Below are 54,833 nucleotides of genomic sequence, written 5' to 3' on the forward strand. Positions count from 1 at the left end.
CGAGGCGATCGTCAAGGGCGAGAACATTCCGGAGCCGGGCATTCCGGAGTCGTTCAAGGTCTTGCTCAAGGAACTGCAGTCGCTGTGCTTGAACGTGGAGGTGCTGTCGTCCGACGGCGCCGCGATCGAGATGCGCGACGGCGACGACGAGGACTTGGAGCGCGCGGCGGCCAACCTCGGCATCAACCTGTCGAGGAACGAAGCGGCCACCGTCGACGATCTGGCGAACTAGGCGGCCGGCCGGATGCCGCCACGGCGGCATCCGGCCTCCCACCGTGGATTACCCCACTAGTGAACTTTTGCTCGAATTCGACCCGCACAGGGGAAAGGAAGTTACGTGCTAGACGTCAACTTCTTCGATGAACTCCGGATCGGCCTCGCCACCGCCGACGACATCCGTCAGTGGTCCTACGGCGAGGTGAAGAAGCCGGAGACCATCAACTACCGCACGCTCAAGCCGGAAAAGGACGGCCTGTTCTGCGAGAAGATCTTCGGTCCCACCCGGGACTGGGAGTGCTACTGCGGCAAGTACAAGCGCGTCCGCTTCAAGGGCATCATCTGTGAGCGCTGTGGCGTCGAGGTGACTCGCGCCAAGGTGCGCCGCGAGCGTATGGGCCACATCGAGCTGGCCGCTCCGGTCACCCACATCTGGTACTTCAAGGGCGTGCCCTCGCGCCTGGGCTACCTGCTCGACCTGGCGCCGAAGGATCTCGAGAAGATCATCTACTTCGCCGCCTACGTCATCGTGGCTGTCGACGAGGAGCTGCGGCACAACGAGCTGTCCACGCTCGAGGCCGAGATGGAGGTCGAGAAGAAGGCGGTCGCAGACCAGCGTGACGCCGACCTCGAGGCCCGTGCCCAGAAGCTCGAGGCCGACCTGGCCGAGCTGGAGGCCGAAGGCGCCAAGTCCGACGTCCGCCGCAAGGTCAAGGACGGCGGCGAGCGGGAGATGCGCCAGCTGCGCGACCGCGCCCAGCGTGAGCTGGACCGGCTCGAGGAGATCTGGAACACCTTCACCAAGCTGGCGCCCAAGCAGCTCATCGTCGACGAGGTGCTCTACCGCGAGCTGGTCGACCGCTACGGCGAGTACTTCACCGGCGCGATGGGCGCGGAGTCCATCCAGAAGCTGATGGAGAGCTTCGACATCGAGGCCGAGGCCGAGTCGCTGCGCGAGACCATCCGCACCGGCAAGGGCCAGAAGAAGCTGCGCGCGCTCAAGCGGCTCAAGGTCGTCGCGGCCTTCCAGTCCAACGGCAACTCGCCGATGGGCATGGTGCTCGACGCCGTTCCGGTGATCCCGCCGGAGCTGCGCCCGATGGTTCAGCTCGACGGTGGCCGCTTCGCCACCTCCGACCTGAACGACCTGTACCGTCGCGTGATCAACCGCAACAACCGCCTCAAGCGACTGATCGACCTCGGCGCGCCCGAGATCATCGTCAACAACGAGAAGCGGATGCTGCAGGAGTCCGTCGACGCCCTGTTCGACAACGGCCGCCGCGGCCGTCCGGTCACCGGACCGGGCAACCGTCCGCTCAAGTCGCTGTCGGACCTGCTCAAGGGCAAGCAGGGCCGCTTCCGGCAGAACCTGCTCGGTAAGCGCGTCGACTACTCGGGCCGTTCGGTCATCGTCGTCGGTCCGCAGCTGAAGCTGCACCAGTGCGGTCTGCCCAAGCTGATGGCGCTGGAGCTGTTCAAGCCGTTCGTGATGAAGCGCCTGGTCGACCTGAACCACGCGCAGAACATCAAGTCGGCCAAGCGGATGGTGGAGCGGCAGCGGCCGCAGGTGTGGGACGTCCTCGAAGAGGTCATCGCCGAACACCCCGTGCTGCTCAACCGCGCGCCCACCCTGCACCGCCTCGGTATCCAGGCCTTCGAGCCGCAGCTGGTGGAAGGCAAGGCCATCCAGCTGCACCCGCTGGTCTGTGAGGCGTTCAACGCCGACTTCGACGGTGACCAGATGGCCGTGCACCTGCCGCTGTCGGCGGAGGCGCAGGCCGAGGCGCGCATCCTGATGCTGTCGTCGAACAACATCCTGTCGCCCGCGTCGGGCCGGCCGCTGGCCATGCCGCGTCTGGACATGGTGACCGGCCTGTACTACCTGACCCGTCTGGAAGAGGGCGCGAAGGGCTCCTACCAACCGGCCACCAAGGACGGTCCGGAGCAGGGCGTGTACTCCTCGCCCGCCGAGGCGCAGATGGCGGTGGACCGCGGTGAGCTCACCGTGCGTTCGCTGATCAAGGTCCGGCTGACCGACCAGCGTCCGCCGAAGGACGTCGAAGCGCAGCTGTTCCCGGAGGGCTGGCGTCGCGGCGACGCGTGGACCACCGAGACCACGCTGGGCCGGGTGCTGTTCAACGAGTTGCTGCCCGCGGACTACGCGTTCATCAACGAGCAGATGCCGAAGAAGCGTCAGGCGACGATCATCAACGATCTCGCCGAGCGCTACCCGATGATCGTGGTCGCGCAGACCGTCGACAAGCTCAAGGACGCAGGCTTCTACTGGGCCACGCGTTCGGGCGTGACGGTCTCGATGTCCGACGTGCTCGTGCCGCCGGAGAAGGCCGAGATCATGGAGCGCTACGAGGCGCAGTCGGATCAGATCGAGAAGAAGTACCAGCGTGGTGCGCTCGATCACCAGGAGCGCAACAACGCCCTGGTCAAGATCTGGCAGGAGGCGACCGAGGAGGTCGGTAAGGCGCTGCGCGCGCACTACCCGGCCGACAACCCGATCATCACGATCGTCGACTCGGGCGCCACGGGTAACTTCACCCAGACCCGTACCCTCGCCGGTATGAAGGGCCTGGTGACGAACCCGAAGGGTGAGTTCATCCCGCGGCCGATCAAGTCCTCCTTCCGTGAGGGCCTGACGGTTCTGGAGTACTTCATCAACACCCACGGCGCTCGTAAGGGTCTGGCCGACACCGCGCTGCGCACCGCCGACTCGGGTTACCTGACCCGTCGTCTGGTGGACGTCTCGCAGGACGTCATCGTGCGCGAGCACGACTGTGGCACCGAGCGCGGCATCGTGGTGCCGATCGCGGAGAAGCAGCTCGACGGCTCGATCATCCGCGACGCGCACGTGGAGACCTCCACCTACGCGCGCACCCTCGCGGCCGACGCGCTCGACGCGCAGGGCAACGTCATCGTGGCGAAGGGCGCCGACCTCGGTGATCCGGCGCTGGAGGCGCTGCTGGAGGCCGGTATCACCGAGGTGAAGGTCCGCTCCGTGCTGACCTGCACCACCGGCACCGGCGTGTGCGCGACCTGCTACGGCCGCTCGATGGCGACCGGCAAGCTGGTCGACATCGGTGAGGCCGTCGGTATCGTCGCCGCGCAGTCCATCGGTGAGCCCGGTACCCAGTTGACCATGCGTACCTTCCACCAGGGTGGTGTCGCGGGTGACGACATCACCGGCGGTCTGCCCCGCGTGCAGGAGCTGTTCGAGGCGCGCGTGCCCAAGGGCAAGGCGCCCATCGCCGAGGTCTCCGGTCGCGTGCGGCTGGAGGACGACGATCGCTTCTACAAGATCACCATCATCCCGGATGACGGTGGCGAAGAGGTTGTCTACGACAAGCTCTCGAAGCGGCAGCGTCTGCGTGTGTTCAAGCACGACGACGGCACCGAGCGTCTGCTCTCGGACGGTGACCACGTCGAGGTCGGCCAGCAGTTGCTGGAAGGCGCGGCGGATCCGCACGAGGTGCTGCGCATCATGGGCCCCCGTCAGGTGCAGGTCCACCTGGTCCACGAGGTCCAGGAGGTCTACCGCTCGCAGGGTGTGTCGATCCACGACAAGCACATCGAGGTGATCGTGCGCCAGATGCTGCGTCGCGTGACCATCATCGACTCGGGTGCGACGGAGTTCCTGCCCGGCTCGCTCACCGAGCGTGCCGAGTTCGAGGCCGCCAACCGTCGCGTCGTCGCCGAGGGCAACGAGCCCGCGGCGGGTCGCCCGGTGCTGATGGGTATCACCAAGGCGTCGCTGGCCACCGATTCGTGGCTGTCGGCGGCGTCCTTCCAGGAGACCACCCGAGTCCTGACGGACGCGGCGATCAACTGCCGCTCCGACAAGCTCATCGGTCTCAAGGAGAACGTGATCATCGGTAAGCTGATCCCGGCCGGTACCGGTATCAACCGCTACCGCAACATCCAGGTGCAGCCGACCGAGGAAGCCCGTGCCGCCGCGTACGCGGTGCCGTCCTACGACGACACCTACTACAGCCCGGACAGCTTCGGTCAGACCACCGGCGCGGCTGTCCCGCTGGACGACTACGGCTTCAGCGACTACCGCTGATCCGGTCAGCCGTAAGACATTCGGCCCCCGCTCCTTTCTGGAGCGGGGGCCGTTTGTTATTCGTCAGCCGATGTCGGTGTCATGCGGGTAAAGATTGCGCTGTCTCGCCTGCGAACGGCAAGCCGGATTCCTCCGGCTTCCGGCGCATCCACCGAGCGCGCAGGGATGGTTGTAGTCCAGGCGATCCGCCGATCGGCCGAGCACGGGCGGGGGCACCGCGTGGCGAGTCAGGAGGCGGGGCGGAGTTGACCGGCCCAGGGGGTCAGCAGGGTGGTCGGGTAGATCGCATCCTGTCCTCGGAGATCGAAGGCTTGGTCGTGGCCGTAGTACCAGCCCACTGACTGGACGGCCTTGTCATCCTTCAGGAAGAGGTACAAGCCATTAGGTGGGCCGTCTCCGTCGCTGTTGTAGGGTCTGGGAAGACTTTTCCAGCAGTTGCCTGGGGTGTTCGCTCGCCTGTTGAGTTCTTCCGCCGTGATGTTCTGCGGCACGTCGACCATGCGGTCCCAGCCATCGCTCCAACCCGCGGTGCGCGCGATGTCGGCCAGGGTAACGGGTTCGGTACCCGTTGCCGCTTTCATCGCCTCCCGGGTGAACGCGCTGGTCGAACCGAGGTTGTCGACGTTCGTCGACATCGTATATACGTTGTGACAGTTCACTTTTGAATCGGGGCTGTTTCGCTCAGGGGGCAATCCGCAACCCGTGACGACCGATGTGGTCACCATCGCGATCAGAATCGGAATAGTGCTCCGGGCTTTGATCATCGGCTGTCACTTCTTTCCTGGTAGCGGGACTCCGACGCCGGGCGGGGGTCCGGTTTGGGCTTCGGCGACCGCATTGCTCCACGTTATTTGGGCCGGCCTCGTCGTACCGTCGGGGTTCTTGTTCTCGATGACGATCGCGTTGCCGTTGTCGATCTCGTTCCGGATCAGTTCCTTCAACTCGTCCGGCGACGCATCGGGATGGGCGAGCGCGACTTTGCGGCCGAGCTCGTTGTTGTACAGATCCATCGCCTCACGCTGTGGAGTGTTTCCCCCGCTCTTCTCGTGTGCCGTCGCGAACTCTTTCGTCCAGTCCTCGCCGTACTGCTGAGTCATCAACGCGTTCCAATACGCGTGTCGGAAGGCGTCACCTTTGCCGTCGTCAACCGAGGCCGGGAAGACTTCTTTCGCGGTATCCCTGGCGGTTTCCGTGAGCTGCGTATGTTCTATGACGTGCGCGGGGCCCATGGGACTGCTCAGGAGCAGCTTCTTCATCGCATCGATCTCTTCGGATGTCATGAGCGACGGATTGAAGTCGGGTTTGATCAGTCGAATTGCTTCCAGTTCTGTTCCGAGCGGCCACAGCTGGGGCTCCCCTTCCGACACATCCGTTTGATAGTCGGTGAGTATCTTCGCGAGCTTGGGATCGTTCGGCATCAGAGCGACGCCTTGCTTCACCGCGTCGGGCAGCTTCTCGACCAAGCGGACGAAGTTCTCGGCGCCCTCTTGATCGTCACGCTGGATATTTCGTAGCGCACCCTGTATGGCACTGCTCAGCAGAGTGATGGCCAACTCTTTCGCGGCAACGGCGGGACCACCGAAAGGGAAGTACTTCTCGGCTGTCTCCCAGTTGGAGTCGTGGGATAACACCTCGCCGTCTTCCTGCACGAACAGGTTCCAGCGGGAATCCTCGGCTTCCTTCTTCTTCTCTCGAATGGTTCTGATGTTGGCGTCGATGTCATCGCTCAGCGCGCTGATCATCTTGCTCATCTCTTCGAGTACATCTGCGGTGCTGATGCTTTCGTCGCGATCCGTGCGGCCGCGAACGCGTGCTGCGTCTCCGGCCTCGCTGTCGAAGTAGTCCTGGGAGCGGCCGATCTTGTTCTCCGCAGCGATGGCCTCCTGATCGACGCCCTGTGCCGCCGTGAGTACCTTCGTCGCGGTTTCCCTCGCATACTGGAGGTTCCAGGAGAGCACATCGGTGATCGTCAGCAGATCGACACTCATCGCCCGGCCCCGTTCAGATCTGCCGCGCGGTGTTGATCGACGTTCTCATAGGCGGCCGCCTGTCTATCGATTTCGTCGCAGCATTCGCGGAGCCGGCGTGCGTGGTAGTCGATTACCGTGTCCATCGCCTCCAAGACCTCTTCGATCTTGGTGGCGAAGTTGGAGTGAATCATCTGCGGCCGCACCTGTTTGCGGCTGTCCAGCGCGATCGGTGCCTTGCCCGCCAGTGCGTCCGCATTCGTCCGTACGTCCTTCGCCATCTCGCGCATCTTGGCAGGGTCGACGTCGAACATCAGCGCCACCGATCTCGGTCGTGCGGCTCTCGCCACTGATTGTTCTGATACGTGTCGTCGCGTCTGAGATGGGACGGCGTCCACTCCAGTGCAGGCCGACTCGCCGCGAAGTCGTCCCGCTTCGGCGAGTCGTCCGCAGGCGCTTCGAAGATTCGCCTCGCTTCCGCGTTGGCGTTGTCCAACGCTGTGCGATGACGATCGGTGATCAGTGCGGCCAGACGATCGGGGCCGTTCTCCATCGCGTAATCGGCGAGGTAGAGATCGGTGATGCGGCCGTTGACGTCGGTTTCGACGAAGACGCTGCCGTCCGCGGACCGGGCCGAGCCGCGCACTGCCGCGAGTTGCTCGTTGATCTGCTTGATTTCGAGCGCACGCGCGCTGACACCATCCATGGTTCGAGACTCCCCTCCTTGTGCAGCGAACACATTACCTAGCGATCAGCGGGTGGAGAGTCCGACTTCGTCGGCGACTGTATTCCAGTGGACAACTGACGCGGCACCGAGTAGAAAATTAGAACAGGTTGCAGTTTTCGGGTCCGGGAGGTGGCGGTGGACGGCGCGGCGGTGGGGGATCTGGTGGTGGCGGGCTTCCGGAAGCTGGGGTTCATCCAGTACGCGGGGGTCGAGTGGGAAGAGTTCGCGGCGGGGCGGAATGTGGTGTCGATGGTGCCGCGAGCGGAGCATCTGAACCACAACGGAGATCTGCATGCCGCGGTGTTGTTCGGGATGGCGGAGACCGCCGCCATGGGGGCTTCGGTGTCGGGGATCGTGGACCTGATGGGGGATACGTTCATCGTCGCCAAGGACGTGCGGATCGAGTACAAAGCCCGTGCGAAGGGGGATGCGGGACCGTTCCGCGCTACTTCCGCGTTCTCCGCGGAGACCCTCGCGAAGATGCGAGCGGACATCGAGGCCCAAGTGCCGCTGGAACTCGACGTGCCGGTAGACATCACCGACGACACCGGAAAGACCGTGGCCACAGCGTTATTCACCGCCGTGCTCCGTCCCCGCAGGGCCTGATCGCCTGGCGGGTACCTGCTCGCACTAGCGCAGCTCTAGCCTATGGCATTCGAATCGCACCGTTGCCGAGGCGCACCTGGTGTCGGGTCTTCGAACTCGGGACACAGCGAGGGGCCGGTCCGAATCGTCGGTGCGATCCGCCGGACCGGCCTCGGCTCCTCCGGAGCGCGGCTGGGGCATCCGCGCTCCGGCCGACCTCACCGCTCGCTGTCGAGCATCGCCATCTGCGCGGTGGCGTAGCGTTCGCCCGCGACCCGGTCGGCGGGGACCGCCGCCTCGATTGTGGACAGCTCCTCCTCGGTGAGCGAGATATCGAGAGCGTTCACGGCTTCCGCCCAGCGCCGGCGTCGGCGCGTGCCGATGACCGGCACGATGTCCGCTCCACGAGTCAGCACCCAGGCGATGGCCAGTTGCGCCACCGAGGCGTCCTTGCGCGCCGCGATCTCGTCCAGCGCGCGGACCAGTTCGAGATTCCGGTTCAGGTTCTCACCCTGGACGGACGCGGCCGAGAAGCTGGACCTGCTGCGGGTGATCGGCACCCAGCGGCTGGCGTCCGCCGACCAGCCCCACTAGGGGGCGGTCACGTATTCGAGCGCCGCGTCGACCGCGGGCTGCCCGCCGCCGACGACATATCCGGCCAGCGCGCCGATCGCGGCGCCCGCGACCGCGGCGGCGGGCACGGTGATGAAGTCCAACACGAACAGCCCGAGCGGGAATCCGACGACGAAACCGATGGCGGCGCCGATGCCCGCGCCCGCGAGGATGCTCGGCATGGCCTTCTCGGCCTCGGCGTAGAAGCGCTCCTGGGCGGCGACGTCGCGCACCGGTGTTTCGGCCATCGCGATCGGTGCGACGGTGAGCCGGCGGCCCGCGTCCTCGAGCACGGGGCGCAGGGCCACGCGGTGCTCGCCGATGCGCAGCGTCATCGGCAGCGCGGCCACCACCTCGCCGTCGCGGTCGGAGACCGTCACGATCCGGCCGTCGTGAACCGAGGCGAACGTGCCGTCCTGGATGGTCGCCACGGCTGCGCGCCGGTCCTCGGTGGCGGCGACCTCGTAGGCGATCTGATGGAACGATCCGTGCAGGTCGAGTGGCGCGTCGTCGGGCGCGGGCTGCGCGTGCGCGGCGCTCGTGGTGATCGCGGTGGCCGCCAGCGCGGCCATTGTCGTCGCGGTGAAGCGAGAGATCTTCATCGTGCTCTTTCCATGTGCCGCCCCCGTGTCCGGTTCGTCCGAAAAGATACCGCTCGGTGGACCCGATCAGAAGGGGTTGAGTCACAGAGTTTTTCGCGCTGCCCGGCCGGGTCGCCGATGACCGGGCATTCGAGGCGCCGTTTCCGGCTGTGCGGAAAAGCGCGCATTCCCTCTTGACGTCCGCGCCGGCAGGAGAAACACTGAACTAGATGGTTCAGTATGACTTTCTGGATGCCTCCTTCGGGGCGCTCGCGGATCCCACCCGGCGTGGGATCCTGGAACGCCTCGGCCGTGGGCCCGCGACCGTGAGCGAGTTGGCGGAGCGCTTCGAGATGACGCTCACCGGCGTCAAGAAGCACATCCACCTGCTGGAGGCCGCGGGCATGGTGGTCACGGAGAAACGCGGCCGGGTGCGGTACTGCCGCCTCGGTGAGAACGTCTTCGACCGCGAAGTGGCCTGGATGCAGGGCTACCGGCGGATGGTGGAAGCGCGACTGGACCGTCTCGGCGAATTCCTCGAGCGAACGGAGCAGGACCGATGAGCACAACCACGAACGACGCCGTCGTCACGACCGACACCGACCGCACGATCCACATCGAGCGGATCTTCGACGCCCCGCGTGAACGCGTGTGGGAGGCCTACAGCCGGATCGAACTGCTCTCCCAGTGGTGGGGGCGCGGCAACCGGCTGGACATCGAGCGCTGGGAGTTCCGTCCGGGCGGGCACTGGCGCTTCGTCGAGCACTCCGACGAGGGAACCGATGGCTTCGAGGGCCGTTTCCGCGAGGTCACCCCGCAGGAGCGCATCGTGTATTCCTTCGAATGGGACGGCATGCCCGCCCACGTGGCGATCGACAGCGTCAGCTTCCTCGATCTCGGCGACGGCCGCACCAAGGTGGTCACCGACAGTCAGTTCCACACGCCGCAGGAGCGCGACGGGATGCTGCAGTCCGGCATGGAGACCGGGCTCAACGAGAGCTACCGCGCGCTGGATGCCCTGCTCGCGCGCGGCCAGGCCTAAACGCGCTCGCTGCCTCGGTGAGCGGGCTGATCGCACCGTGCGCGATCAGCCCCGGGCCGGGCCGATCCGGCGCTTGCGAGGCTTCAGATGCAGTCCGGGCAGCGGCGGTGCGGGTATGCGCTGCCGCGGCGTATGCCCGGCGATGTCGGCGAATCGGGTGACGTCGTGATTCTCCCAATCGGCCCGGGCGCCGACGATGTCCTCGTGACTGCGGCCGACGAAGTTCCACCACATCACCAGCTCCTCGCCGAACGGCTCGCCGCCGATCAACGCGAAGTGGGCGCCACCGGCACTGCGCAGCCGGAGTTCGTCGCGCTCGGTGCCGAGATACAGCAGCGGCCCCGGCGAGAGTTCGGCGTCCGCGACCGTGACATCGCCCTCGATGGCCAGCACCGCGTGCTCGAAACGAGGGTGCAGCGGCAAAGTCACATCGGATCCCGGCTCGAGCCGCACGTCGGCGCCGACGATCGGTGTGTAGGCGATCGCGGGCGAGGTCGCCCCGGCCAGCGAGCCGATCAGCACGATCGCCCGGAGGCCGGGCGCCTCGACGACCGGCAGTTCCCGGTGCTGCTCGAAGTGCGGGGCGATGCCGGTGCGGTCACCCGGCAGGGCGATCCACAGCTGCAAACCGTGCCCGGCGTGCGCGCCGGGCACGGCGTATTCGGAATGGGCGATACCGCGCCCTGAGGTCATCAGGTTCAGCTGACCGGGTTCGATCTCCACGTCCGAGCCGACCGAGTCGCGATGCCGGATGCGTCCCTCGAACGGCCAGGTCACCGTTTGCAGGCCGATGTGCGGGTGCGGATCGATGTCCGGCGGCGCACCGGTGTTGGTGACCGTCGGTGAGCCGAAGCGGTCCAGGAAGCACCACGCGCCGACGGTCGGCAGGTCGCGCTGCGGTAGCACGCGTTCGACGAAGACGCCGCGCACGCCGCCGAGCGGCACCTCCCGGGCCGGATAACGCTCCGCGACCGGACCGGGCCCCGGCGCGGGTTCGCAGAGCGTCTCGGCCGGGCGTGGGTCCAGGTCGCTCACCGGGTGACGCCTTTGCCGATCACGTGCGCGTCGTACTGCGGGTGCTTGTCCAGGTACGCCTTGATGAACGGGCACAGCGGCCGGATCACGCGCTCGCGCTCGACGACGTCTTCGATGGCGTTCTTCGCCAGGACGGAGCCGAGCCCTTTGCCGGAGAACGCGCCGTCGATCTCGGTGTGCGTGAACACCGTCTCGTCGCCGCGTTCCTCGTAGTCGGCGAAGCCCGCCAGCTCTTCGCCGTGGAATACCTCGTAGCGGTGCCGTTCGTCGTTGCGGACGACCTTGGACTCCGAAGCCGATTCGCTCATGGTTCCCTTCTCCTTCCGTGCGCGTACCGGATGCCCGCTGAGAATCGAGACCCGGTTGAACGCGCCGATGGTGGTGGCCACCCAGATGACGACGGACAGCTGATCATCCGTCAGATACCGGCGGGCGGAAGCGTACGCACGCTCGATGACGTTCTCGTCCGGAAGCGTCGCCGTGACTTCCGCGATCGCGAGCACGGCCTGCTCGAACGGGGTGTACGTGCCCCCACGCCGCCAGCCGGGCAGCACCGCGATCTCCTGCTCGGTGGCCCCGGCGGCCAGCGCGGCCCGGTAGTGCACGTCGAGGCAATACGCGCAGCCGTTGAGCTGGGAGACGCGCAGATTGATCAGTTCGATGATCCGGCGGTCCAGCCCCACCGCCGCCCCGGCGGCCCTGACCTGGCTCGCGACGCTGTTGAGCGCGCGGAACGCGGCCGGCGTCTGCTTGTCGATCCAGACGCGATCGCGGGGCTCATCGGGCTTCATATTCGTGGGATGTTAGTCCTCGCCGGTGAACGGCGCCGACCGGGCCGGCGAAGAAGCGGACTTCGGTCCGGTGAGCGGTTCGTGCCGGATCACCCCCAGCGGCTCGTGTCGCCGCTCGCGGCCCGCGCTCCGGCGGCGGTCGGCGCACACCGTACCCGGCCGCCGCCGCACCCTCAGGTGATCTCGGCGAACCGCCGCAGTTGGAACGGTTCGACCAGGACGTCCTGCAACGCGGCGGCCAGAGCCTTCAGGTGCGGCGTCTGGAAGTGCGCCGCCAGGGCGTCCGCGTCGGTCCACTCCTCCAGCAGCACCATCCGGCTCGGGTCGGTGGGATGCAGGTAGAGCTCGTAACCGAGGCAGCCTTCCTCCGCCAGCGTCGGTTCGATCACCCCCTGCAGCAGATCCTTCAGTTCAGCTCCGCGACCGGGCTTGGCGGTGAAGCGGACGTTGAGCGTCAACGTCGACATGGGCGTCTCCTATCTCGAGTGCTATTCCCGGCCTGCCGAGGTGAACGACATGTCCGCGTACCGGTTCCCGGCCACGCGGCTCGCGATCGGCTCCAGCGTCGCCAGCTCGTCGGGGGTCAGCGCGATGGTCGCGGCCGCGACGTTCGCCGCGAGCCTGGTCCGGCTGCGGGTGCCGGGGATCGGGACCACCGCGAGATCGCGCACCTTCGCCTGCGCGTGCACCCACGCCAGCGCCACCTGCGCCAACGTGATGCCGCGGGCTTCGGCGATATCCCGCAGCGGGCCGAGCAGCTCGGCGTTGCGTGCCGCGTTCTCGCCGGAGAAGCGGGGCATGGAGGACCGGAAATCCCGCGCGTCGGTGGAACCGGTGAACGATCCGGTGAGCAAACCGCGACCCAGCGGTGAGTACGGCACGAACGCCACGCCCAGCTCCGCGGCCGCAGGCACCACCGTGCGCTCCACGTCCCGGGAGAACAGCGACCACTCCGACTGCACGGCGGCGATCGGATGCACGGCGTGCGCCGCACGCAGTTCGGCTCCGGTCACCTCGGACAGACCCAGGGCCCGTACCTTGCCCGCCCGCACCAATTCGGCCATCGCCCCGACGGTGTCCTCGATCGGCACGCCGGGATCCTTGCGATGCATGTAATACAGATCGATGGTGTCGATGCGGAGCCTGCGCAGGCTGGCCTCCACCGCGCCGCGGATGTAGGCGGGGGAGTTGTCGAAGCCCCGGTAGGACGGATCCTCGGGCTTGCGGACGATGCCGAACTTGGTGGCGAGCACCACCCGGTCGCGCTCGGCGTTCACGAAATCGCTCAGGAATTCCTCGTTGTGGCCGAAGCCGTACACATCGGCGGTATCGAACAGCGTGACACCCAGCTCCAGCGCGCGATCCAGGGTCGCTCGGGACTCGGTGAGATCGCTGGGCCCGTAGAACTCGCTCATGCCCATGCAACCCAGGCCCTGCGTCCCCACCGGGATGCCGCCGGGGCCCAGCGTAGTGGTGGGAAGCCTGTCGGCCGTCGTCATAGCGTGATCCCTTCGCTGTCGTGCGCGGTGACCGTGGCCTGCGGGACGTGCTCGAGTTTGCCCTCGTACAGGGTGATCTTGTAGTCCAGCACGGCCAGGGTCTGACGAAGTTCATCGATCTTGGCGAGCACTTCGGCGCGGGTGTCCCGGAACATCTCCAGCCGCTGCGGGAGCGTGACGTCTCCGGCCCGTACCAGCTCGGCGTAGCGCACCATGTCCGCCACCGACATGCCGGTCGTGCGCAGCCGCCCGATCAGCGCCAGCCACTCCAGATCCCGATCGCTGAACCGCCGCTTGCCGGTGTGGTCCCGGCCGATGTAGTCCATCAGCCCGATCCGCTCGTACCAGCGCAGCGTGTCCCGGCTCAGCCCCGAGCGCTCGGACACCTCGCCGATCGAATACCGCGGCTGCTCCCTGTCCTCGCTCACACTCGTGTGCGATGCCGTCTCGCTCACGACCGCACCTCGCCGTCGCTCGGCTCCGTCGTGCGCGACGACGCGCTGTGTTCTCGGTCCACTCGCCGACGCTCGCTCACTGCACTCGCCCTTCCCGTTGAACAACGACGACGCTAGTCACCTGGAGTGCACTCCAAGCAAGAGGTGTGTCGGTTTTCCAGCCCCGGCACCCCAGCGCTGCGCGGTCGGGGATTCGGGGCGGAGGGATCGTCCGTCAGCTGTCGTAGGTGGGCAGCTGCTGGACCGCCCATTTGTTGCCGTCCGGATCGGCGAAGAAGGTGAACAGGCCCCAGCCGAGGTCCTGGACCGGAGTGGCGTCCACACCGGCGGCGATCAGCTGCTGATAGGCGTCCTCGGCGCTGGAGACCACCATCTGCATGCCCTGCACGCTGCCGGGCGCTGCCTCGGTGATGCCCTCGCCGAGGCAGATGGAACAACCGGAGCCGGGTGGGGTCAGCTGCACGAAGCGCATGTTCTCATCGACCCTGTGGTCGTGATCGGCCTGGAAACCGATCTTGGTGTAGAAGTCCTTGGCGCGGTCGACATCGGTTACCGGGATGGCGACGAGCTCGATTTTCCAATCCATCCGCCGAGCATTCCACCCTGCGCCGACAAAGTCCCGGATTCCGGCCTACGCTGGGAACATGCCTGGAAAGGACATAGACCGGATCAGGGCTCGTTCAGCCTGGGCGACGGTCAAGGAAAGCCCCGTGATCGCCGCCGTCGCGATCGCGCCGTTCGCCGTCGCGCTCGGTGTGGTGTGGTGGTTGTTCGGTGGTCTGGCCGCGTTCGCGTTACTGCTCGTCCTCGGTGCGGTCGTCGTGGTCGGCGGCAAATTTCTGCGCTGACCGCGCGTTCCTCACCGCGTGGTCAGCGCGGAATGTGGAAATGCGCCAGTTCCCCGGTTCCCGGGTCGACATCCGTCCAAGGGCGGTCGAAGCGCAGCACGGCGAGCGCCGAGGTCGGGAACTTGCGGCTGAGTTCGACGGCGGGAGGCGCGTCGCGATTGCTCGCCAATTCCCAAGCCGTCCACGGCATGCCGGGAGCGTGCCCGATCACCAGCAGCGTCGCCACGTCGTCGTCGCCGAGCCGGACCAGCTCGATCAGAGTCTCCGGCGTGGCCTCGTAGATCCCGGCTTCGAAGACGACCGGCGCGGTGACACCCGTTGCGGCCAACGTCTGTCTGGTCCTGACGGCGGTGGAACAGCGCACGGCGTCGATCGGCGGCTGGGTCTCACGCAACCATCGACCCGCCAGCCCGGCTTCGCGCACGCCGCGCGGCGCGAGCGGTCGCTCTTGGTCGTCGACGCCCTCCGGATACGCCGATTTGCCGTGCCGCATGAGGATCAGAGTCCGCGCCATGGAGATACGGTAAGGCCTCCAGGCGAGAGGTCTCGACCACACTCGAGGCAAACTGAAAGCGGCATCACATCACGGGCGGCTGCGGGCGATCCTCGCGGTGGACGTGACGGACGCCGCTCATCTGTCCACCACAACCCCATGGGTGGCCACGGCCCACGTACTTCTTCGAGGATCAGCACAATATGGCCTACGTAATCACGCAGCGTTGTTGCAACGACGCCAGCTGCGTCTCCGAGTGCCCGGTCGACTGCATCCGTCCCACCCCGGACCAGCCGGAGTTCGCGACGACCGAGATGCTCTACATCGACCCCGACACCTGTATCGACTGCGGAGCCTGTGTCGACGCGTGCCCGGTGGAGGCCATCTTCTCCGAGGACGACCTGACCGCTTCGCTGGCGCGATTCCGCGACATCAATGCCGCCTACTTCCAACGGCATCCACTGGAATCGAACTTCGATCCGATCGTCACGCCCTCGCGTCCGCCGAAGGAGCTGGGCACCCTGCGCGTCGCGATCGTCGGCGCGGGGCCCGCGGCCTGCTACGCGGCCGACGAGCTGCTGCGCAGGGCCGACGTGGAGATCGAGATGTTCGACCGGCTGCCGACGCCGTGGGGCCTGGTCCGGGCGGGCGTGGCTCCCGACCACCCCGGCACCAAGACGGTCTCGAGCATGTTCGAGTCCGCCTTCCGCCGCGACACGCTGCAGTACTACCTCAACGTCGAAGTCGGCACGCACATCTCGCACGAGGAACTGCAGCGCCACCATCACGCCGTGATCTACGCGGTCGGCGCTTCGAGCGACCGCAGGATGGGCATCCCGGGGGAGGATCTGCCGGGCAGCCATTCCGCCACCGAGTTCGTCGCTTGGTACAACGGCCACCCCGACTTCGCCGACCGGACCTTCGATCTGTCCGGCGAACGGGCCGTGATCGTCGGCAACGGCAACGTCGCGCTGGACGTGGCGCGCGTGCTGACCGTCGACCCGGACGAACTCGCCAAGACCGACATCGCCGATCACGCGCTGGACGCACTGCGGCAGAGCAATATTCGCGAAGTCGTCGTGCTCGGCAGGCGCGGCCCGCTCCAGGCGGCCTACACCTCGCCGGAGTTCCTCGCGCTCGCGCATCTGAAGGGCATCGACGTCGTCGTGGACGAGGACGACCTGGCGCTGGACCATGCCAGCCAGGCGATCGTGGACGACCCGGAGATCGAGCCGTCGCTGGCGTTGAAGTACACCCTGGCCAAGGAGTACGCCGGCGGTCGCAGGGCGGAGGGGAACAAGCGGATCGTGTTCCGTTACCTGACCTCGCCCGTCGCGCTCACCGGCGCCGAGCGGGTCGAGTCGGTCGAGATCGCGCACAACGAACTGTTCGAGGAGGGCGGTCAGCTCGTCGCGCGCGCGACCGGACGCACCGAGAGCATCGACGCATCGCTGGTGCTGCGGTCCATCGGCTACCGCGGCGAGCGGGTCGGCGAGCTGCCGTTCGACGAGCGGCGCGGCGTCGTGCCGAACGAGCACGGCCGGGTCGTCGGCGACGACGGTATGCCGCTGACCGGCGTGTATGTCAGCGGGTGGATCAAGCGGGGGCCACGCGGGGTCATCGGTTCGAACCGGATCGACTCCGAGGAGACGGTGGAGTTGCTGCTCGCCGACTTCACCGCGGGCAAACTGGCGCCGCCGCAAGCCGACCGCGCCGCGTTGCGGGCGCTGCTGGCCGAACGTCAGGCCGATCTGGTGGACCGGGCGGGCTGGCGAGCGATCGACCAGGCGGAGAAGTCCGCGGGCAAGCCCGCAGGCCGCCCCCGGGTCAAGTTCACCACCCGCGAAGACCTGCTCAAAGCCGCGCGCGGCTGACGATCGGACGTCCGGTCGGATCGTCCGAGATCCGGCCGGGCCGCCGTCTGACGACGCCCACCAGTACGGCCTGAAGACTCGCCAGAGGCGGGCGAGCCTAGAAATTCGCAGTGGCGGGGGAGCCGGGCAGCGGCATGATGCGGACCACCGTCGTGGTGGTTCCGCCGACCACGAACCACAGCCGTAGCACCGGCTGCCCGGTCCGGTCACCGGGCTCGTACCGGCTGCGCACGCTCACGTGCTGGCGTGCCAGCACCGGCGCCACGTATTCGATCACCGCGCGGTGCGGGCCCGCGAGCAGCTTGGGATATTCGACGAGGAACTGTTCCACCGCCTGCCAGTAACAAGCGTTGTTGACGTGGTTGTACTGGTCGATATCGGTGGCGCGCACGGGGAACGGCAGGTCGGTGTCCGACTCCGGCGGCGTGGCGTCGGTCAGGTACGGCCGCCACCGCAGGCGGTGTTCGCTGGAAGTGCGCGCGAGATAGGCGAGGCCCTCGTCGCTGATTCGCGCGGGCATGCCGGTGGACTCGCTGATATTGATCCAGAAACCCTCGGTCTCGATCAGGCCGCCGTTTCCGCTGGTGATCCGGACGCGCATATTCGTCCACCGGGTCGACATCGCCGAGCACCAGCGCAGCAGCCGCACCTCGTCGGGCCACAGGATCGGCCGGATGACATCGATGACCGTCCGGCGGACGATCCAGTTCGGGTCGGTTCGGTGGAAGAAGGTCTTATGCAGGTTTTCCCAGGCGATATCTTGCAGGTAGCGGGCGACGGCATCGAACCGCAACCGGTCGTAGGGATCCACATCGCCAGCCCGGACGGGCCACGCCGAAGCAAAGCCCATGCCCTCCTGGGGAAGCGGGGCGAGTGGCTGATCGAGTGACACTTGTGCTCCTCGCGCTGCACGGTGTGCCGCGTTTCTTCATGCGGTGCTGTTGTGACGACTTTACGGGGCGTACGTCACACCCTCGCGTCGAGCCGTCCGTACCTCCTTAATAGTCCGCCCACCGGGGCATGGGCCAGCAACAATCGGGTCTTGCGTTCAGCATCCCGGGACGAGTCGGTCGGTCGGCGGGAGCGCCGGCTCGGCGGCCGCAGGTCATCGCGGTGAACGGCTCAGTACCCCTGGTATGCCCCGCCCGAGTTCACGGCGGCGACACCGGGCACGTTGCCCAGCGACCCGTAACGGTCGATCGAGTACCGCACTCCGGCGATGATGTTGTCGACCGGGTTCCAGATGTCGTCGTGTCCGGGCGCCTTGTAAGCGTTGAACGTGCTGTCGATGGTCTGCATCAGCCCCTTCGACGGATGTCCGGCCACCCAGTTGCTGTCCCAGCGGTTCTCCGCGTACGGATTGCCCGCGGATTCGTGCTGGATGATCAGCGCGATGGCACGCTCGTCGATGGTCGCTGGGTCGTATCCCATCGCGATGAGCTTCTGCTTCGCCTCGGCGATCCACCGCGCGACGTCACCGCTGGGCAGCGGACCGGTCGGCGCGGACGAACTCGGCCCACCTTGGTACGGCGTGCCCGACGATGTGCCGTACGACGACCCGGAGTCGTTGTGCCCGGACATCAGCCGGCTCGGCCGGTCCGACGAAGGGGCGGCGACCGGGGCGCCCGAGGTCGCGGCCGGTGCGGTGGCGGCGGGCGTCGTGGGGGCCGTGGGTACGTTCGCGCTTGGTTCGCCGAGCCCGGCGAACGCCGCCTCCAACTTCCCGGCCGCCCCCTCGACCTGGGTTCTGGCCTGGGCGGCCACGTCCTCGGCGGTCTTGAGAGCGTTGGTCAGCTCCCACGTGCGAGAGGCCGCTTGCAGCGCTTCCTGGAACACCAGCCCGTCGATGTCGGCCTTGTCCGCGTGCGCGCGGAGGTAGTCGATTCGCGTCTTGGCACCCACGGTGCCGTCGGGCGCGACATCGAAGGGCGGTGTCTGGTTCAGCGCGTCGTCCCGCAGGCTCAACACCTTGGCTTTGGCGTCGGCGAGGTTCTGCACCTGGGTGGTGAGCGCGGTCTTCAGTTCGAGCAAAGCTGCGCTCACGGCCGACGCGCGGGTCTTCTCGGTCTGCATCCTGGCGTTCGCGGCGTCGCCCGCTGTGCCGGACCACTTTTTCGCGTCGGCCAGGGCTTTGGTGTCATCCGCGCCCTTGCCGACCGCGGTGTCCAGCCCCTGCGAGATGCGTTCGGCCAGCCCGCCCGCCGCCGAAAGGCGCTCCGGCTGCCAGTTCTCGACATCGGGGATGGTGAGCGTCATGGCAGCTGGAGTCCGATGGTGCGAAGCTCGGCCGCGAAGTCGTCCTCCGCCAGCTCGTAATTGCCCGCCGCGTTGTGCAGGTTGTCCGCGATCGTGGTGAGCCGGGACCCGATCCGCTCCAGGCACCGGTGCACGGCGTCGTTCGCGCGCTGGGCCACCGGGCCGAAATCGGTGCCGGGCAGCGCCCCGACGACGGCGGCGAGGTCCTCCCCGGCGCCGAGGTCCGCGACCGACGTCGCCTCCGTGCGCAGCGTCTGCGCGAACGAGCGCAGCGCCGTGGGATCGACTTGCATCGTCGCAGCTTGCGGCTGGTTTTGCTCGACCATTAATCCCCCTTCCCTCCCGACCGCGAGGTCGCGGCCAGCATAGCAAAATCGGGTGTCGGGCCGGGCGTCCTCGGGCGGCGCCCGTTATGTTGTCGGTGTGGCGCCGGCGTGGATCGTGCCGGTGCGAGGACAGAGAGGTCAGCACATGCGCGCAGCCCAGGTCGACAAGCTGGAAGGACCGCAAGCGGTTCGGATCGTGGAGATTCCGGAGCCCGCGTCCTACCCGGGGGGCGTCGTGATCGACGTGCACGCGGCGGGCGTGGCCTTTCCGGACGTGCTCATGACGCGCGGCCTCTACCAGATGAAGCCGGAGTTGCCGTTCGTCGTCGGCGGCGAGGTCGCGGGCATCGTCCGGGAAGCTCCCGAGGGCGCGCACGTGCGCCCCGGTGACCGGGTCGTCGCGCTGACCATGCTCGGCAACGCCATGGCCGAGACGGCCGTCACGCCCGCGCAGATGGTCTTCCGGCTGCCCGACAACGTCTCCCTGGAGGCGGGCGCCGGCATCCTGTTCAACGACCTGACCGTGCACTTCTGCCTGCGCACGCGAGGCAGGCTGGCGGAGGGCGAGACGGTGCTGGTGCACGGCGCCGCGGGCGGCATCGGCACCTCGACGCTGCGGATGGCGGCCGCGCTCGGGGCGGGCCGGGTGGTCGCCGTGGTGAGCACCGAGGAGAAGGCCGAGGTCGCGCGCGCCAACGGCGCCACCGACGTGGTGCTCACCGACGGCTGGCTCGCGGCGGTGAAGGAACTGACCGGCGGTCGCGGCGTCGACATCGTGCTCGACCCGGTCGGCGGCGACCGTTTCACCGACAGCGTTCGTTCGCTCGCTTCGGCGGGCCGATTGCTTGTCGTCGGCTTCACCGCGGGGGAGATCCCCACCGTCAAGGTCAACCGGTTGCTGCTGAAGAACGTCGAGGTGACCGGCGCGGCCTGGGGCGAATGGGTGATGTCGCACCCGGGCTACCTGCAGGAGCAATGGGCCGAGGTGGAGCCGCTGCTGGCTTCCGGCAAGATCGCGCCGCCGGAGCCGGTGCTGTACCCGCTGGACAAGGCCGCCGATGCCGTCGCCTCGCTGGAGAACCGGACGGCCACCGGCAAGGTCGTGGTCACGCTGCGCTGAGACGTCTCGACAAGCCCGCGTCATGAAATTGTCCAATCGGGTCCTGAACCGGACCCTGCTGGCTCGCCAGCATCTGCTCGAGCGCTCACGGCTGAGTGTGCACGAGATGTGCGAGCACCTCGTCGGATTACAGGCGCAGGATTCGCCGCCGCCGTTCGTCGGATTGTGGAGCCGCGTCGCGGCCTTCGATCCGGCGACGGTGTCGGACGCGCTGGAGGATCGTTCCCTGGTCCGGATCACTCTGATGCGGGGGACCATCCATATGGTCACCCCGCCGGACGCGTTGCGGATCGCACCACACGTGCAGCCGGAACTGGAGAAAGCGCCCTTCCGCAAGGGCTTCAACTACGGCGCCATGGTCGGATTGGATCCGGATGAGGTGCGCAGCAACGGCGAGGCGGTGCTCGGCGACGAGCCGATGTCCGCCGCGGACCTGCGTGCCCGCGCCGCCGAGCTGTATCCCGACCGCGACCCCGGCGCGGTGTTGCAGACCTGGCTGTATCAACTGCCGGTGTTGCAGACGCCGCCGCGCGGGAAGTGGAAAGACAACAGCAGGCCGATCTGGTCGCGGGTCGAGCCCTGGCTCGGCGCACCCCTGGATCCCACCTATCCCTTGGCCGAGTTGCTCTTCCGCTATCTGCGTGCTTTCGGCCCGGCCAGCACGATGGACATGCAGACCTGGTCGAGGCTGCTCGGCATGAAGCGGGCGGTGGCGCAACTCGGGGATCGGGTGCGCACCTACACCGACGAGCGCGGCCGCACGCTCTACGACGTGGCCGACGCCGAATTGGCCGATCCGGACGCGCCCGCTCCGGTGCGGCTGCTCGGCTGGTACGACAACGCCCTGCTGTCGCACCAGGACCGAACGCGGATCGTGCCCGACGGCACGGCCCCTCCGCTGCGCTCCTTCGCCGCTCAGGTCTCCCCGGTGCTGATCGACGGGTTCCTCTCCGGTCTGTACAAGGTCTTCGTGACCGCCGAGTCCGCGCGGCTGCGCATCAGTCCGACCCGGACCTGGACGAACGCCGAGCGCGCCGAGGTGGAGGCGGAGGCGCACGCTCTGCTCGCCTTCCTGGAGGCGGGCAAGCAGGGGAGTGTCGAAATCCTCGACGTGCACGCCGACCTGCGCCCCTGAACTCCGCTACGGCTCGCGGGCCGCGCGGTATGCGGGGGCCTTGGTGGTTCCGGTGGGGCTCAGCGTGCGCAACAGGGGCAGCGCCCGGCGCGACACCACGGTGGACAGCACGATGACGCTGTGCGAGCGCACCACGGAGGAGGTCCGGTCGATGCTCAGCAGAACGGCCTGCAATCCGGCGTGCGAGTCCGCTCCGATCCGGCACAGCACGTCGCCGGAGCCGGTGGTGGCGTAAGCCTCCAGCACGCCGGGGATGGCGTCGAGTTCGGCCGCCACCGTGTCCAGCGCGCCCTGGGCGATCTCCAGCGTGACGAACGCCTGCACGTCGAACCCCGCCGCGGTGACATCGATCTGCGGGTCGTAGGAGGCGATCACGCCGGACTCCTCCATGCGCGAGATCCGGGATTGCACCGTTGCCCTGGCGACTTTGGTCCGCCTGGACAGTTCGAGAATGCCCGCTTTCTGGTACTCGTGCATCGCGGTGAGGATGGCGAGATCGAGTTCGTCGAGCTTCGCCGGTGTGCGCATCATGGCGGCCTCCGTTCGAGCGCCGGGGCGGGTCGCTGCCCGACCCATCGAAGCTATTCAAATTGTCCAGCATCACGTGCCGGTTGCTAGCCGAATTCGCCACACTGCCTATCGAGAATCGACGCTGTTGCCTACTCGGCTGACCCGGCGATTTCCTTGGAAGATGACCATCGAGCACCTGCCGAACGCCCGGCCCGCCGCCGTTCCCAGCGACGGCGAGTTACGCACGCTCGTGGGGTTGGTCGACCACGACGACAGCGGTGACCCGTTCCCGGTCATCGGGTGGGACGCCCTGGTCTGGGTGGTCGGCAATGCCACCCAGACCGCGCACTTCCTGGAATCCGCCTTCGGGATGCGGCTGGAGGCTTACTCCGGCCCGGAGACCGGCAATCGGGATCACAAGGCTTTCGTCCTGCGCAGCGGCGCGGCGCGCTTCGTGATCACCGGCGCGGTGGACCCGGACAGTCCACTCGTCGCCCACCACGATCGGCACGGCGACGGCGTGGTCGACATCGCGCTCGAAGTGCCCGACGTGGACCGCTGCGTGGCGTGGGCGCGCGCACACGGCGCCACCGTCCTGGTCGAGCCGCACGACGACACCGACGACTTCGGCACTGTCCGTTCGGCGGCGCTGGCCACCTATGGCGAGACCAGGCACACGTTGGTCGACCGTTCCGGCTACCGTGGGCCCTACCTGCCCGGCTATGTCGCCCGCCGCTCCAACTATCAGCGGCGCGACGGCGCGCCCAACCGCCTGTTCCAGGCGATCGACCACGTCGTGGGCAATGTGGAACTCGGGCGGATGGATGAGTGGGTCGAGTTCTACCGGCGGGTCATGGGTTTCACGAACATGGCCGAGTTCGTCGGCGACGACATCGCCACCGAGTACTCCGCGCTGATGAGCAAGGTCGTCGCCAATGGAAACCACCGGGTGAAGTTCCCGCTCAACGAGCCCGCCGCGGGCAAGAAACGCTCGCAGATCGATGAGTACCTGGAGTTCTATCGCGGACCCGGCGTCCAGCACATCGCGCTGGCCACCGGTGACATCCTCGCCTGCGTGGACGCCTTACGCAGGGAGGGCGTCGAGTTCCTGGAGACTCCGGCCGCCTACTACGAAGACCCGGAATTGCGGGCTCGCATCGGCCGGGTCCGCGTCCCGGTCGAGGAACTCCGGCGCCGCGGCATTCTGGTCGACCGGGACGAGGACGGCTACTTGTTGCAGATCTTCACCAGGCCGCTCACCGACCGGCCCACCGTCTTCTTCGAGTTGATCGAGCGCCATGGCTCTCTCGGCTTCGGCAAAGGGAACTTCAAGGCGCTGTTCCAGGCGATCGAACGCGAACAAGCGGCTCGCGGCAATTTGTGAGGCGCCGCACGCGGCCGCCTTCGTCGGGCGGTCACCTCGTCGCGGAATCGGTAGAGTTCTTCCCATGCGGATCAAGTCGGCGGTCGTCATCGCGACAGCCTTGCTGCTCGCGCTGACGGCCTGCGGTTCGGACGAGCAGTCGCAGGACTCCGGTCCGTCGCGTCCCGCGCCGAAGGTGGTGGCACTGGGCCCGTTCGTCGGGGAGTGCGGGCACGTGACCGATGACGAGGTGCGCACTCTCGGTGGCCTCGGCCAGATCTCCGGAGTGTTCCGCAACGCCGTCGGATGCAACTGGCAGTCGGCGGGAATCGGTTCTCCGAGTATCACATTCGCTTCCTACCGGGGCAGCCCCATCGAGCGGGAGCGGGCGTGGGTGACCGTCAACGGCCGCGCTCCCGATCCGATCAAGGTGGCCGGCCGGGACGGTTTCGCAGCCTTGGATCCGGGCGGACAGATCTGCGATCTGGCGGTGCAGCTGGGCGACGACTTCTTCGAGTGGTCGACGTCCTTCGGGTTCTTCTCCGATAACCTCGGGAATCCGTGCGACCGCAGCCGTGCCCTCGCCGAGCTGACTCTGCAGCGATTGCAGTAGGGGGAGAGCATGAACGTCCGACGAGGTCTGTACCGGCGTGGCGCGGCCGTCGTCGTGGCCGCGGCCCTGGCGTTGTCCGTGGGCGGCTGCAGCCGCGTGGTGTCCGGGTCCGCGCATCCGGTGGGCGGAAGTCAGTCGATCAACACCAAGCTGGACAAGTTGCTCCGGGAGTGCGAGATCCTCTCCAAAGAGCAGATCGGGAAGGCCATCGGCGAGAGCATCCAGGTCAGCGAGTCGTTCTTCGGAGCGGTCTGCATGTGGGACCTGGTCGGCGCGCCCGGCGGCAACGGCATGGCGACGCTCAACTGGTACGAGAACGGCACGCTGAGCAACGAGAAGCAGACGAACAACAAGCTGGGCTACACCACCACCAACATCACCGTGCAGAGCGCCCTCGCGCTGCAGATCCGCAGGCCGAACGATCCGGACTCCTGCGGGGTGACGGCGAGCGCGCCGGACAACGGCGTCATCGGCTGGTGGATCAACTACCGGCCGGGCTCGGCGCACCCCGATCCGTGCGACGCGGCCGGGAAGCTGATGGAAATGACCTTGAACCTGGCCAGGTAGACCGGCGCCGGGCCGACCCGCTTTGACCCTGTGTCCCGGCCACGGGTATCGTGGACCGCTGTGCCCGGAAGCATGCGGGCAAGTTCGTGCGTGACCGTAGGCCAGCGAGAGCGGCCGACGACTCCAGCGTGCCCGGAATCCGGGCTCCGCGCCGCGCGCGACACGCCCGACCTCGGGACGCGAGAAACGTGGCCGGACGTGCGAGTGAAAGCTCGATGACAGCGGCGTGAACGACGGGCCCGGAAGTGGAAGCTTGCCTCCACCAAGGGCCCCGGGAACGCCGCGAACTCAAAACAGACATGAAGTCCACACACCGCGTTAACTAATAAGGAAAGCCGGTCTATGCCAACCATCAACCAGCTGGTCCGCAAGGGTCGCCGCGACAAGGTCGCCAAGACGAAGACCGCGGCCCTCAAGGGGAGCCCGCAGCGTCGTGGCGTGTGCACCCGCGTGTACACCACGACCCCGAAGAAGCCGAACTCCGCGCTGCGCAAGGTCGCGCGTGTTCGCCTGACCAGCGCGGTCGAGGTCACGGCCTACATTCCGGGCGAGGGTCACAACCTGCAGGAGCACTCGATGGTGCTCGTGCGCGGCGGCCGTGTGAAGGACCTCCCCGGTGTCCGCTACAAGATCATTCGCGGCTCGCTCGACACCCAGGGTGTGAAGAACCGCAAGCAGGCCCGCAGCCGTTACGGCGCCAAGAAGGAGAAGAGCTGATATGCCACGCAAGGGCCCCGCACCCAAGCGTCCGCTGATCAACGACCCGGTCTACGGTTCGCCGCTGGTTACTCAGCTGGTCAACAAGATCCTGCTGGACGGCAAGAAGTCCACGGCCGAGCGCATCGTCTACGGTGCGCTGGAGCAGGCGCGGGAGAAGACCGGCACCGATCCGGTGGTCACCCTCAAGCGCGCGCTGGACAACGTCAAGCCGTCGCTGGAGGTCAAGCCCCGCCGCGTCGGTGGCGCCACCTACCAGGTTCCGGTCGAGGTCCGTCCGGGCCGCGCCAACACCCTCGCCCTGCGCTGGCTGGTCAACTTCTCGCGTGCGCGCCGGGAGAAGACCATGGTCGAGCGTCTGGCCAACGAACTGCTCGACGCCAGCAACGGCCTCGGCGCCTCGGTCAAGCGCCGCGAGGACACCCACAAGATGGCCGAGTCCAACCGGGCCTTCGCGCACTACCGCTGGTGACGTCTGCCCGGCCCGTCGTCTGGGTCGGGGAGGCACAGCCGGAGCGCGGCACTCACCGGCCGCTTCCGGCGTTGACATAGAGGCGACCACAGGGTCGTCCCCGATAATCCCAACTAGCTACGAGCGGGGAAGATTTCCGTGGCACAGGACGTGCTCACCGACCTGAACAAGGTCCGCAACATCGGCATCATGGCCCACATCGACGCGGGCAAGACGACCACAACTGAACGCATCCTCTTCTACACCGGCATCACCTACAAGATCGGTGAGGTCCACGACGGCGCCGCCACGATGGACTGGATGGAGCAGGAGCAGGAGCGTGGTATCACCATCACCTCCGCGGCTACCACGTGCTTCTGGAAAGACAACCAGATCAACATCATCGACACCCCCGGGCACGTCGACTTCACCGTGGAGGTCGAGCGGTCGCTGCGCGTGCTCGACGGCGCCGTCGCGGTGTTCGACGGCAAGGAGGGCGTCGAGCCGCAGTCCGAGCAGGTGTGGCGTCAGGCCGACAAGTACGACGTGCCGCGGATCTGCTTCGTCAACAAGATGGACAAGCTCGGTGCGGACTTCTACTTCACCGTGCAGACCATCAAGGACCGCCTCGGCGCCAAGCCGCTGGTCATCCAGCTGCCGATCGGCGCGGAGGACACCTTCGAGGGCATCGTCGACCTGGTCGAGAACAACGCCAAGGTCTGGCGCGGCGAGACCAAGCTCGGTGAGCAGTACGAGGTCGTCGAGATCCCGGACGACCTGAAGGAGAAGGCCGAGCAGTACCGCCAGGAGCTGCTCGAGACCGTCGCCGAGTCGGACGAAGCGCTGCTGGAGAAGTTCTTCGGCGGCGAAGAGCTGACCGTCGAGGAGATCAAGGGTGCCATCCGCAAGCTGACGGTGACCTCCGAGCTCTACCCGGTGCTGTGCGGCTCGGCGTTCAAGAACAAGGGCGTGCAGCCCATGCTCGACGCGGTCATCGACTACCTGCCCTCGCCGCTGGACGTGGAGGCCACCACCGGCCATGTCCCCGGCAAGGAAGACCAGCTGCTCACCCGCAAGCCGAGCGCCGAGGAGCCGTTCGCGGCCCTGGCGTTCAAGATCGCGGTGCACCCCTTCTTCGGCAAGCTGACCTACGTCCGCGTGTACTCCGGCAAGGTCGACTCCGGCGCCCAGGTCATCAACTCGACCAAGGGCAAGAAGGAGCGTCTGGGCAAGCTGTTCCAGATGCACTCCAACAAGGAGAACCCGGTCGGCGTGGCCTCGGCGGGCCACATCTACGCGGTCATCGGCCTCAAGGACACCACCACCGGTGACACCTTGTGCGACCCGCAGAACCAGATCGTGCTCGAGTCCATGACCTTCCCGGACCCGGTCATCGAGGTCTCCATCGAGCCGAAGACCAAGTCCGACCAGGAGAAGCTGGGCACCGCGATCCAGCGTCTCTCCGAAGAGGACCCGACCTTCTCGGTCAAGCTGGACGCCGAGACCGGCCAGACCGTCATCGGCGGTATGGGCGAGCTCCACCTCGACATCCTGGTCGACCGTATGAAGCGCGAGTTCAAGGTCGAGGCGAACGTCGGCAAGCCGCAGGTGGCCTACCGCGAGACGATCACCAAGCGGGTCGAGAAGCTCGAGTTCACGCACAAGAAGCAGACCGGTGGTTCCGGCCAGTTCGCGAAGGTGATCATCGCGCTGGAGCCGTTCGTCGGCGAGGACGGCGCGCACTACGAGTTCGAGAACAAGGTCACCGGTGGCCGCGTGCCGAGGGAATACATCCCTTCGGTGGACGCGGGCGCCCAGGACGCCATGCAGTACGGCGTGCTCGCCGGCTACCCGCTGGTGAACCTGAAGGTCACGCTGCTCGACGGCGCCTACCACGACGTCGACTCGTCGGAAATGGCGTTCAAGATCGCGGGTGCGCAAGCGCTCAAGGAAGCGGCCCGCAAGGCCGGTCCGGTGATCCTCGAGCCGATGATGGCGGTCGAGGTCACCACGCCCGAGGACTACATGGGCGATGTGATCGGCGACCTGAACTCCCGCCGTGGTCAGATCCAGGCCATGGAGGAACGCAGTGGTGCCCGTGTCGTCAAGGCGCTGGTTCCGCTCTCGGAGATGTTCGGTTACATCGGTGACCTGCGGTCGAAGACCCAGGGCCGGGCGAACTACTCCATGGTGTTCGACTCGTACGCGGAGGTTCCGGCCAACGTGTCGAAGGAGATCATCGCCAAGGCGACCGGCGAGTAAATGGCTCCCGGGCGTTTGTAATACCCCTTTCCCCGTGTCCGCGGGGATGACCCCGCACTGCTGCAACTGCACGCACCAACAAGTCCAGGAGGACAAACAGTGGCGAAGGCGAAGTTCGAGCGGACGAAGCCGCACGTCAACATCGGCACCATCGGTCACGTCGACCACGGCAAGACCACGCTGACCGCAGCGATCACCAAGGTGCTGGCTGACAAGTACCCGGATCTGAACGAGAGCTTCGCGTTCGATCAGATCGACAAGGCGCCGGAGGAGAAGGCTCGTGGTATCACGATCAACATCTCCCACGTCGAATACCAGACGGAGAAGCGCCACTACGCGCACGTCGACGCGCCGGGTCACGCCGACTACATCAAGAACATGATCACCGGTGCGGCGCAGATGGACGGTGCCATCCTCGTGGTCGCCGCCACCGACGGCCCGATGCCGCAGACCCGTGAGCACGTGCTGCTCGCCCGTCAGGTCGGCGTGCCCTACATCCTGGTCGCGCTGAACAAGGCCGACATGGTCGACGACGAGGAAATCCTCGAGCTCGTCGAGATGGAGGTCCGCGAGCTGCTGGCCTCCCAGGAGTTCGATGAGGACGCGCCGGTCGTGCGGGTCTCCGGTCTGAAGGCGCTCGAGGGCGACCCGAAGTGGTCGGAGTCGGTGCTGGAGCTCATGGCCGCGGTCGACGAGTCCATCCCGGACCCGGTTCGTGAGACCGACAAGCCGTTCCTGATGCCGGTCGAGGACGTGTTCACCATCACCGGTCGTGGCACCGTCGTCACCGGTCGCGTCGAGCGTGGCGTGATCAACGTGAACGAGGAAGTCGAGATCGTCGGCATCCGTCCGGACAAGACCAAGACCACGGTCACCGGTATCGAGATGTTCCGCAAGCTGCTCGACCAGGGCCAGGCGGGCGACAACGTCGGTCTGCTGGTTCGTGGTATCAAGCGCGAGGACGTGGAGCGCGGCCAGGTCGTCGTGAAGCCGGGCACCACCACCCCGCACACCGAGTTCGAGGGCCAGGCGTACATCCTGTCGAAGGACGAGGGCGGCCGCCACACCCCGTTCTTCAACAACTACCGTCCGCAGTTCTACTTCCGTACCACTGACGTGACGGGCGTTGTGACCCTGCCCGAGGGCACCGAGATGGTTATGCCCGGTGACAACACCGAGATGACCGTCAAGCTGATCCAGCCGGTCGCCATGGACGAGGGTCTGCGCTTCGCGATCCGCGAGGGTGGCCGCACCGTCGGCGCCGGTCGCGTCACGAAGATCATCAAGTGATTCGCTGAATCGCTGACAACGGCGCCGCTCCTTCGGGAGCGGCGCCGTTCGCGTTTCACATGCGAGTGCGCCTCGCCGGCACGCAGCTTCGTCCAATGGAGCCGACGGCAGCCGCTTCTGCTCAGCAGGCGTAAGCGCGGCCGACGGCCGGTTCCCGATCGGCCTCCGGGACCTCGTGCAGGCAGCCGAGCGGGACGACGCCGTCGCTGCTCATCTGCACGCCACTGCCCGTCTCGGTATCAACGCACGTGAGGCCGGTAGTCGCGAGGCGGCAAGCGTAGTCGCCGAAGGTGAGCGTGCTGTCGTACGGCAGCGTCTGTCCCTCACCATGGATGAAAAGCCCTGGATCACCGCGGAATTGGCCGACGGTCAGGCGTTGGCCCGAGTAGGTGACGTATCCGCCGAACCAGCTCCCGAAGCCTTCTCCGGGTGCGGGCGCCGGAACTTTCAGTTCGACCACGCAGTCGAATCCGTCCATACCCAACGCGGTCCCGGTAATGCAGCTGATCTTGCGCGAAGGGCTGACGAACGCGATATCGGCCGCCAGATCGGTCACCGGCCCGCTCTCGACTCGGACCGAGTGATACGGCCCGAGATCAATCGGCGACCCTCGCCGAACCCAGTCGACGCGATCCCGGAACTCGCCCTCGGGCGCACCCGCCGACGTGCTGGGTTGCGACGAACCCGGTTCCCTCGCCGGCTGTGGGTGCCCGATGGTGTTATGCGAACACGCACACGACATCATCACCAAGCTCACGAGCACCGCCCACCGCATACAGCACACAGTAGCCCTCGTGAGTGAGCCGATCTTCCCGGCGCACACCGACTTCGGTACCGGGCTCAGCGCCGTCCGCAGTTTGGTGTAGCTTTCGACTGGGCGGCCGGCGGGGTCGCGGGTGACAGGTGACCTGCCTCGGGTAAGTTTGCGCACAAATCTTCAACTTCGGCGGTTCAGGGCGGTCGACCGGCTAATTGTTTGTTACATATTCGGTCGCGCGACGTATACGTATGGGTGCCGTCCACCGGAAAACGCTTGACCGTGTTTATCGAAATGACGTAAAGTTCAGCTGATACCGCCTCGGCGTCGGAAAGGGTTGGCAATGAACTCCAGCACCCCGAAGAAGATAAACTCCTATGTGGAAATCGACGAATTGTATCGCAAGGATGAGTTGCCCATCCTGAGCCGGGACGAGCTCCAAGCCATTGTTTCCTTTCTGGAAGAGCATGGCTGCGAAAATATCGGCGGAGCGGTACTCGGCAAAGCTCACGCATGGCCCAGGGATTCGGTCGGGATCTATCGCGGCAACCTGATCAACCGTAGGAAAGACACTTTCAAGGGTCCTAACATCATCGGAGGTACCTACTATCCTCAGGGGATCGGGATCTGGACCACCGGAGACATCGGAGACATTCGCTAGCTCATGACGAATTCGACAGGACTACTGGAAGCACTGGTAGCACACGACTCGACGTTCGGCCGGGAACGAGCGATCGGAGACTGGCTGGTGAAGTATCTGGCCGGTCAAGGGTTCGTCGCGCGAAAGCAGATCGTCGAGGGTGACCGGTTCAACGTCCTAGCCGAACGAGGAAAGGGCACGGCGACATTGCTGTGCTATGGGCATATGGACACGGTTCCTGTCTACAACGGATGGAAGACCGATCCGTTTCGCGTCACAAAGGTGGGAGACCGGTTGTACGGTCTCGGTTCCTGTGACATGAAAGGCGGCATCGCCGGCCTGCTCTCCGCGTTGGAACACCTTCCGGCCGACGTTCCTGTCAAGCTGCTTCTCGCGGTGGACGAAGAAAACGAATCGCTCGGAGCTTGGCAAGTGGTGCGCGAGCGACGTGATTGGATCGACGGCGTCGAGCGTATTCTCTCGGTGGAGCCAGGGGCCTCGGCGGACCGGATCGGAGGAGCGGATGTCCTGACGCTGGGTCGTCGGGGACGGGCGCGTTTTCGATTCACCGTGCACGGATACTCATCGCACGGTGGGCACGTGGATCGGGGCGTCAATGCCATCGACATAGGGGCTCGCATCGCGCACCAAATCGACGGCGCGAAGCAGGCGTTCCATCCACGCTTGAAAGAGGGAAGCCAGTATGTCGCCAGCTTCAATGCCTCCTCGGTCGGCTTGTCGATTCCGGAGTACTGCGAACTCGAAGTCGAACGATTGCTGGTCATCCCCGAGACCATCGATGACTGCCTGAACGAGTACAACGAGCTGTGCGCTCGTGTTCTGGCATCGATGGAGATGCCGGATACCGCACGAAGTCATGTCAGCGTGACAGCGGAACTCGTTCCGCGCCGGAACAGGTACTCCGAGCCCTACGAGATCGCTGTCGACGATCCTCTCGTGGGTGCCGCCCGGGACGCGATCCTGGAGAAGCTGCGTCCCGAGCACGGGCCGTTCATCAACTACGGCAGGTCGGTCGGTGACGAGAACGTATTCGCCAACGCGTTCGGTCTACCGTCTCTGGTGCTGGGTCCGGAAGGCGGCAATATCCACTCGCCGAATGAATGGGTTTCCCTGAGATCGCTGACGGACGTAACCGAAGTGTACCGCGATCTGTTGCATCGCTACTTCGAGCTCTAGATCCTTCGCGTGGCAAGGTCGACGTACGAGAGGGCGAAGTCGTTGTAGGCCCGTGCCTCGTTGCCGTCGTCGACCTTGTAATTCTGGGACAATATTCCGAATGCGGGTTTCTTCGAGTAGACGGCGCCGTACCTGCGGCCTTCGTCGTACACGAATCGTCGACCATTCTGCCGTGCCGCGTATATGACGCCGGGAGACGAGAGATTGCATTCGCCGTAAATGGCGTGCACGGGTTCGGGCGCGTCCTCCCATACGCGGTCCACGAGCCACGCCGAAAGCGCTCGATACAGTCCGCGTCCCTGGAAGTCGAGGCGGGTGATACCTTCGGTGATCTCGTAGAGGGTCACTGCCTCGTGGCCCTCTATGCGGATCTTCGCACGTTCGGCGAGAACGGTGCAGACGACGGCGCCGGTGCGGTCGACCAGATATCCGATCGTATTGTCGGCATTCGATACGATTTCTTGAACACCGTCTCGGCCGAGACCGAAAGCGCTATAAGTGTCCGTGAAACGCGCGGCCTCGTTCTCTCTGCGAGACAGCGGTGTAGCCCGCGACAGAATATGGAGGTCGAGTCCCAGCGCCCGGGCTTCGGTGACGACCCCATTCTTTCGCGGGCGCTCTTTGCGCGTACGCCGGAGCAGAATCTCGTGCTGCCGCATCGCGTCGGTAGCGATAGATCGTGTGGGAGAATTCCAGCATGTGTAAACGATGCCGTGTGGGTGGGAACATGCGAGCGGAACGACGCCTTCCACGACAACGCCCGCCGCATCGAGGGATTCGAGCAGTTCGCCGCGGCCCACATATCTTATCGTGAGTCTGTCTATCGAGGATTGCAGTGCCTTCTCACGGTAACTCGCGAAATCCGCGATGAACTGCCCCAGCTGACGGGGTGTGTCGACGACGTGTGGATAGAAGCCACGAAGTCTGTTATGGGTCGCGAAGGCGGGAGGCCAGACCGCGCCTACCGAGCTGTTCGATTTGGTCTGCGCTGATTCATTCATGTGCTGTGCTACCTATAGTTCGATGGTTCCCGGGAATCTCGTCATGAATGAAGGCTGTGCGCATCTCCAGGTCATCGATTCCGAGGGCCGCTGGATAGTTGTAGACGGAACGCGGGCACGAATGTCCGGCGACGGTCTACCGGCCCGTGGCGACGGATAACGAACTCCGATCGCAGAGCGTCGGTCGAGGTCGGGCGCCACACCCGCATGCATCGGGAGATGTGCGACGCATAGACCGTCGTGCCTGCTCAGCTACGGTGAGACGCTCAATGCCTCGGAGTTTTTCGTGTCGACGAGCGGCGCCGCCGCAGGTTTTGGGTGATGCGGTTGTCTCTCCCGGGTGGAGGCCCGTGCTGTGCCACCATGAGATCGGCCGGCCTGTGAGCACGTGCGATCAATGGCGCGCACTCGCAATATGGTCGGCCGCGGGGGGCAGGCTGGCGATGCAGTATCTCCGCAAACATTGACGAAGACGGCTACGGCGTATGTCGTGTAATCAGAAGGACTTTGCTATGCCGCGCAGCGAGCGTCCGCTTGATCCGTCATCGGGGCCGATCCATGCCTTCGCCGCTGACCTTCGACGATTGCGCGCCCGCGCGGGCAACCCGAAGTACCTTCAGATGGCCAGGTTGAGCGGCCGATCCAGGACCGCTCTCTCCGAGGCCGCCGGTGGCGATCACCTTCCGACCTGGGAGACGACCGAAGCGTTCGTCAAAGCCTGCGGCGGCGACGTCGGCACCTGGCTGACCAAGTGGGAACAAGTGCAAGAGCAGGTGTCCGTGCTGAGCGCGCGAACGACGACCGCTCGAAGCGGTCCCCGCGACGAGTCCGCGCACGGGGCGGACAACCTTCCGACGCGCACCGTGGACACTCGGTCCGACAACTCCGAAGGTCCGGTCGATGTGGTGCTCCGACTCTGGCAGGAGCAACGCACCCAGGCCCGTCAGTCCGAGAACCACCGCGCCATCATGACTCTGGTAGTGGTCGTAGGCGCGGTCGGTGGAATGGTCTACGTCGCCGTGCAGCCCGATTCCCGGATCCTTTCGGCGACGGTGGCGCTGAGCGTCTGCCTCCTCGGTCTTTTCGGTGCGCTGATCTCGGCCAAGTACTACGAGCGCTTCAAGATGCACATGGACGGCGCCGAACACTTCCATCGCCGCTTGGACGAGTTGTATCCGCAGTTGCGTATCGAGCAACTGTGGTCGGACAACCAAAGCCAGCACAGCCGAAATTACAAAGTGCTGTACGGGCTCCGGCTGCACCACCTGTGGGTAGCCGCCCACCTGGGCATTGTGCTGCTGGGCGGCACCGTGGCGATCGTCCAACTGACGGGCTGACGCCGCCCGTCGGCCTCAGCGTCGATACAGCTGGGTGACCGTTCGCCAGATCCCCTGCCGTTGCTCGTCGGTGAGATCGGCGCTGCGCAGACGCTCATCGAGATCCCGGATGTCGTCTTTGTCCGCGCGGGGGATGAAGCTGTCGAGCAACCGCGCGAATCCCGGATCGGCAGCATCGGACCGGGCGACCCATGCCCGTACCTGGTCGCGCAGCAGGTCGCTGCGCTCGCTCAGTTCCTTGTACCACCGTGTCCCCTCGGCCGACCGATACCACTCCGGTCCAGCTGCGGTGACGGTCGGCGCGAGCGTACGCGCGTAGTGGACGATGGCGATGACATTCATGGCGAAGATCGCCTCGCGCACATACGGATCAGCGTGTTCGGGGGCCACCAGCGCGGGGTTGATGCCGTCGAGCGGCCGCTCGTCGTGGCGATGCCGTCGAGCTCGCGGACGACCGTTCGTTCCGTATCCGGTGGGGCTGCTCTTGCTCCCGGAGATCATGCCCTCGATCGCGACGATGGCTTCGTGGTGGTGGAAGGTCAGCTCGGGATCCTCGGGAAGGTCGCCTTGGAGCGCGAGGCCGTCGGCGCTGTGGTGACCGTCGAGATGCAGGGCATGTCCGCGTTTGGTGCCGGGATGGGGATCGTGCGCCGACGCGGCGAAGAACGCGTAGTGCCCGAAGAAACTCGCGGCCGGGTAGGCGGCGGTCAGCATCTCTTGGACGCTGCCCTTGAGGCCGCTGTCGACGAGACAGAGATCGACGTCGCCGCCGTCGATGTCGATGCCGGACAGCTCGAAGTAGGCGGTGAGCTGCTGCCAGGCGCCGGCCGTGCCGGTGGGCGCGCTCGATCGTCTACGGAATGCTTCGATGGCCGAAAAGTCGCTCCCCGTCCAGCTTTCCAAGTCACGCAAGGCGGCATCGGCCAGCGGTCGTGGCAGGTACATCGGTACGCAGTGTCGCGCGTAGAAGTCGGGTGCCAATACGCTCAGGACGAAGCCGAACACGAAGCCGTCGCGGCCGAGGAAGACGACCGTGGTTCCCGGGTCGTCATCGATCGCCCGTACGAGATCGGCGGTCATGTCGACGACCACCTTCACCACGAACGGCGCGAGGTAGCGCTGAACGAGGCGGTACGCCTGCTCGAGGGTGCGCGCCTTCTGCGTGCTGTCGATATGGAACGAGCGCAGGAAGCCCTCGAAGACCGCCGAATCCAAGCCGAGGTCTGTATGGTCGAGCTCGATCGGCAGGATCGCTGTGGGATCCAGCCACCAGCTGATCCGGTCGACGTGCCCGGTGTCGTTCGGGAGAAACGCCCCGCAGGCCGGGCACTGCGGGGCGTCCTGGTCGCGCACGGTCACGCGCGGGTCACCTGCCGCAGCCAGTGCACCGTCTCCTGCATGATGGTGTTCGCCAAAACGACCATCTGGAGGCTGATTTCGGGTGCTACGGTCTTGTGGTGCTCTGCGGTTTCCAGCAACTCGGTCACGGTCTCGTCGACCGCGTCGAGCGTAGCTGTCACCAGGTGCGTGCCGATGCGGTGATCGTCGGCGGACGGCTGGATCGAGCCGTTCATCCTGGCTGTGTCGGTCACGAGATCAATCCCCTTACTGCGTAGCGGTCGGAGCGGGTGAACGATCTCTACGATGGGCCAGCACATGCCCGGCAGTCGTGACACGAAATTGACATCCCGGTTCAACGCCTGGGCCTGGAGTTCGGATCCCTACCCGGACCAGCACGTTCGCCGCTGGAGGAACGATGAGCATCATGGAGCGCGTGGCCGAGGAGCTCGACGGCTTCATCGATCGCGACGACGGCATCACCGCCGAGAATCTGGTCCACGCCCCGACGATCACCGCGCTGCTGGCGCATGGTGATCCCGAGCAGGCGTACCTGGTACTCGACGGCATCCGCAAGCGCAGCACGAGCCGGGACGTGGGCGCGGCGTTCGCCCATCTCGGTGGGTTCGGCTACGCCGGCAACACCGAGGATCGCTTGAATCAGTTCGCGGCCGAACAACATGACCGAGAGCCCAAAGGAAAAGACCAGCCATCCAGCCGCAGCGTCCGGCGGTGGTCGATGTCCGGCCAACGGATCCTTGCCGACCTCATCGTGCAGGCGTCCGGCATCGAGCCACCCACCTTGCATCTCGACGTTCTCCGCCGCGAGGGCACCGTCCTGATCGTGCTTCCGACGATCTACCACATGCACGGCTACGTCATGAACGACCCGATGCTGATCGTCGTCGGCGCCGAAATGCACGCCGTCCATGTCTTCGCGCGCGAGGACATGGAAGCCGTCGGCCAGGACAAGTTCCAGCCGCAGAACGGCATCGAGGTCGACGTCGGATTCCCGGTCCACCTTCAGCTGATCTGGCTCGGAGAAATGCAGCCCACCATCGTGACCCGGACGATCGGCTTCCCCGCGGAGGTCATCGAGATGAGCAGCTCGACCCGCGGCGCGACCGGCCTGGCGCTGTACCACGACGGCGACGACATCGACGCCCTTGCCGAACTCGCCGCCGAACTGGGCCGCCTCCATAGCGAGGCGGCAGAGGAAATGCCATGACCGAGCGAATCCCGGCGTTCCGGTGCTCACGGACAACCCGTTGAGCCTCGAAGACCAGGTGAGAGCCGAGCTGCTTGCCATCCGTAAGGCCAGCGAGGGACTGACACCCGCCGCGGTCGCCCGCAGCCCCGTCATTCGCGGCTTGCTCGGCGCGGGCGATCCACAGATCGCCTACAACACCCTCGAGCACCTGATACTGAGCGCGGAGCGGGATACGGGCCTGGAAGCGGCAACCAGCTCACTCGGCCTGACCAGCGACAAACAAACCGTTCTCGGCAGGCTCGACGACTTCGGCGGAGAGCGCGGCTACGAGCAACGTCACGTACGCCGATACAGCGACAAAGGCATTCGACAACTGGCGGCGCTGATCGCCACCAACTGGACCGTCGATTCGGTGCCGTTCCTCGAAGTGCACGGCTACCAAGTGGGTCCGGACCGGTTCGTGTTCGGCGTCGAAACGAAATGCCAGTACTACATCGAGATGCAGCAACTCCGAGTCGATCTTTATCGCGGTGCCGAGCCACCACATCGCCTGGCGATCGCTGTCGAAGAGTCCGAAGACGACATCTGGACTCTGGTGCGGCTCGTCGAGCCGATCCAGATCCAGGCCGACGAGGAAACGTCCCTCACCTTCGTGTGGCGCGGCGAGCTGTGGCCCAAGTTCGCCGTGCACTGGCGCACCGATATCGCGGGCTACGGCGTCATCACCGAAAGCTTGGCGAACAAACTCATGGTCCGGCTGCTGCCTGGGAACCGGCAAGGCGGATCTCGAGGCTGCCGCGACCTGCCTTCGACCAATCACTGAGTTCTGCACCCCCCGATTCGAGGACAACACAATTCGGGTCATGCGTGGTGAGGGCTTGCCGATCAGGTTCGGCCGTCTACCCGATACACGAGGAGTTGGAATGTTCGCAGTACGTGGATTTGCCGCCGCCGTGATCGGTGCCGCAACCCTGACCGGTGCTGGGGCGGCCGCCGCGGCGCCGTTGCCGCTCGAACCGCAGGCGCCCGCACCGGCCGTGTCGGTCGCAGGGAGCTGTGGTGGTATCACCGACCCGTTCGTGGCGCTGGTCTGCGCGATCAGCAGCCTGTCAGGCGGAGGCGGCACGGCCGTTCGATGAGCAGCCGTGATGTCGGCTCAGCGGAATAAGCCGCGCACGAACGGCGCCGAGTTCAGCGGTGATGCGTTGCGTTCACTGCCGAACCAGCCGAGCGGAAGCTGAGCGCGCACAACGAACTCATGTGTCGGCGATAGTGGCCCATCGGCGGGTGAGCCGGCGGCATGCGTGGACGAGCTGGGGTGGGTGAAGGTCGGTGAGTTCGGTGTCGAAGGTGGCGAGGATGCCGGCGACACCGGCCCAGGACCAGGCGCCGAGCGTGAGCCGGCAGTGTTCGGTGTCGAGGTGTTCCACGACGGAGCCGCCTGGCGCCCAGCGGGCCACGATGTGAGCGGGCAGGTTGAGCCGTGCGGTGCCGGTGCATTGCCAGTCGGCGGGGGTGTCGCCGCGGTTGTGGGTGCTCATCACGAAGTGGGCGAGGTCGTCGTCGGGAAGCGCGCGGGCGGAGAAGTGTTGCGTGGTGGGGCGGGAGTTCAGTCGATCGACGCGGTGCACTCGCCATTCGTGGTCGGTGAGGTCGTAGGCGACCAGGTACCACCGGGCGGCCCAGACGACCAGGTGATGCGGCTCGATGCGGTGTGCGGGCAGGAAATCGGGATCCCCGGGTTCGGGGCGTGTGCCGTCCGGACGCAGTGTCTCGGTGAGGAGTAGGCGGCGGTGGCGTACCGCGGTTCCGACGGCGGTGAGAGCGGCCGGGTCAATGGGAGGTGCGGGGAATTCCCAGTAGTTCTGCAGCCGGGTCAGGCGCAGGGATTCCATGGATGCCCGCAGCGCAGGCGGCATGACCTGGTGCAGAGTGGCCAGTGCCCGCGCCGCGTCGTCGCCGAGGCCGAACATCGTGCTGGGTGCGGTCTGCAGGGCCACCGCGACCGCGAGGGCCTGGTCGTGGTCGAACAGCAGCGGCGGCAGGGTGTGCCCGGCGCCGAGCCGATAGCCGCCGTCGGGGCCGTGGATGGTGGTGATCGGGTAGTCGAGCCGGCGCAGTGTTTCTATGTCGCGGCGGACGGTGCGTTCGCTGACTTCCAGCCGGGTGGCCAGCTCGCGCAGCGGCCACTGCCGTCCTGACCCGAGCAGAGACAGCAGTCGCAACGCCCGGTGCGAGGTGTTCGCCATCGTCTCATCATGACCGGTGGTGGTCACTCGGTGTCCTCTACCGATGTCAGGGTGGGTTCTGTTCAGCGAGCATTGGCAGAGAGGACGGTTGGGTATGCGGGTGGTTGTGGTCGGCGGCGGGATCGGCGGGCTCGCCCTGGGTGCAGGGCTGCGGCGCCGGGGATTCGAGGTGGCGGTATTCGACCGCGACACCGACGTGGCGGCGACAGGCGGTTACCACATCACCCTGGACGAGCGGGCGCAGTCGGCGCTGAAAGATTTAGTGGAACCGAAGATCATGCAGCGGTTGCTGGCATCGGGGTCGGCGCTGCGGCTGCGCGAGCGTGACGCGTTCTGGGACCGCCGCGGCCGGCTGCTCGGCCACGGGCCGGACCTCAGCGGCAGCGGCAGTGTCGACGTGGATCGGATCACCCTGCGGATGTTGTTGGCCGAAGCGGTGGGTGATGCCCTGCACCTGGGATGCAGCGCGTCCGGCGTCGGCCATGATGACCACGGCGCGCCCCAGGTGCTGTTCACCGATCGGGCGCCGGTCTCGGCGGATCTGGTGGTGGGCGCGGACGGCACCCACTCGGTGGTAGCCCGCCACCTGGCGGGAGGCCCGACCAACAGACCGGCGGGCATCATCGGGTTCTCCGGCCGCACCCTCGTGCGAGACCTCAGCCCCGGCGAGCAGCAGCGACTGAGGCCACGATCGGGGCTGGCGATCGGCCCGCACGGGGCAGCGCTCTATATCGGCTTCCTCGACCCGGTCGGCAACGCCGCGCTCGACGCTCCCGAGCTGCGGACGTCGATCACCACCGGACCCACCTACATTTGGGGCGCGATGTTCCCCGAATCCGCCGGCACCGACTCCCTGCGTGGCCTGCGCGGCGGTGCGCTGCAGGCCGCGCTGCTGGCCCGGTTTCGCAAACGGGGCTGGGCCGAGCACACGCTCGAGGTCATCGCCCAGGCCGACCCGCGCAGCGTGGCCGGGTTCCGCTTCAACGCCGCCTCCACCCGCGCGGACGATCTCGCGCCCTGGCCCGCGGGTCGAATCACCGCGCTCGGCGACGCTGTCCACGCCACACCACCCACCGCGGGAATGGGAGCGGGCGCGGCCATCCGCGACGCCGCCAGCCTGCTCGAGCACGTGAACGCCGCCGCCGCAGGCACCGCGACCCTCACCGACGCCGTGGAACATTTCGAAGCCGACATGCGGCAGCGTGGCGGAGAAGTCCTCACCCTGGCCATGAAGACCGTCCGGTGGATCCTGGCCACCGACACCACACTCGGCGCCGCAGCCACCGCCGTGAGCACCCCGATTCTGGCCGCAGCCGCCCGGCTACGTCACTGACGAGAGCCCCGCGACGTCCGTGCCCTGTACTCAGAACAGGGTGTCGCGCACGGGCCCGTAGCCGGTGGGTCCGAGCTGGCCATCAGGAACCCTTCTTCGCAGTGACACGCGGCCGCGTCCGCCGCAGCGCGGTGGCAGCCTGGGTGATGCGCCGGGGAATAGCGCCCCCCGCGCCAGGTCCAGTGTGATGACGTCGCCGCCTCCGGTGGTGGTGCCGTTGTCCGTTGCCGGGACTGACGGAACAACAGCGGATTTGACCTTGGTCTGACTGGCCGGACCTGACGGTTCGGCGGGAAGGATCGAGCAGTGTCGGAGACACTCGACGCCTCGGCGAAGAAGGCGCGGCGGATACCACCCGTTGGCAACAGAACAATCCATTGATCAGGAAAGGTGGCTGAACTGCGGAAACGTGTTGCAGATTTGTGCCCTCGGCGGGACACGCGAAACATGGGCAACTGGGAAACGCCTGGTCATCGCGGGTACGTATGCTGCCTGAGGGATTGCGATGCTCTGCGGAAGTTGGTCCACCGGTTCCCAGCTCCATTGCATCCTGAGTGGGCGTGGTGAGCGTGACAACGCGGGCGACCTGCGGTCTTCGGGTGGACAATTGGTGATCGAAGCGGGTTATCAGTTATGAGTGGGCGATGATGATGTCTGGTCGGGCTGACCACGTCGCACAAATCTTGGGTATGTCGCCTGCTGCTGGCGTGATGCGATCCGTCACCCACGCGGCATGCTCGCCCGATATTCGACCGGTCCTACCCGTCAGTCGCCGATGAACAGGAGATATCCGTTGGCGCGGAGTGCGATCGACGATACCCGCCTCAGCAGGTCGACAGCCTGCCGCTCGGCATCGGTCCGTACCTCGATCCGCTCGATCTGATCGAGGATCAAGCCGAGTTGGTACCGGTTGAACATGGTGTCGCCGTACCGGTAGATACCCCGTAATAGACTGGTGTCTGGTTGCGCGGCGCAGAGCCCGAACAGCGTTTCGTCCGCATCGTCACCGAAGCGGTGTATCTCGGCATGGTTGATGTCCTGTACAACGATGTCTAAAGCCACCTGATTCCTACTCATCTCCTGCGGGGTACATCGTAATCACCGCACCGAACCGGTCGTGAACGACGATATACCGTTGCGTCGCTGCTCCACCCCGCAACTTCGACTCGTTCCCGATGTATCGATCGGGCACCGTAACTTCACGCCGATAGGTGCCGTCGCCCTGATCGATCGGCGGGCTGTTCTTCGCGGCAGCGACGAGTGCATAGGGATTCTCGGTTGCGTAGAAGGTACTCTTCCGCTCCGTATTCAGCGGGCCGCCCGGATAGTGCTTGTCCCGCACATATTTCTCGCTCGCAGTCGTCAGTACCGGTGCGGGGATACTATTTCCATTCCCGGGCCGACCGCCTGTGCTGGAGTTTGACTATGGGTAACGCGATAATATCGCGCAAATGCGAAGCATGGAAGTCGAGAGAGGGTAATTTGGTGAACGGCAGGCTGCTCACCACGACCGAGACCCTGCTGATTGTCACTGTCGTGTACACCGGATCCTCGAGATCCTTGCTGAAGATCGGTGCAGAACATTTGACGACCACCAAGGTCGGGGCGATCGTGACCGTCACACTCGGGATCTTCTCTTCCAGGCGCTCTTTGATCGAGGTGCGCAACTTCTCCAGCGTGTCACAATAGTCGCCGACGGAGAACTCGATGATCTTCGAGGCGCCAGCGATGCCGATAGCCGCATCCCGGAGCGTCCTCAACCGTTCCCTGATGTCATCGACGTTGACTTCGGTGGAGTGGTCGAAGTTGTATCCGATCTCCTTGATTCGATCCCCGGCATCAGCTAGGTCGGGATGCGGAGCGTGCGCAAGCCAAGCTTGGTTTTTTGCTCTCCGAAGTTTATCGGTGTCACCATTCGGGATCGGCTCGAATTTTGACAGCCCAACGCCCTTGATATCTATTCCCGCACCATTCGCGCCCTTAGCGATGTGCGGTTCCTTGTAGGGGTTTCCACTTGATGGCGAGGGAACCGGACGGTCGGGATGCGGCAGGGTCTGATTAGAGACATCCCAGTTGTACGCCATGGCCGCGAGCACATCGCCGTATCGAGTCAGCGCGTCCGACAAGAGGGTGCCCGTCGAACCCATTGCAGGGTGGCGGATTCATATGCCGAAATCCACTGTTGCGACGTGGAGTAGTCGCCGGCCATCCCTGCGCACGATCCGGTTAGTTCCCTGTGCAGCGCGCCGACTCGGATGAGTACCGTCGTCGCTAGATCGTGACATTGCTTGGCCGCCCGCTCATAATCCTTGGCATCGATGTCCCAGCCCATACTCGACCTTTATGACATCTGGCGGTTGAGGTCAGCAGCCGTGACGTAGCGATCCCGAGCTTGTCGCGCTGCACTACTCGAAGTGCGGATGCTGTCAATGAATTCTTTCGCCGCAGCCATCCATTGGGAATGCGCATCGCCGAACGCCTCCGCGGCGACGCCGTTCCAGCTTCCCGAAAGTATCGCGGCGACTCTGCTGTCGAGTCCATCGAGCTGATCCTCGATGAACCCGGCCAGCCCGGTCAACTGGGTTGCGACTTGCTCGAGTTGATCGATATCGACGGTGAATCGGCTGCTCATAGATTCAGACTCGTCGAGCCCAGGTTCGCAGCGGACGCTCCATCCTGCTGCTGGTAACTACCTGCCACCACGCCGAGTGAATTGGTCAGAGCAGCAAGGGAGTTCAATAATTGCGTCCCGCCCTCATGGACGGCGAGCCACCCCTCCCCGAACGTGTCCGCAGCTGTTCCGGTCCAGTTGCCAGCTAGGCCATCTACCTCCCGTGCAGCGACATCGAGAGCCGACCTCAGCGCTTGAACCAGGTTCGACATATGCTGACCGAGTTCAACGACTTCGTCAGGTACGACGGAAACCTGCTGACTTGAATTAGGTGTCCCCCCAGCACTACTCACGCAGCAATGCTACTCGCGGCCTAGGCTCAATGCCACAGTGGTGACTGGTAAGGCGACAAGATCATCGACCGAATACTCGACGTTGCGAAGAACCCGGACCAGCCGCCAGCCCTCCAGGACAACGGCAACTGGAAGGTCAACGGCACCCGCAATGGCGCCCGAATCGAAGTCATCGTCGCTCCTGACGGCTCAGTCGTGACCGGCTACCCCGCCGGCGGTGAGGGCGTAGTCAGGAACGACGCGACTGGCAATCTGATCAAATAGGCTAGGAGAGCGATGAATCCGGACAGGGCGGCACGAGAAGCGCGAAAGCGTCAGCGAGACCCGCAAGCCATCGAAGCTCGTAACCGTCGGCTCAACAAGATGAGTAAGGACTCGCGAGACCTTCTCGAAAGCGTCGCCGACCGTCTGCCTTCTGATCTGGTCGAAAGCTACCGGACCTACAGCGACGTGGGTGAGTGGGCGATGCTCGTCGACGTGCTGTGCGCCAGTCTCGTCAAGCGCCACATCCCCGTCACTGAAGCGGAACGCGATGCCGTGGCGAACGTGCTCGGCCAGTTCAATCCCCCAGTGGAGGGATATCGCTACCTCAACGACCCCCAAGGCGTGCTGTCTGAGCTCCACGTGCTCACTGCGTAAATCCTCGTGATCCGATCGGGGTCGGACGGCCGAGTCGTCCTTGGCGGCGACGACCATTGAGCCAGTTGTAGACACTGGAAGCCAAGGCATCCCTGATTGGACGTCAACCAAGCCTGAGGCAGTCCCGTTCCCATCTTCGATGTGCCCTACAGGCACACAGGGGGGAACGCACCTGACCTGGGTTCTTAATATCGGTCTTGTCGGGATTCTCCGATAAAACGCGTTGACCTGCGAAAACACTGACGCAGGTTTGTGCCCTCGGCAGGATTCGAACCTGCGACACCCGCTTTAGGAGAGCGGTGCTCTATCCCCTGAGCTACGAAGGCATGGTGGGCTCGAGGCCCACCAGGGACGTCCCGCAGTCTACCGGGTCGAGGGTCCGGGGGCTGCATTGCTTCCCGAAGGGCCTGGACAGCCGGGTGTGCCGCGGGGTGGGGAGGGCGCGGGCGCGGTCTCAGTGCGGCGCGGGAGCCTGTGCCTCGTCATAGTCGGCGGGGTCGAAAGTTCTTGTCTTCCAGCGGTAGAGCACGGTTGCGCCGGGCCAGTTGTTGGTGATCCGGCCGGAGGCGTTTCGGTACCAGCTGGAGCAGAAATTCCAGGGGGTGTCCTTCAACCGTTTCTGCAGCCAGTCGTCCCAGCGTTGCTCGGCGGCGGGGCGGGCGGCGAGGTAGCGGCCGGGGCGGTCGGTGAGGTATTGCACGACCTGGCGGATGTAGCGAGCCTGGGATTCGAGCATGTAGATGATGGAGCCGGCGCCGACGTTGGTGTTCGGGCCGTACATCATGAACAGGTTCGGGAACTGGGGCACGGATAGGCCGAGGTAGGCGCGGGCGCCTTCGTCGCCCCAGGCGTCGGCCAGCTTGCGCCCGCCGAGGCCGTAGATGTTCATCGGCGCGAGGAACTCGGTGCCCTTGAAGCCGGTGCCGTAGACGATGACGTCCACTTCGTGCTCGACGCCGTCGGCGGTGCGGACTCCGGTCGGCGTGATCGCCTCGATGGCGGTGGTCTCCACGGTGACGTTCGGCTGCGCCAGCGCGGGGAAGTACTCGTTGGAGAACAGTCCGCGCTTGCATCCCGCCGCGTAGTCGGGCGTCAGTTTCGCGCGCAGTTCGTCGTCGGGAACCTGCTTTTGCCGGTGCCGGTCGGCCAGCGCGATCACCGGGGTCTTGATGGCCGGGATGTCGGTCAACCCGAGGGCCAGCGCTTCGAAGACCGACCAGATGGCGAAGCGCTCGGCGAGGCGGGTGGGCGGGAGGTACTTGAACAGCGCATGGTGCAGGGCGCTGTACTCGACATCGGCCTTGGGCAGCACCCACGCGGCCGAGCGCTGGAACAACGTGAGGTGGGCGGCGCCCGGCTGGATGCGCGGGATGTACTGGATCGCGCTGGCCCCGGTACCGATGCAGGCGATGCGCTTGCCGGTCAGGTCGACGTCGTGGTCCCACTCCGCGGAGTGGAACGCGGGACCGGTGAAGGTCTCGATGCCGGGGATGTTCGGCATGGCGGGGCGGGAGAGCTGCCCGACCGCCGGGATGAGGATGTCGGCGGTCAGCTGCGCGCCGTCGGCCGTGCGGACGGTCCATCGGCCGGTGCGCTCGTCGAACTCCGCGTCGATCACCTCGGTGCCGAAGCGGATGAAGCGCCGCAGGCCGTGCTTGTCGGCGACGCCTTGCATGTACTCGTGGATGTCGCGCTGTTCGGAGAAGCGCCGCGGCCAATCGGCTCTGGGTTCGTAGGACCAGGAGTACAGCGGGGAGGGCACGTCACAGGCCGCGCCGGGGTAGGTGTTCTCCCGCCACACGCCGCCGAGATCGGTGGCGCGCTCCAGGATGGTGAAGGTGTCCAGCCCGGCCCGCCGCAGCTCCAGCGCCATGCCGAGCCCGCCGAATCCGGCTCCGATGATGATGATGGACGGCGTCGTCATACTCCGAGCGTACGGAAGAGTATCCGCAGGTCCGAAGACATCCGCGGTCAATCAATCGGCATTTCCGGCCATGCGGTGCTGGTCAGTTCTCGGCGAGCTGGCGCGCGATAACCAAACGCTGGATCTGGTTGGTGCCCTCGAAGATCTGCATCACCTTGGCCTCGCGCATGTAGCGCTCGACGGGGAAGTCCTGGGTGTAGCCGTAGCCACCGAAGACTTGGACCGCGTCGGTGGTGACCTTCATGGCGGCGTCGGTGGCGACGAGCTTGGCCACGCTGGCCTGGCGCGAGTACGGCAGCCCCGCGTCGCGGCGGCGGGCGGCGTCGAGGTAGGTGGCGCGGGCGGAGTCGACGGCGGCGGCCATGTCGGCGAGGACGAAACCGAGCCCCTGATGGTCGATGATGTGGCGGCCGAACGCCTCTCGCTCCTTGGCGTACGCGACGGCTTCGTCGAGGGCGCGTTGCGCCAGGCCGGTGGCGACCGCGGCGATGCCGAGACGGCCGGAGTCCAAGGCGCTGAAGGCGATCGAGAGCCCTTGGCCCTCGGCGCCCACCCGACGTTCGGCGGGCAGGAACGCATCGTCGTAGGCGGCGGTCGTGGTGGGCACGGCGCGCAAGCCCATTTTCTCCTCGGGCTTGCCGAAACTGAGGCCCTCGGTGTCGTGGGGGACCAGGAAGCAGGAGATGCCGCGGGAGCCCTCCCCGGTGCGCGCGAACAGGGTGTAGAAGTCGGCGCGTCCGCCGTTGGTGATCCAGGCTTTGGCCCCGGTGATCCGGTATCCGCCCTCGACCGGGGTGGCGCGGCAGCGCAGCGCGGCCGCGTCGGAGCCCGCGTGCGGCTCGGACAGACTGTAGGCGCCGATGGTCTCACCGGAGAGCATTCCGGCCAGCCAGCGTTGCTTCTGCTCCTCGGTGCCGAAGACGAACAGCGGATGACAGGACAGGCTGTGCACGCTGACCGCGACCGCGACGGCGGCCCAGCGGGCGGCGAGTTCCTCGAGAACCTGGAGGTACACCTCGTAGGGCTGCGCGCCGCCGCCGTATTCCTCCGGGTACGGCAGGCTGAGCAGTCCGGCGGCGCCCAGCGCGGGGAAGACGCCGTCGGGGAAGATCCCGGTCTTCTCGCACTCGGCGACGCGGGGTTCGAGCACCTTGTCGGCGATGTCGCGAGTGAGCTCCAGCAGATCCCTGGCCTCGGGGGTGGGCAGCATTCGGTCCACTGGCATGTCGTCTACTCCGCAGGTCGCTCGGTGCGTTCTCGTGATTCACAGTAACCGGGCGCTGTGGGAAGGTCACCGGCTCGTCCTGGCATACCGCAGGCGGTCATCCGGCCCTGGTGATCGCGACACGAATCCGCAGGGGATGGCCCAGCCGAACATCACGGTCCGGAAGAGATCCTCGCGAGTGGCCACATTTCAGTGCAGAATGACCCGATCGAAGCGGTGTAGCGGCCCTCCGCCGCTGGAGGGTGAGTTGCGGCACTCGGGGGAGCGGCGGGCTGCACGTGCAGCTGTGTGTACAGGTGCGCGTGAACGTGTCTGCGGCGTCGACTCATTCGTGCTGGTCACCGTGGGTTTGTCGCGGGGTAAGCCGAAATCGTGCGTGCGCCTGCAATATTGCTCTGTCTCATTCAGGTGATATTCGCTCGATCGTCTGGCGCACTGACGCCACACTCGACTAAGACAGAAGGCTGTTGGGATACGGGGTCGACCGGTGTGTCGGCGGCGACGCAGGGGGTGCCGCCGCCACACTGGCCCGGAGCCCACTGGTACCGGGCCCTCGTCCGTTCTACTATCTGCATATGAATGCAGATAACCAGGAAACGCGGCCACCGCTGGCGCAGGATCAGGTCGGACTGGTTGTCGAGGTGTTCCGCATGCTCGCCGACCCGACTCGGGTCCAAGTGCTCTGGGCGCTGGTCGACCGGGAACTATCGGTGAACGACTTGGCGGGACAAGTCGGCAAGCCCGCGCCTTCGGTCTCGCAGCATCTGGCCAAACTGCGGATGGCGCGGTTGGTGAGCACCCGCCGATCGGGGACGACGATCTTCTATCGGCTGGAGAACGAGCACGTCCGGCAGTTGGTCGTGGACGCGGTGTACAACGCCGAGCACGCTGGACCGGGTGTTCCGGCGCATCACCGCGGCACCGGCGCGGTGCGCGAGCTTCCCGGCCGAGGCGAGGCGAGCGCGTCATGACCCATCGGCACGACCATCACTCCCATGCGCTGCATCAGCACCGGCACCGGTCGGGGCCGATCGGTGTCTTGCGGGAAATCTTCGTCCCACACAGCCATGACGCCGCTGACAGCGTGGACGACGCACTGGAAGCCAGCGCGGTCGGCATCCGCGCGGTCAAGATCAGCCTGGTGGTGCTCGGGTGCACCGCGGTGCTGCAATTGGTGATCGTCGCCGCGTCCGGCTCGGTGGCCTTGGCCGCGGACACCGTGCACAACTTCTCCGACGCGCTGACCGCCGTTCCGCTGTGGATCGCGTTCGCTCTCGGCCGTAAGGCCGCGACGCGGCGCTACACCTACGGATTCGGCCGGGCCGAGGACCTGGCCGGCCTCTTCGTCGTCGCGATGATCGCCCTGTCGGCGCTGATCGCCGGATACGAGGCGGTGCGTAGATTGCTCGATCCGGTGCCGCTCGAGCATCTGGGCTGGGTCGCCGCGGCCGGGTTGGCCGGGTTCCTCGGCAACGAGACGGTCGCGCTGTACCGGATCCGGGTGGGGCGGCGGATCGGCTCGGCGGCCCTGGTCGCCGACGGCCTGCACGCGCGCACCGACGGGTTCACGTCACTGGCCGTCCTGCTCGGCGCGGGCGGAGTAGCGCTGGGCTTCCCCCTCGCCGACCCGATCGTCGGCCTGCTCATCACCCTGGCGATTCTCGCGGTGCTGCGCACTGCGGCGCGCGACGTGCTGCGCCGGTTGATGGACGCCGTCGAACCCGGATTGGTCACGGCGGCCGAGCGGGCGCTGGCCGCCGAACCGGGCGTGCGAGGCGTGCGCAGCCTGCGGATGCGGTGGATCGGTCATCGTCTGCACGCCGACGTCGAACTGGACGTCGCCCCGACGATCACGCTCGCGGACGCGCATCGCATCGCGCACGAGGCCCAGCACTCCCTCACCCATGTCATGCCCAAGTTGGACACCGCGGTGGTGCACGCCTATCCGGCACACACCGAGGTAGCGGCGCCGAATTGACCGGCTGGAACTGATGGCGTCCGCCATCGGATGGGTGCCGTGCGGCATTCCCGCCGGGCTTGCCCGAGGCGGCCTACCGTTGGGTAGCATCGCCGTGTGATGTGGCTCATGGTCGGTGCGTGCTGAACCATGCCGGCGCGTGTATCGACCCTTTCGAAGCTGTCTGACCTGCTACGAAGCAGTCACATCCCGGGAAACATCGACGCGGGGGATGAGCGTCCCGCCATCCGGGTAGGCCCGTGCGGGCATGGGCGAGTCGTCTTCGACCGGGCGCGCGGCGACGGCCATGCCGTGCCGAGGGTCCCGGTCGGCGTGAAACCTTCGTTCGCCGCCTACTCCGCGTCCAGAAGTGCGACGGCACCGAACACGCATTCGCGCATAGCGCGTGGACTGCTGGAGCGGGACGAGTCGATCGGCCGCCACATTCCCGAACATGCCTGCCTGGGGGCGGGATTCATCACGATCGGGCGGACAGTCGCGCGCCGGTCCGTGGGGAGCCAGCCGAATGAGGCGCTGACCGCCGAGGCCGTCGCAGGAGCCCATCCCGAGCGCGCGTTGTCTCGCGCGGTGCTCACCAGCGGCGAACCGACTCCGTATCCCGAAGTGATTCGTTGGGTGGGATCGCTCTACGGGGTCACGTCGCAGACCCCGAAGGTGGCCGAAACCGACTTGGCTTTCTGACGGGAAGTCACCGAAGAAAAAGGAGTTCCGATGTTGAGCACCATGCAGGACGAGCCGTTGTCGCTGGCCACGTTGCTGCGCTACGCATCGACGTTCGCCGGCGATTCGACCGTGTCCACCTGGACCGGTACCGGCGTGCGCACCATGACCTACCGCGAGGTCGGCGCCGAATCGGCTCGTTTGGCGAACGCGCTGCGCGGGTTGGGCATCGGGGTCGGCGACCGGGTCGGCACGTTCATGTGGAACAACAACGAGCATCTGGTCGCCTACATCGCGGTGCCCGCGATGGGCGCGGTGCTGCACGCGCTGAACATCCGGTTGTTCCCCGATCAGGTTGTCTACGTGGCCAATCACGCCGAGGACCAGGTGGTTCTGGTGGACGGCACGCTGGTGCCGCTGTTCGGCCAGATCCTGCCGCACCTGGCGACCGTCCGCCACGTCATCGTGGTCAACGGCGACGCGGCGACACTCACCGCGCCCGAAGGCGTTCAGGTGCACTCCTACACCGAGTTGCTCGGTGCGCAGCCGGATACCTACGACTTCCCGGTGATCGACGAGCGCTCCGCCGCGGCGATGTGCTACACCTCCGGCACCACTGGCGACCCGAAAGGCGTGGTGTATTCGCACCGCTCCAACTGGCTGCACGCGATGCAGGTCGGCGCGAACAACGGGATGGGTCTGCTCGGCACCGACACCATTCTGGCCATCGTCCCGCTGTTCCACGCGAACGCCTGGGGCCTGCCGTACGCGGCGCTGATGTCCGGGGCGAATCTGCTGATGCCGGACCGGTTCCTGCAGCCGGGCCCGCTGCTCGAGTGCATGGCCGCGCAGAAGCCGTCCTTCGCTGCCGCCGTGCCCACCATCTGGGGCGGCGTGCTGGCGGGGCTGGCGGCCAACCCGCAGGACATCACGCACCTGCGCGCGGTCGTGGTGGGCGGTTCGGCCGTCCCGCCCTCGATGATGCGCACCTTCGAGGACAAGCACGGCGTGCGAGTGCTGCACGCGTGGGGCATGACCGAGACCTCGCCGCTGGGCAGCGTCGCGCATCCGCCGGCCACCGCGCTCACCGACGAGGACAAGTGGGCCTACCGGGTGACCCAGGGCCGCTTCCCGGCCGGTGTCCAGGCCCGCCTGGTCGCCGACGACGGCAGCGTGGTGCCCAACGACGGTGTGTCGCTGGGCGAGCTGGAAGTGCGCGGTCCGTGGATCACCGGCTCCTACTACTCACCCGACGGCACGGCGGTCGACCCGGAGAAGTTCGACGACGGCTGGCTGCGCACCGGCGACGTGGGCAAGATCAGCCAGGACGGTTACCTCACGCTGGTGGACCGCTCCAAGGACGTGATCAAGTCCGGCGGCGAGTGGATCTCGTCGGTGGATCTGGAGAACGCCGTGATCGGGCACCCGGCGGTCGCCGAGGCGGCGGTGATCGGTGTGCCGGACGAGAAGTGGGACGAGCGCCCGCTGGTGGCGGTCGTGCTCGCCGAGGGCGCCGAGGCCCGGCCGGAGGAGCTGCGCGACTTCCTGGCCGACAAGTTCGCCAAATGGCAGTTACCGGAACGCTGGACGTTCATCGCGGAGGTCCCGAAGACCAGCGTGGGCAAGTTCGACAAGAAGCGGTTGCGCGGCCAGTACGCCGACGGCGATCTGGAAGTCACCACGCTCGGCTAGACCCGCTGCCCCCGCGTCACCACTTCAGCATCGGCAGTGGTGACGCGGGGTGGCTGCGCATCCGCCGCGCGGCCAGCGACACGAGCCTGCGGTGGAAGCCGTGGTTGGGATAGCGCTTCGCCAGTTCGCGGTAGGTACCGCGGGAGATGCCGAACCGGCCGAGCAGACCCAGCTCGACGTCGATCGCGTCGGCGCGCCGGAAGATCTCGACCGGGTCGTGCGGCGGGCCCGCGGGGCGCAGCTTGTGATGCTGGTCGATCATGGACACCACCAGCCCGGTCAGGTCGTCGCGATCGATGCTCGCCAGCCAGGCGCGTGCCTGGTCGCAGGAGGGGGAGAGGTAATCGAAGCTGCCCGCCGACCAGATGCCGATGTCGTGCAGGGCGGCTGCGGTCAGGAACTCCTCGCGGGCGCTCGGTGGCGGTTGCCGATCTGTGGCGAGCAGGTCGCACAGCGCTAGGACGCGCAGCACGTGATTGGTGTAGGCGGCGCGGTCCGCCCCGAGCTGTTGCTGCCACGGTGCGAGCCGGGCTTCGACCTCTTCGCGAAGATCGTTGCTGCTCATGGCGGTTCACCCTACGCGTAGGCGGCCGTGGGGGACGGCGGCGACGCGCCACCTCACACGCGAAAACACCCGGCGCGGGCAAACAGTTTGCCCGCGCCGGGTGTTCGGTTCGCGCCGCTCAGCAGTTGCGCAGTTCCGGGTTCTGGTTGAGCAGTTGGGCCCGGGTGCCGATGAACGTGGTGTAGGTCTCGCCGCCGACCGCGGAGAGCGGGAACGCCGCGACCCGGTGGCAGTTCTGGAAGGCGAGCTTCACGCCGAAGTGCCGTTCCAGTCCGCCGCGAATGGCGTCGCTGGCCATGGCGCGCAGCAGTTGTCCACGAGCCACCTCGTCCGGCGGCGGAACCACGTTGTCGGCGTATTCCGCGGTGCCCGAACGCAGTTCACCGGCGACCCGGCTGACCACTTCCCAGGCGTAGGGCAGCGAGTTGCGCACGACCTCGACGAAATCGGCGTCGTCGACCTCGCCGCGCTCGGCGCGTTCGAGTAGTGCGGTGGGGACATCAAGGGACATGGCGCTCTCCTCCAGTGCTGGACGTCGATGCGATGCCCGAGTCTAATCGAAAGTCGTTGTCATCAATGCCGGATTCGGCGTGAAAGCGCCTTTTCCAGTGCGCTTTTCGTGTCCGCGGCCAGTGCCCCGACCAGTTCGCCCGCGGGTAACTCCGGTGTCAGCGCGTGGGTCTGGCCAGCCCAGAGGTTGACCTCGTCAGGATTGCTCGCCGCGCGTGCTTCGGCGCGCAACGGTGCGGTGGCGTAGTGGATCTCAGGGTATCCCGCCGGTGCGGTTGCGGTGTGTTCCACCAGGAATCGGTTACGCAACCCGCGCGCCCTGCGTCCGGTGAACGCGCGGGTGAGCATCGTCGGGGTATCCCCGGCCAACGCGGCGCGGTGTACCGGATTGGTCCCGGCCTCGGGGCAGCGCAGGAACACGGTGCCCAGCTGCGCGGCGGCGGCGCCCGCCGCGAGCGCCGCGGCGATGCCAGCACCGGTCGCGATGCCCCCGGTTGCCACCAGCGGGCGGTCGACAGCGGCGGTGAGCAGTTGCAGCAGCGCCAGCAGGCCGAGTGGGTCGGTCGCGTCGTCGGCCGGGCGATCCACGAACGTGGCCCGGTGTCCGCCCGCCTCGGCCCCCTGGGCGATGAGCACGTCGGCGCCCGCCTCGACCGCCAGGCGCGCCTCTCCGACGGAAGTGACGGTCACCCAGACCTCGGAACCGGCGGCGTGCAGCCGCGCGACCTCCGCAGCGCTCGGGCAGCCGAAGGTGAAGGACACGGCCGCGACCGGGTCGGCGACGAGCAGGTCGAGTTTGGCGTCCCAGTCATCGGTGTCGAATCGCGGGTCTCCGAGTCGATGGTGGGCGCCGAGTTCGGCGAGATAGTCCGCCAAGTCGGCGGCGGGAGTGGCGGGGCCGGGGACGAAGAGATTCACACCGAACGGCTTGCCGGTGGCGGCGCGGGTCGCCGCGATCCGCGCGGCGGTGTCGGCGGCGCTCAGATAACCGGCGGCCAGCTGGCCGAAACCGCCCGCCTCGGCCACGGCGGCGGTCAGCTCGGGAGTGGAAGGACCGCCCGCCATCGGGGCCAGCGCGATCGGAACGTCCGGATGGTCCAGGATCACGCTTCGAGTCTCCGTCACGGATCGAGTCTCGCTCATCTGGACGTGTGACCCGGACCTCACCAGCCTTTTTCGGCCGGAAGGTTGCGGAATGGTCACGACGAGGTAGAGTTCCCATCACAACGGATGCCAAACCGTTATCGCTCGACTTCACCGTATCGTTATCGAACCGGTTCGGCTCGGGCTCCGGCATCCCGGACCCTGTTCTTCGACCAAGGACTCAGCTTTGTCGCAGCACCGTGTAGGCCCCAGTTCCATTACCGTCCACAGCCTCCTGGGCGAGGGCGGCGAAAAGGGTCGGCCGACGCGGCACCGCGCCGAGCCGTCCGCCACCGAACGGGTGAAGGCCGCCGCCACGGCGGCAGTCGCCGCGGGCGCGCTGATCGGCGCCGCGAGCCAGGTCGCTCCCGCGCTGGCCTACGCATCGCCGCTGCTGCCCGGTTCACACGACGCCGACGAGAAGCAGGCCGCGCCCACCACCGTGAAGGGCTCGAGCATACTGCCGGTCGCCGAGGCGAAGGCCGCCGCCGAGCCGGTCGCCGAGGTCGCGCCGGCGCCCGCCGCCGTCGCGGGCCAGATCGCGGCCCCGGTCGCCGCCCCGTTCGGGATTCCCAATCTTCCTCCGGAGATCGCCGCGCCCTTGGCCCACGCCGAAGAGGTCCTCAAGGGCGTGCAGCAGCAGGTCGCCCCGGCGCCCGCGGTGCGCCCGGTGGCCGGCGCGATCAGCTCCGGGTTCGGCAGCCGCTGGGGCGCCATGCACTACGGCGTCGACTTCGCCGACGCGCTCGGCGCGCCGATCCACTCGGTCAGCAACGGCACCGTGATCGAGGCGGGGCCGGCCTCCGGCTTCGGCTTGTGGGTGCGCGTGCTGCAGGACGACGGCACCACCGCCGTCTACGGCCACGTGAACGAGATGTTCGTGCACGAGGGCCAGCGGGTGAACGCGGGCGACGTGATCGCCACCGTCGGCAACCGGGGTCAATCCACCGGTCCGCACCTGCACCTGGAGATCTGGGATCAGGCCGGCACCAAGATCGACCCGCTGCCGTACCTGGCCGCCAAGGGCGTGCCCATGCAGTGGGGCCCGTCCTCGCACTGAC

General features: G+C 66.4%; 62 protein-coding genes and 1 tRNA gene. 30 read left to right on the forward strand and 33 right to left on the reverse strand.

Annotated elements, in window-relative coordinates:
• On the forward strand, positions 1–232 hold a 232-nt coding region (locus GVY39_RS28720), incomplete at its 5' end, for a hypothetical protein (RefSeq protein WP_159930099.1).
• Between the two features lie 105 nt (positions 233–337).
• A complete protein-coding gene (locus tag GVY39_RS28725; protein WP_159930098.1) occupies positions 338–4,291 on the forward strand; it encodes a DNA-directed RNA polymerase subunit beta' in 3,954 nt (1,317 codons plus the stop codon).
• A gap of 227 nt (positions 4,292–4,518) precedes the next feature.
• Here the strand turns inward: GVY39_RS28725 and GVY39_RS28730 are convergent, their stop codons facing one another.
• From GVY39_RS28730 to GVY39_RS28745, 4 genes are read right to left on the reverse strand one after another with little or no spacing between them, the layout of a single operon-like run.
• Positions 4,519–5,055, reverse strand: coding sequence for a hypothetical protein (locus GVY39_RS28730; protein ID WP_159930097.1), 537 nt, complete (start codon positions 5,053–5,055; stop codon positions 4,519–4,521).
• Between the two features lie 6 nt (positions 5,056–5,061).
• Complete coding sequence (locus tag GVY39_RS28735; RefSeq protein WP_159930096.1) at positions 5,062–6,279, reverse strand: hypothetical protein; 1,218 nt, start codon at positions 6,277–6,279, stop codon at positions 5,062–5,064.
• Complete coding sequence (locus tag GVY39_RS28740) at positions 6,276–6,572, reverse strand: type VII secretion target (RefSeq protein ID WP_159930095.1); 297 nt, start codon at positions 6,570–6,572, stop codon at positions 6,276–6,278. Before GVY39_RS28740 ends, GVY39_RS28735 begins: the two co-directional genes overlap by 4 nt.
• Positions 6,572–6,964 (reverse strand): YbaB/EbfC family nucleoid-associated protein, encoded by a 393-nt coding sequence (locus GVY39_RS28745; protein WP_159930094.1) that lies wholly within the window; start codon positions 6,962–6,964, stop codon positions 6,572–6,574. The genes GVY39_RS28740 and GVY39_RS28745 overlap by 1 nt, the downstream gene beginning before the upstream one ends.
• Before the next feature lie 150 nt (positions 6,965–7,114).
• Between GVY39_RS28745 and GVY39_RS28750 the strand changes: the two genes are divergently transcribed.
• Positions 7,115–7,591: a PaaI family thioesterase gene (locus tag GVY39_RS28750; RefSeq protein WP_236565730.1), complete on the forward strand. Its 477-nt coding sequence runs from the start codon at positions 7,115–7,117 to the stop codon at positions 7,589–7,591.
• Between the two features lie 197 nt (positions 7,592–7,788).
• Here the strand turns inward: GVY39_RS28750 and GVY39_RS28755 are convergent, their stop codons facing one another.
• The gene (locus GVY39_RS28755; RefSeq protein ID WP_159930093.1) at positions 7,789–8,130 is read right to left on the reverse strand and encodes an aldo/keto reductase; all 342 of its coding nucleotides are present in this window, start codon (positions 8,128–8,130) and stop codon (positions 7,789–7,791) included.
• 30 nt (positions 8,131–8,160) lie between these two features.
• On the reverse strand, positions 8,161–8,784 hold the full coding sequence (locus GVY39_RS28760; protein ID WP_159930092.1) for a hypothetical protein: 624 nt from the start codon (positions 8,782–8,784) through the stop codon (positions 8,161–8,163).
• A 209-nt stretch (positions 8,785–8,993) separates the two neighbouring features.
• On the opposite strand from GVY39_RS28760, the gene GVY39_RS28765 reads away from it, so the two are divergent.
• Complete coding sequence (locus GVY39_RS28765) at positions 8,994–9,326, forward strand: helix-turn-helix transcriptional regulator (protein WP_159930091.1); 333 nt, start codon at positions 8,994–8,996, stop codon at positions 9,324–9,326.
• Positions 9,323–9,805, forward strand: coding sequence for an SRPBCC family protein (locus GVY39_RS28770; protein ID WP_159930090.1), 483 nt, complete (start codon positions 9,323–9,325; stop codon positions 9,803–9,805). Before GVY39_RS28765 ends, GVY39_RS28770 begins: the two co-directional genes overlap by 4 nt.
• A gap of 45 nt (positions 9,806–9,850) precedes the next feature.
• On the opposite strand, the gene GVY39_RS28775 is transcribed toward GVY39_RS28770, so the two are convergent.
• From GVY39_RS28775 to GVY39_RS28800, 6 genes are all read right to left on the reverse strand, one after another.
• Positions 9,851–10,840: a pirin family protein gene (locus GVY39_RS28775; RefSeq protein WP_159930089.1), complete on the reverse strand. Its 990-nt coding sequence runs from the start codon at positions 10,838–10,840 to the stop codon at positions 9,851–9,853.
• A complete protein-coding gene (locus tag GVY39_RS28780; protein WP_159930088.1) occupies positions 10,837–11,631 on the reverse strand; it encodes an N-acetyltransferase in 795 nt (264 codons plus the stop codon). Before GVY39_RS28780 ends, GVY39_RS28775 begins: the two co-directional genes overlap by 4 nt.
• A 173-nt stretch (positions 11,632–11,804) precedes the next feature.
• Positions 11,805–12,098 carry a putative quinol monooxygenase gene (locus GVY39_RS28785; RefSeq protein ID WP_159930087.1) on the reverse strand — a complete coding sequence of 98 codons (294 nt, stop codon included), beginning with the start codon at positions 12,096–12,098 and terminating at the stop codon, positions 11,805–11,807.
• Positions 12,099–12,119: 21 nt separating this feature from the next.
• Entirely contained in the window at positions 12,120–13,130 is a 1,011-nt protein-coding gene (locus GVY39_RS28790; protein WP_159930086.1) for an aldo/keto reductase, read from the reverse strand.
• The gene (locus GVY39_RS28795; protein WP_159930085.1) at positions 13,127–13,585 is read right to left on the reverse strand and encodes a MerR family transcriptional regulator; all 459 of its coding nucleotides are present in this window, start codon (positions 13,583–13,585) and stop codon (positions 13,127–13,129) included. Before GVY39_RS28795 ends, GVY39_RS28790 begins: the two co-directional genes overlap by 4 nt.
• Positions 13,586–13,799: 214 nt before the next feature.
• Positions 13,800–14,171, reverse strand: coding sequence for a glyoxalase superfamily protein (locus GVY39_RS28800; protein ID WP_159930084.1), 372 nt, complete (start codon positions 14,169–14,171; stop codon positions 13,800–13,802).
• A 58-nt stretch (positions 14,172–14,229) separates the two neighbouring features.
• Between GVY39_RS28800 and GVY39_RS28805 the strand changes: the two genes are divergently transcribed.
• Positions 14,230–14,433: a hypothetical protein gene (locus GVY39_RS28805; RefSeq protein WP_159930083.1), complete on the forward strand. Its 204-nt coding sequence runs from the start codon at positions 14,230–14,232 to the stop codon at positions 14,431–14,433.
• Positions 14,434–14,455: 22 nt separating this feature from the next.
• Here the strand turns inward: GVY39_RS28805 and GVY39_RS28810 are convergent, their stop codons facing one another.
• Complete coding sequence (locus GVY39_RS28810; protein ID WP_159930082.1) at positions 14,456–14,947, reverse strand: histidine phosphatase family protein; 492 nt, start codon at positions 14,945–14,947, stop codon at positions 14,456–14,458.
• Positions 14,948–15,129: 182 nt separating this feature from the next.
• Between GVY39_RS28810 and GVY39_RS28815 the strand changes: the two genes are divergently transcribed.
• Entirely contained in the window at positions 15,130–16,800 is a 1,671-nt protein-coding gene (locus tag GVY39_RS28815) for an FAD-dependent oxidoreductase (RefSeq protein ID WP_159930081.1), read from the forward strand.
• Between the two features lie 97 nt (positions 16,801–16,897).
• Here GVY39_RS28815 and GVY39_RS28820 read toward each other — a convergent pair whose 3' ends face one another.
• The 3 genes from GVY39_RS28820 to GVY39_RS28830 all read right to left on the reverse strand — a co-directional run bounded on the left by GVY39_RS28820 (position 16,898) and on the right by GVY39_RS28830 (position 19,349).
• Positions 16,898–17,692, reverse strand: a complete 795-nt coding sequence (locus GVY39_RS28820) for an acyl-[acyl-carrier-protein] thioesterase (RefSeq protein ID WP_195072115.1) — start codon at positions 17,690–17,692, stop codon at positions 16,898–16,900.
• Between the two features lie 230 nt (positions 17,693–17,922).
• On the reverse strand, positions 17,923–19,056 hold the full coding sequence (locus tag GVY39_RS28825) for a transglycosylase SLT domain-containing protein (RefSeq protein ID WP_159930080.1): 1,134 nt from the start codon (positions 19,054–19,056) through the stop codon (positions 17,923–17,925).
• On the reverse strand, positions 19,053–19,349 hold the full coding sequence (locus GVY39_RS28830) for a type VII secretion target (RefSeq protein WP_223518934.1): 297 nt from the start codon (positions 19,347–19,349) through the stop codon (positions 19,053–19,055). The genes GVY39_RS28825 and GVY39_RS28830 overlap by 4 nt, the downstream gene beginning before the upstream one ends.
• A 178-nt stretch (positions 19,350–19,527) precedes the next feature.
• Here GVY39_RS28830 and GVY39_RS28835 point away from each other — a divergent pair, with 178 nt between their 5' ends.
• Both GVY39_RS28835 and GVY39_RS28840 read left to right on the forward strand, forming a co-directional pair.
• Positions 19,528–20,502 carry an NADPH:quinone oxidoreductase family protein gene (locus tag GVY39_RS28835; RefSeq protein ID WP_159930078.1) on the forward strand — a complete coding sequence of 325 codons (975 nt, stop codon included), beginning with the start codon at positions 19,528–19,530 and terminating at the stop codon, positions 20,500–20,502.
• 22 nt (positions 20,503–20,524) lie between these two features.
• Complete coding sequence (locus GVY39_RS28840) at positions 20,525–21,637, forward strand: winged helix DNA-binding domain-containing protein (RefSeq protein ID WP_159930077.1); 1,113 nt, start codon at positions 20,525–20,527, stop codon at positions 21,635–21,637.
• Positions 21,638–21,643: 6 nt separating this feature from the next.
• Here GVY39_RS28840 and GVY39_RS28845 read toward each other — a convergent pair whose 3' ends face one another.
• Positions 21,644–22,165, reverse strand: coding sequence for an Lrp/AsnC family transcriptional regulator (locus GVY39_RS28845; protein WP_159930102.1), 522 nt, complete (start codon positions 22,163–22,165; stop codon positions 21,644–21,646).
• 163 nt (positions 22,166–22,328) lie between these two features.
• On the opposite strand from GVY39_RS28845, the gene hppD reads away from it, so the two are divergent.
• The 7 genes from hppD to tuf all read left to right on the forward strand — a co-directional run bounded on the left by hppD (position 22,329) and on the right by tuf (position 29,410).
• Positions 22,329–23,531, forward strand: coding sequence for a 4-hydroxyphenylpyruvate dioxygenase (hppD, locus tag GVY39_RS28850; RefSeq protein ID WP_159930076.1), 1,203 nt, complete (start codon positions 22,329–22,331; stop codon positions 23,529–23,531).
• Between the two features lie 64 nt (positions 23,532–23,595).
• Positions 23,596–24,123, forward strand: a complete 528-nt coding sequence (locus GVY39_RS28855) for a DUF3558 domain-containing protein (RefSeq protein ID WP_159930075.1) — start codon at positions 23,596–23,598, stop codon at positions 24,121–24,123.
• Positions 24,124–24,132: 9 nt separating this feature from the next.
• Positions 24,133–24,690 carry a DUF3558 domain-containing protein gene (locus GVY39_RS28860; protein ID WP_159930074.1) on the forward strand — a complete coding sequence of 186 codons (558 nt, stop codon included), beginning with the start codon at positions 24,133–24,135 and terminating at the stop codon, positions 24,688–24,690.
• Positions 24,691–25,032: 342 nt separating this feature from the next.
• Complete coding sequence (gene rpsL / locus GVY39_RS28865; protein WP_014353064.1) at positions 25,033–25,407, forward strand: 30S ribosomal protein S12; 375 nt, start codon at positions 25,033–25,035, stop codon at positions 25,405–25,407.
• Between the two features lies 1 nt (position 25,408).
• Entirely contained in the window at positions 25,409–25,879 is a 471-nt protein-coding gene (gene rpsG / locus GVY39_RS28870; RefSeq protein ID WP_014353063.1) for a 30S ribosomal protein S7, read from the forward strand.
• A 138-nt stretch (positions 25,880–26,017) separates the two neighbouring features.
• On the forward strand, positions 26,018–28,120 hold the full coding sequence (fusA, locus tag GVY39_RS28875) for an elongation factor G (protein WP_159930073.1): 2,103 nt from the start codon (positions 26,018–26,020) through the stop codon (positions 28,118–28,120).
• 99 nt (positions 28,121–28,219) lie between these two features.
• Positions 28,220–29,410: an elongation factor Tu gene (gene tuf / locus GVY39_RS28880; protein ID WP_043732954.1), complete on the forward strand. Its 1,191-nt coding sequence runs from the start codon at positions 28,220–28,222 to the stop codon at positions 29,408–29,410.
• Positions 29,411–29,531: 121 nt separating this feature from the next.
• Here the strand turns inward: tuf and GVY39_RS28885 are convergent, their stop codons facing one another.
• Entirely contained in the window at positions 29,532–29,966 is a 435-nt protein-coding gene (locus GVY39_RS28885) for a hypothetical protein (protein WP_159930072.1), read from the reverse strand.
• Positions 29,967–30,510: 544 nt separating this feature from the next.
• Between GVY39_RS28885 and GVY39_RS28890 the strand changes: the two genes are divergently transcribed.
• Both GVY39_RS28890 and GVY39_RS28895 read left to right on the forward strand, forming a co-directional pair.
• Positions 30,511–30,828 carry a hypothetical protein gene (locus tag GVY39_RS28890; RefSeq protein ID WP_159930071.1) on the forward strand — a complete coding sequence of 106 codons (318 nt, stop codon included), beginning with the start codon at positions 30,511–30,513 and terminating at the stop codon, positions 30,826–30,828.
• A 3-nt stretch (positions 30,829–30,831) separates the two neighbouring features.
• Entirely contained in the window at positions 30,832–32,004 is a 1,173-nt protein-coding gene (locus tag GVY39_RS28895) for a M20 family metallopeptidase (protein ID WP_159930070.1), read from the forward strand.
• On the opposite strand, the gene GVY39_RS28900 is transcribed toward GVY39_RS28895, so the two are convergent.
• On the reverse strand, positions 32,001–33,005 hold the full coding sequence (locus tag GVY39_RS28900) for a hypothetical protein (protein ID WP_159930069.1): 1,005 nt from the start codon (positions 33,003–33,005) through the stop codon (positions 32,001–32,003). The two genes, GVY39_RS28895 and GVY39_RS28900, sit on opposite strands and share 4 nt — an antisense overlap.
• A gap of 512 nt (positions 33,006–33,517) precedes the next feature.
• Between GVY39_RS28900 and GVY39_RS28905 the strand changes: the two genes are divergently transcribed.
• Entirely contained in the window at positions 33,518–34,342 is an 825-nt protein-coding gene (locus GVY39_RS28905; RefSeq protein WP_159930068.1) for a helix-turn-helix transcriptional regulator, read from the forward strand.
• A gap of 15 nt (positions 34,343–34,357) precedes the next feature.
• On the opposite strand, the gene GVY39_RS28910 is transcribed toward GVY39_RS28905, so the two are convergent.
• Positions 34,358–35,701: a hypothetical protein gene (locus GVY39_RS28910; protein WP_159930067.1), complete on the reverse strand. Its 1,344-nt coding sequence runs from the start codon at positions 35,699–35,701 to the stop codon at positions 34,358–34,360.
• The gene (locus tag GVY39_RS28915; protein ID WP_159930066.1) at positions 35,698–35,934 is read right to left on the reverse strand and encodes a hypothetical protein; all 237 of its coding nucleotides are present in this window, start codon (positions 35,932–35,934) and stop codon (positions 35,698–35,700) included. The genes GVY39_RS28910 and GVY39_RS28915 overlap by 4 nt, the downstream gene beginning before the upstream one ends.
• A 164-nt stretch (positions 35,935–36,098) precedes the next feature.
• On the opposite strand from GVY39_RS28915, the gene GVY39_RS28920 reads away from it, so the two are divergent.
• The 3 genes from GVY39_RS28920 (at position 36,099) to GVY39_RS28930 (ending at position 38,029) form a co-directional block, all read left to right on the forward strand.
• Positions 36,099–36,908: a hypothetical protein gene (locus GVY39_RS28920; protein WP_159930065.1), complete on the forward strand. Its 810-nt coding sequence runs from the start codon at positions 36,099–36,101 to the stop codon at positions 36,906–36,908.
• Between the two features lie 40 nt (positions 36,909–36,948).
• Complete coding sequence (locus GVY39_RS28925; RefSeq protein WP_159930064.1) at positions 36,949–37,713, forward strand: hypothetical protein; 765 nt, start codon at positions 36,949–36,951, stop codon at positions 37,711–37,713.
• Positions 37,714–37,813: 100 nt separating this feature from the next.
• Positions 37,814–38,029 carry a hypothetical protein gene (locus tag GVY39_RS28930; RefSeq protein WP_159930063.1) on the forward strand — a complete coding sequence of 72 codons (216 nt, stop codon included), beginning with the start codon at positions 37,814–37,816 and terminating at the stop codon, positions 38,027–38,029.
• Positions 38,030–38,146: 117 nt separating this feature from the next.
• On the opposite strand, the gene GVY39_RS28935 is transcribed toward GVY39_RS28930, so the two are convergent.
• A complete protein-coding gene (locus GVY39_RS28935; RefSeq protein WP_236565729.1) occupies positions 38,147–39,166 on the reverse strand; it encodes a YafY family protein in 1,020 nt (339 codons plus the stop codon).
• Between the two features lie 67 nt (positions 39,167–39,233).
• Between GVY39_RS28935 and GVY39_RS28940 the strand changes: the two genes are divergently transcribed.
• Complete coding sequence (locus GVY39_RS28940; RefSeq protein WP_159930062.1) at positions 39,234–40,472, forward strand: NAD(P)/FAD-dependent oxidoreductase; 1,239 nt, start codon at positions 39,234–39,236, stop codon at positions 40,470–40,472.
• A gap of 765 nt (positions 40,473–41,237) precedes the next feature.
• On the opposite strand, the gene GVY39_RS28945 is transcribed toward GVY39_RS28940, so the two are convergent.
• The 5 genes from GVY39_RS28945 to GVY39_RS35395 form a co-directional block, all read right to left on the reverse strand.
• Entirely contained in the window at positions 41,238–41,534 is a 297-nt protein-coding gene (locus GVY39_RS28945) for a hypothetical protein (protein WP_159930061.1), read from the reverse strand.
• A 7-nt stretch (positions 41,535–41,541) separates the two neighbouring features.
• On the reverse strand, positions 41,542–41,814 hold the full coding sequence (locus GVY39_RS28950) for a hypothetical protein (protein WP_159930060.1): 273 nt from the start codon (positions 41,812–41,814) through the stop codon (positions 41,542–41,544).
• 40 nt (positions 41,815–41,854) lie between these two features.
• Positions 41,855–42,619 carry a hypothetical protein gene (locus GVY39_RS28955; RefSeq protein ID WP_159930059.1) on the reverse strand — a complete coding sequence of 255 codons (765 nt, stop codon included), beginning with the start codon at positions 42,617–42,619 and terminating at the stop codon, positions 41,855–41,857.
• Positions 42,620–42,813: 194 nt separating this feature from the next.
• A complete protein-coding gene (locus GVY39_RS28960) occupies positions 42,814–43,104 on the reverse strand; it encodes a WXG100 family type VII secretion target (RefSeq protein ID WP_159930058.1) in 291 nt (96 codons plus the stop codon).
• Positions 43,101–43,436, reverse strand: coding sequence for a WXG100 family type VII secretion target (locus GVY39_RS35395; protein ID WP_159930057.1), 336 nt, complete (start codon positions 43,434–43,436; stop codon positions 43,101–43,103). The genes GVY39_RS28960 and GVY39_RS35395 overlap by 4 nt, the downstream gene beginning before the upstream one ends.
• Before the next feature lie 63 nt (positions 43,437–43,499).
• Between GVY39_RS35395 and GVY39_RS35400 the strand changes: the two genes are divergently transcribed.
• Complete coding sequence (locus GVY39_RS35400; protein WP_370523836.1) at positions 43,500–43,700, forward strand: EndoU domain-containing protein; 201 nt, start codon at positions 43,500–43,502, stop codon at positions 43,698–43,700.
• Between the two features lie 12 nt (positions 43,701–43,712).
• Complete coding sequence (locus GVY39_RS28975) at positions 43,713–44,075, forward strand: hypothetical protein (RefSeq protein ID WP_159930056.1); 363 nt, start codon at positions 43,713–43,715, stop codon at positions 44,073–44,075.
• Positions 44,076–44,328: 253 nt separating this feature from the next.
• Here GVY39_RS28975 and GVY39_RS28980 read toward each other — a convergent pair.
• The 3 genes from GVY39_RS28980 to GVY39_RS28990 form a co-directional block, all read right to left on the reverse strand.
• Positions 44,329–44,401 (reverse strand) — tRNA-Arg (locus GVY39_RS28980).
• A gap of 128 nt (positions 44,402–44,529) precedes the next feature.
• Positions 44,530–45,999, reverse strand: coding sequence for an NAD(P)/FAD-dependent oxidoreductase (locus GVY39_RS28985; protein ID WP_159930055.1), 1,470 nt, complete (start codon positions 45,997–45,999; stop codon positions 44,530–44,532).
• An 82-nt stretch (positions 46,000–46,081) separates the two neighbouring features.
• Positions 46,082–47,224, reverse strand: a complete 1,143-nt coding sequence (locus GVY39_RS28990) for an acyl-CoA dehydrogenase family protein (protein ID WP_159930054.1) — start codon at positions 47,222–47,224, stop codon at positions 46,082–46,084.
• 575 nt (positions 47,225–47,799) lie between these two features.
• On the opposite strand from GVY39_RS28990, the gene GVY39_RS28995 reads away from it, so the two are divergent.
• From GVY39_RS28995 to GVY39_RS29010, 4 genes are all read left to right on the forward strand, one after another.
• Complete coding sequence (locus GVY39_RS28995; RefSeq protein WP_159930053.1) at positions 47,800–48,195, forward strand: metalloregulator ArsR/SmtB family transcription factor; 396 nt, start codon at positions 47,800–47,802, stop codon at positions 48,193–48,195.
• Positions 48,192–49,202, forward strand: a complete 1,011-nt coding sequence (locus GVY39_RS29000; RefSeq protein WP_159930052.1) for a cation diffusion facilitator family transporter — start codon at positions 48,192–48,194, stop codon at positions 49,200–49,202. The genes GVY39_RS28995 and GVY39_RS29000 overlap by 4 nt, the downstream gene beginning before the upstream one ends.
• A gap of 312 nt (positions 49,203–49,514) precedes the next feature.
• On the forward strand, positions 49,515–49,883 hold the full coding sequence (locus GVY39_RS29005; RefSeq protein WP_159930051.1) for a hypothetical protein: 369 nt from the start codon (positions 49,515–49,517) through the stop codon (positions 49,881–49,883).
• A 30-nt stretch (positions 49,884–49,913) separates the two neighbouring features.
• Positions 49,914–51,554, forward strand: a complete 1,641-nt coding sequence (locus tag GVY39_RS29010; RefSeq protein ID WP_159930050.1) for a long-chain fatty acid--CoA ligase — start codon at positions 49,914–49,916, stop codon at positions 51,552–51,554.
• A gap of 16 nt (positions 51,555–51,570) precedes the next feature.
• On the opposite strand, the gene GVY39_RS29015 is transcribed toward GVY39_RS29010, so the two are convergent.
• The 3 genes from GVY39_RS29015 to GVY39_RS29025 all read right to left on the reverse strand — a co-directional run bounded on the left by GVY39_RS29015 (position 51,571) and on the right by GVY39_RS29025 (position 53,754).
• Complete coding sequence (locus GVY39_RS29015) at positions 51,571–52,119, reverse strand: HD domain-containing protein (protein ID WP_159930049.1); 549 nt, start codon at positions 52,117–52,119, stop codon at positions 51,571–51,573.
• A gap of 118 nt (positions 52,120–52,237) precedes the next feature.
• Positions 52,238–52,630, reverse strand: coding sequence for an SCO5389 family protein (locus GVY39_RS29020; protein ID WP_159930048.1), 393 nt, complete (start codon positions 52,628–52,630; stop codon positions 52,238–52,240).
• Positions 52,631–52,692: 62 nt separating this feature from the next.
• Complete coding sequence (locus GVY39_RS29025) at positions 52,693–53,754, reverse strand: nitronate monooxygenase (RefSeq protein ID WP_370523835.1); 1,062 nt, start codon at positions 53,752–53,754, stop codon at positions 52,693–52,695.
• Positions 53,755–53,959: 205 nt separating this feature from the next.
• Between GVY39_RS29025 and GVY39_RS29030 the strand changes: the two genes are divergently transcribed.
• Positions 53,960–54,832 (forward strand): M23 family metallopeptidase, encoded by an 873-nt coding sequence (locus GVY39_RS29030; protein WP_159930046.1) that lies wholly within the window; start codon positions 53,960–53,962, stop codon positions 54,830–54,832.
• Position 54,833: the final 1 nt, after the last annotated feature.

The organism is Nocardia sp. CY15 (assembly GCF_009829295.1).
Lineage (GTDB): Bacteria > Actinomycetota > Actinomycetes > Mycobacteriales > Mycobacteriaceae > Nocardia > Nocardia sputi.

Coding starts and splice junctions, on each gene's coding strand:
- GVY39_RS28730 (WP_159930097.1), bottom strand. CDS start 5,055: ATGATCAAAGCCCGGAGCACTATTCCGATTCTGATCGCGATGGTGACC.
- GVY39_RS28735 (WP_159930096.1), bottom strand. CDS start 6,279: ATGAGTGTCGATCTGCTGACGATCACCGATGTGCTCTCCTGGAACCTC.
- GVY39_RS28740 (WP_159930095.1), bottom strand. CDS start 6,572: ATGTTCGACGTCGACCCTGCCAAGATGCGCGAGATGGCGAAGGACGTA.
- GVY39_RS28745 (WP_159930094.1), bottom strand. CDS start 6,964: ATGGATGGTGTCAGCGCGCGTGCGCTCGAAATCAAGCAGATCAACGAG.
- GVY39_RS28760 (WP_159930092.1), bottom strand. CDS start 8,784: ATGAAGATCTCTCGCTTCACCGCGACGACAATGGCCGCGCTGGCGGCC.
- GVY39_RS28765 (WP_159930091.1), top strand. CDS start 8,994: ATGGTTCAGTATGACTTTCTGGATGCCTCCTTCGGGGCGCTCGCGGAT.
- GVY39_RS28770 (WP_159930090.1), top strand. CDS start 9,323: ATGAGCACAACCACGAACGACGCCGTCGTCACGACCGACACCGACCGC.
- GVY39_RS28780 (WP_159930088.1), bottom strand. CDS start 11,631: ATGAAGCCCGATGAGCCCCGCGATCGCGTCTGGATCGACAAGCAGACG.
- GVY39_RS28785 (WP_159930087.1), bottom strand. CDS start 12,098: ATGTCGACGTTGACGCTCAACGTCCGCTTCACCGCCAAGCCCGGTCGC.
- GVY39_RS28790 (WP_159930086.1), bottom strand. CDS start 13,130: ATGACGACGGCCGACAGGCTTCCCACCACTACGCTGGGCCCCGGCGGC.
- GVY39_RS28800 (WP_159930084.1), bottom strand. CDS start 14,171: ATGGATTGGAAAATCGAGCTCGTCGCCATCCCGGTAACCGATGTCGAC.
- GVY39_RS28805 (WP_159930083.1), top strand. CDS start 14,230: ATGCCTGGAAAGGACATAGACCGGATCAGGGCTCGTTCAGCCTGGGCG.
- GVY39_RS28810 (WP_159930082.1), bottom strand. CDS start 14,947: ATGGCGCGGACTCTGATCCTCATGCGGCACGGCAAATCGGCGTATCCG.
- GVY39_RS28815 (WP_159930081.1), top strand. CDS start 15,130: ATGGCCTACGTAATCACGCAGCGTTGTTGCAACGACGCCAGCTGCGTC.
- GVY39_RS28825 (WP_159930080.1), bottom strand. CDS start 19,056: ATGACGCTCACCATCCCCGATGTCGAGAACTGGCAGCCGGAGCGCCTT.
- GVY39_RS28830 (WP_223518934.1), bottom strand. CDS start 19,349: ATGCAAGTCGATCCCACGGCGCTGCGCTCGTTCGCGCAGACGCTGCGC.
- GVY39_RS28835 (WP_159930078.1), top strand. CDS start 19,528: ATGCGCGCAGCCCAGGTCGACAAGCTGGAAGGACCGCAAGCGGTTCGG.
- GVY39_RS28840 (WP_159930077.1), top strand. CDS start 20,525: ATGAAATTGTCCAATCGGGTCCTGAACCGGACCCTGCTGGCTCGCCAG.
- GVY39_RS28845 (WP_159930102.1), bottom strand. CDS start 22,165: ATGCGCACACCGGCGAAGCTCGACGAACTCGATCTCGCCATCCTCACC.
- hppD (WP_159930076.1), top strand. CDS start 22,329: ATGACCATCGAGCACCTGCCGAACGCCCGGCCCGCCGCCGTTCCCAGC.
- GVY39_RS28855 (WP_159930075.1), top strand. CDS start 23,596: ATGCGGATCAAGTCGGCGGTCGTCATCGCGACAGCCTTGCTGCTCGCG.
- GVY39_RS28860 (WP_159930074.1), top strand. CDS start 24,133: ATGAACGTCCGACGAGGTCTGTACCGGCGTGGCGCGGCCGTCGTCGTG.
- rpsL (WP_014353064.1), top strand. CDS start 25,033: ATGCCAACCATCAACCAGCTGGTCCGCAAGGGTCGCCGCGACAAGGTC.
- rpsG (WP_014353063.1), top strand. CDS start 25,409: ATGCCACGCAAGGGCCCCGCACCCAAGCGTCCGCTGATCAACGACCCG.
- GVY39_RS28890 (WP_159930071.1), top strand. CDS start 30,511: ATGAACTCCAGCACCCCGAAGAAGATAAACTCCTATGTGGAAATCGAC.
- GVY39_RS28895 (WP_159930070.1), top strand. CDS start 30,832: ATGACGAATTCGACAGGACTACTGGAAGCACTGGTAGCACACGACTCG.
- GVY39_RS28900 (WP_159930069.1), bottom strand. CDS start 33,005: ATGAATGAATCAGCGCAGACCAAATCGAACAGCTCGGTAGGCGCGGTC.
- GVY39_RS28905 (WP_159930068.1), top strand. CDS start 33,518: ATGCCGCGCAGCGAGCGTCCGCTTGATCCGTCATCGGGGCCGATCCAT.
- GVY39_RS28920 (WP_159930065.1), top strand. CDS start 36,099: ATGAGCATCATGGAGCGCGTGGCCGAGGAGCTCGACGGCTTCATCGAT.
- GVY39_RS28930 (WP_159930063.1), top strand. CDS start 37,814: ATGTTCGCAGTACGTGGATTTGCCGCCGCCGTGATCGGTGCCGCAACC.
- GVY39_RS28940 (WP_159930062.1), top strand. CDS start 39,234: ATGCGGGTGGTTGTGGTCGGCGGCGGGATCGGCGGGCTCGCCCTGGGT.
- GVY39_RS28955 (WP_159930059.1), bottom strand. CDS start 42,619: ATGGGTTCGACGGGCACCCTCTTGTCGGACGCGCTGACTCGATACGGC.
- GVY39_RS28960 (WP_159930058.1), bottom strand. CDS start 43,104: ATGAGCAGCCGATTCACCGTCGATATCGATCAACTCGAGCAAGTCGCA.
- GVY39_RS28975 (WP_159930056.1), top strand. CDS start 43,713: ATGAATCCGGACAGGGCGGCACGAGAAGCGCGAAAGCGTCAGCGAGAC.
- GVY39_RS28985 (WP_159930055.1), bottom strand. CDS start 45,999: ATGACGACGCCGTCCATCATCATCATCGGAGCCGGATTCGGCGGGCTC.
- GVY39_RS28990 (WP_159930054.1), bottom strand. CDS start 47,224: ATGCCAGTGGACCGAATGCTGCCCACCCCCGAGGCCAGGGATCTGCTG.
- GVY39_RS28995 (WP_159930053.1), top strand. CDS start 47,800: ATGAATGCAGATAACCAGGAAACGCGGCCACCGCTGGCGCAGGATCAG.
- GVY39_RS29000 (WP_159930052.1), top strand. CDS start 48,192: ATGACCCATCGGCACGACCATCACTCCCATGCGCTGCATCAGCACCGG.
- GVY39_RS29010 (WP_159930050.1), top strand. CDS start 49,914: ATGTTGAGCACCATGCAGGACGAGCCGTTGTCGCTGGCCACGTTGCTG.
- GVY39_RS29015 (WP_159930049.1), bottom strand. CDS start 52,119: ATGAGCAGCAACGATCTTCGCGAAGAGGTCGAAGCCCGGCTCGCACCG.
- GVY39_RS29020 (WP_159930048.1), bottom strand. CDS start 52,630: ATGTCCCTTGATGTCCCCACCGCACTACTCGAACGCGCCGAGCGCGGC.